This window comes from Micromonospora sp. CB01531, from assembly GCF_001905095.1.
Taxonomy (GTDB): domain Bacteria; phylum Actinomycetota; class Actinomycetes; order Mycobacteriales; family Micromonosporaceae; genus Micromonospora.
On sequence record NZ_LWLS01000098.1, the window covers coordinates 1 to 50224 of the forward strand.

Below are 50224 nucleotides of genomic sequence, written 5' to 3' on the forward strand. Positions count from 1 at the left end.
TGCCGGATGGCTCACTCCCAGAACTCATTAGGCTGCACCGTTGTGCACCTGGCCCGCGTAGCGCGTGCTGCCGTGGTTTCCAGCACCTCGCGGGTCGACCAGGCGTGGATCCACCACCACAGGCCGCCCATACCGTAGTCGTGGAGAACGAAGTACCGCTGCTTGGACATCACGTCAACATGCCTGGCCGCCGCTCGGACGCGTCGACTGGGCGATCAGTCGCTGCCCTTCCGGTCGCCGACCGGGGTGATGTTCCCCGTCCCGGCCTGCTCCCCGACAGTACGGCGTCGGCGGATGTCGGGACGAGCACGCCACCACGGCGGCGAGCTGGCCGGTGGCCATCGCTCGCGGGTGAGCAAGGATGTGGCCCATGAGCCATACGCCTATGTTTTCCACAACCCGCCGCCGGCAACGCCGGCCGACGTGCGCTCGGCGCTTGGTCGCGGCGAGCTTTCCAGCGCCCTGGATGCGATGGTCGGTGCAGTGCTGCACGGCGACGGGGACTGGAAGGAGCTGCAAAAACTCTATCTTGGGCTACTCAATCACGAGGATCGCAGGTGAATGCTCTCGCCGCCACGTGTCTGGGCCACCTGCGAGGGTTTATGGCGAGTTGGATGAAGCTCGGGTAGCTTCCGCCCTTCGACGTGTTCGGTCGGCCCCTTATGTCGGCGGTGCCGCCAGCACTGCGGGGCGCTGGATGACATTGGGCTCTTCCTCCATCCTCGGTATGCGCGGTGGCGGGGGCGCCTATAGAGAGCCTTCCTCCTTGGACATGGATCTGAATTCATCCACCAGGTTCGCGTCTACGGCTATGTGACATCCTCTTCTGCCGCAAGCGGTGTATACCGGTTTCCCGCCGGCGCTTCGTCAGCGCAGCCCGGGTTGGGGCCGGCCCGCCCGATCGGTGACGTCCCAGCCAGGGATCAGGTAATGGCAAGGAGTACCGCTTGGCCATGTGCGGCGGCCATACGGTAGAACCGGCACAGGTCGGTGAAGGCTGGCGCGAAAACGCTGTCGAAGTCGCCAGCGCTGCGATCCCACAAGTTCGGGTAGATGTCGTCGGCCATCATCGCGTTGACGTCGAACCGAGCGCGCAACGTGTCGACGTCCAGCGTGTCGAGCGCGGTGGAGATCATGCGGACCGTTTCGGCGTCGAGAAGGCGTGTCGGTCCGTAGCCGCCGTCCTCGCCGATCTCCTCGCCGCCGAGGATCGCCGCACCGGCCCCGTCACCGATCTCCCACGCGGCACCGGTGAGCAGGTAGTGCAGGCCGTGCCAGGACTTGTTCAGATCCAGTTCAGGGTCGGGCATCTCGGCGTCCTCGTCGTCGAGGTCGCCGTAGAGCAGCGTGTCAACCGTCGTCGGATCGTCCAGCACCGCCCGCAGTTCATCGGCCGACAGGCGACGTCCGATCAACTTGTGGGGCTCGCAAAGCCGGTTTGGCTACGCTGCCTGCGAATACTCGTTGATCAGCCCGCCGAGGATCGGGCGCCGTCGGATCCTGGCGGCAGTCAAGTCAGTGACTCCCGACGGCGGGTTGGGCGACTGCTGGCCGAGTGATCGATGTGGGCGGTGGCTGTTGTAGTGGGTCGTGTACCCGGCGAGGACGGCCGCGAGGTGGCGCTCGCCGACGATGAGGATCCGGTCAGTGCACTCCCGGCGTACGGTGCCCACCCATCGTTCGGCGAAGGCGTTCGCCCGGGGTGCCTGCGGTGGGGGTTTGATCACGTCGATGCCTTCGGCGGTGAAACCGCGTCGAAGATGTTCGTGAACTTCTTGTCGCGGTCGCCAGCAGGAACCGCAGCCCAGCCGCGCGCTGGTCGAGGTCCATCAGTAGATTCCGTGCTTGCTGGGCCACCCAGGCGCCGGTTGGATGGGCGGTCACCCCAACCACGTGGACTTGGCGGGTGGCGATCTCGACGAAGAACAGCACGTAGATCCGCTTGAGGAACACTGTGTCGACGGTGAAGAAGTCACAGGCCAGGATCGTGTGGGCCTGGGCGGTCAGGAACTGTTTCCAGGTCGGTCCGGACCGTCGGGGTGCCGGGTCGACTCCGGCGTTGTGCAGGATCTTCCACACCGTGCCGGCCGCGACCGGGTAGCCCAGGCCGGCCAGCTCACCCTGAAATCGGCGGTGCCCCCAGGTCGGGTTCTCCGCCGCGAGGCGCAGCACCAGCTCGCGGACCTGCGCGTTGACCGGTGGCCGGCCCGGCCGGGCATGCGGGTACGTCCATCGTCGGGCAATCAGTCCACGGTGCCACCGCAACAGCGTGGCCGGGGTCACGAAGAACACCGACCACTGCGGGCGGGGCAACAGCCGCGATAGCACCGCCAGCACGACCCGGTCGGCCGGTCGCAGGTCGGGGCGGTGCACCTGCCGGCGTAGCACCGCCACCTGATGGCGGAGCACCAGGATCTCCACATCCTTGGCCCCACCGCCGCAGGCGATCTGGGTCAGCATCTGCAGGACCTGGCGAAGCAGCAGGTACAGCAACGACGTGCTCATGGCCACGAGCATGACGGCTGCGCAGGACTCGAGCTCGCACAGAACTGTACTTCAGACAGCCGAACCGAGTATTCGAGCCCCACAGGGTATCCACATCGTCCGACACCGTGATCGCGATCCTGGTCAGCCGGTCCCCAGGCCACGACGGTGGTTGGTTCGCCTCGCGGTAGTCGACCATACTGATGGCTCCGATCAGCCGGCTCGGACCCGGATCAACCTCCTTCGGCGGAGTTCCGGCAGCCTACGGGCTGCGGGTCACCTCGACGTCGAACACCACGCTTGGGCGTACCGGACGATCATGGCTGCTCCAGAACTTGTGCAGCAGGTCGAAGTCGTAGCTCTCCTGCATCCGCAGGGTCGCCGCCTGCCCGGCCAGCTCGGTCAGCTCCATCGTCGTGAGCACCTCGTGCATGACGCCCATGAGCTCGTACTCCTCCTCCGGCAGCACCGACCACGCCGACGCGATGAAGCCGGTCCGCAGGCCGTGCGTGCCGCGCCGCGCCGCCAGCCGGAACATCGACAGCGACACCGCCGGGCGGCGCCCGGCCAGCGCCTGCTCGGTGGGGGAGCCGTGGACCAGGTGGATTTCCTTGAGGAAGCGCCGGCGCAGCTGCCCGGTCAGCTCCGCCTCCAGCCGGTCGGTCAGCGCCCGCACCAGTTGTCCGCGGTCCGGCTCGCCGAGGGTGCCGTCCGGGGTGCCGAGCGCAGGGCGGCGGGACAGCCGGCCCTGCTCCAGCAGCTCGGTCGCGACCGCCCGGTCGAGGTGGTCCTGGTTCAGCGGTACGGCCTCGCGGTCGGCGAGGAAGATCGCTCGCAGTGCCGCGTTGGAGATGTCGCCGCCGGAGAGCACGTGCCGCTCGGCCAGTCGTTTGAGGTCCAGCCCGTCCTCCTGTGGCACGCCCGGCACGAGCATCAGCTGCCAGATCCGTAGCCGCTCGGACGGCGACGGCATGGGGAACTCCACCCGGAACGAGAACCGCCGGCTGAACGCGTCATCGATGGCGTGCCGCAGGTTCGTCGACAGGATAACCGTGCCGTCGTGCCGCTCGATGCGTTGCAGCAGATAGCCGACCAGAACGTTGGCGAAGTGCTCGCCGGCGTTCTGGGACTGTTCGGTACGCGACGAGAAGAGCGCGTCGGCCTCGTCGCACAGCAGGACGCCGGACTGCTCCTGGGCATGGCTCAGCACCTCGTCGATGTGCTTCTCGCTGTCGCCGATGTACTTGCTGAGCAGCTGCGAGATGTCCACCGTGTGCAGCGGGCGGCGCAGGGCGTGGGCCACCGCCTCGGCCGCGGCCGTCTTGCCGGTGCCGGAGCGCCCGGCGAACAGCACCAGCGGGCCGCGATCGACCGGGAAGCGCCGGCTCAGCCCCTGCTGCTCGGCCAGCCCGTCCCGGCGCCGCACGTAGTGCACGATGCGATCGAGCGCGTCGCGGGTGGTGTGCGGCAGCGCCAGGTCGTCGAATGTGCGGCGGGGGGTGATCCGCAGGCTGCGCGGCACCTCGACCGGGCGGAGCCGTTCGGCCGCCGCCTCCAGCCGATCCGCGAGACCCGGCAACGACCCCGCCGCGGCGAACACCGCACGGATCGCCGGCACGTCCAGGCGGTGCCGCGAGGCCAGGCCCGCGGCTGCCTCCGCGGACAGCGCCAGCTCCCGGGCCGCGGCCTCGTCCTGCCACGCGCGACGCCGCTCGGCGAAGCCCGGCACGCGCGCCTCCACATGCGGCAGTCGGTGCGCGAGCGGGCCGCGCGTGCAGAGCCACGCCCGGCCGCCGATGTCGCGGACCAGCGCGTCCAGCTCGTCCGCTACCGGTTCGAGCCGCTCGTCCGGCCAGGCGCGCAGGTCCAGCACAGGATGCGCGCCGGTGGCCAGGCCGACCCGCCAGGCCGCCACGCATGCGGCTGGTCCGCGGTCGTCGGGCGCGATCGTCGCGGACACCACCGGGGTGCCGGCCGGCAGCAGCGACAGCGTCAGGCTCAGCGGATCGCCGGGCCCGTGCACCACCTGCACCGCCACGACGGCACCGGCCGGGCCAGTGGTGACCGGGTAGCGCTGGGCCAGTGCACCTGGGATCGCCGGATGAGGTTCGCCGAGCAGCGCCGCCGCCACCTCCTCGGCGAGTTCGAGCGGGCGGCGCAGTGGCGGGAACGAGCCGGGCAGCCGACGCACCATGCCGGAGCGCAGCAGCGCGCCGGCGGCGCCCAGGCACGGCACCAGCTCGCGTCGCCGCCGGCTGGTGGTGGCCAGGAGGGTGAACAGCAGTCGCTCGGTCGGGCGGCCCTCGCCGACGTCGTCCTGCAGAACCGCGTACAGCGCCTGGTAGCGGGGCTCCACGTGGCCGGCGGCCAGCACCAGGAGGACGTCGCAGTCGAGGTCGGTCAGCCCGGCCGTGGTGCGCAACCGGTCGAAGACGAGGTGGCCGCGCGGCATCAGGCAGCCGGCACCGTCCGCACCGTCCCGAAGCTCCAGCAGTTCGGGCGTGGCCGGGCGCGCCAGATTGCGGACGCCGTCCCAGCCGGGGCGACCGTCGCCGCCCAGCAGCGCGGCCCGCCGCTCCTCCTCGTCGCAGGCCGCCAGCACCCGGGCGTCCAGCCCGGACAGTGCCTTGGCGAGATGCGTGTCGAGCATCGTCGGCCTCCACGCTTCAGTGATGCATACGCACCCCCGCAGTCTTGTCGTATTACGGATCGCGCCACACATTATCTGTCAGGAAGTAGACAGCCCCCTGTGGTCGGACCCGTGGAACAGTGACCACAGATCCGATCACGCCGCAGTTTCGGTAGGAGGTGCGAGTGGGATCAAATCACGTCCTCGCTGCCCTTCTTCATCGCTCCCGTGCCGCCCTCCGCCTGGACGGTAACGGTGTACTCGCTGGTCACGGCGTTGCGGATCAGGCATATAGGCCACCGCATCTGCCATACGCGTCCGTTATCGGGCCATTGGCACTGGAAACTGAACCCGAACGGGGCACGCCCGCCCAAATTGTGCGCGTCCGCACTCCGGGGTATCTCGCCGGAGCTTCCCGGGATTCAACCCATCTGGTGCCCGGACCCGGTTTCCTCGGATTGTTGTTCGACGGTTCGGCACGAGTATCGACACCAGTAGACCCGGGTCCGTTGACCGGCGCGGCGATGACCGGCGACGGCAACGGACGGCGACTCGCCGCGATCATCCAGGCTGCGCTGCGCGCTGCCGTCGACAATGAACTGTTCACCGAGGCCGGTGTTGCGGTGACCGATCCGGTGCGCCGGGCCGAGCTGGGCGCGGTCACCGTACGGTGGGATCCGGCCCTGCTGCGGCTGGTCGTCTCGTCCGGTCGCCGCGGCCCGATCACCGGAGAGCTGGAGACCGGTGTCGTCAGCCAGGTGGCGGCCGTGCCGCTGCCCGCCGACGACCTCGGTCCCGCGCTGGGTCTCGGTACCGACGCAGGTCCGCGACCCGGCGTGATCACGCGCAGCCGGGACTCCGCACCCACCGCGGTCGCCGTCGACGTGCGGCTCGACCTGTGGGCCGGCACTCAGGCCGAGCTGGCGACGCTGCTGGACGCGTGGTTCGCGGTGACGCCGACCCGCGCCGAGCTCATCCTTTCACCGACCCCGCTGGCCGCCGACGTGGCCCCCGGCGACACCGCCGTCCGGCTGCTCTTCGGCGCGTTGCCGCAGTCCCGGGCCACCCTGCTCGCCGCGACGGCCGCGGACGGCCTCGCCGACCGGGTGACCGGACGCTCGCCGGCGCTCGCCGGCGGCGCAAGCGTCACCCCGGACGGCGCCCGGCTTGCCGGAGCCGCCGCCGCGACCTACCCGGTGGTGCCCGTGCCGGCAATCGCCGAGGCGTGGCACCCGCGCCCGCCCGGCGCGCTGGGCTGGGCCGTCGGCCTGCGCCTGCGGGTCGTCGCCGGGTCCGCCAACGGCGACTCCGGTCAGGTGTTCCGCCTCGGCTACGGCCCGGCCACCGCGCTGCGACTGCGGCTGGTCCGTGCCGGCGCGGAGTACCGCTTCGAGGGCAGCGCTGAGCGCGCCGACGGTGCGTCCTTCGGGACCGGCGCCACCGCCGTCGACGCGGCCACGCTCGAAGCGGCCGTACCGGTCGACGTCCATGTCCTGGTCGACGGCGCGGCCGGGACCGTACGGGTGGTCGCCGGCGGCGGCCGCCCGCTCGCGCCTGCGGCACCCTCCGCCCCCGGCCCGACCGCCTCCGGCGTGGACGAGGAGGTCACGCTCGTGCTCGGCGACCCGGACGGGTCGAACCTTACCCTCGAGGTCGCCGAGGTCCAGGTGTACGGGCGCCCGCTCGGCCCCGCCGACTCCCGGCTGCGTCGCCCCGGCCCCGCCGCCGCGGTCTGGAGCCCCGGGGACCCGCTGGTGCTGAGCCGCTCCGCAGACGGCTTCGCGAGCGCGGGCGGCGGCTTCCACGGTTACGTGCTCGCCGTCGAGGGCGACGAGGTGCGGCTCGACCGCCCGGTCAGCGAGGCGTTCGGGCGCGGCGCGACGCTGGCCCACCAGGGCCGGCTGTTCATGTCCCAGCGTCAGCTGCGACGCAACGACGACCTGATGAACCGCATATATCGGGTGGCGCTGGAATACCGCGTCTCGACCTTCCTCGACGACACCCGCGCGGCGGTCACCGCGCCGCTCGTCGAGCGTCCCGAGGTCGAGGTGCGCGAGCTGGTCCGGCTTCTCGCCGAGCAGTCCGGCTCGCCCGTCCCGTCCCAGCTGCCCGCCCGACCCGCGCCGGCGACCGTCGGTGTCGGCGCGGTCATCACCGGTTCCACCACGAACTCGCCCACCATTTCTGAGCTCTAGGAGCACGCGATGGCCGAACGCCTGACGCCGGGTGTCTACATCGAGGAGAAGTCTGGTGGCGTGCGCCCGATCCAGGGCGCTGTCACCTCCACCGCCGGGTTCGTTGGCGAGGCCGAGCGGGGGATACCCGGGCGCGCCACGTTCATCAGCCGGCCGGGTGACTACGGCCGCGTCTTCGGCGGCCATCGCCGCGACGCCGCCGGGCACCTGGCCGCCGCCGTGCAGTCCTTCTTCGAGGCCGGCGGCCGCCGGGCGTTCGTGGTCCGCGTGCTGCCTGGCGACGCCACGGCCGGCGCCTCCGAGGAGTTGCCGGCCCGCGGCCCTGACCCGTGGGGGGTCGAGCGGCCGGTGCTGCGCCTGCGTGCCAAGGGCACCGGCGTGTGGGCCGACGGCCTGCGCGTGCACGTCGAGCCGTCGACGGCGTTCACCGACGTCGCGTTCCGGCTCCGGATCGAGGTCGCCGAGAACGGTCGGACGCGTACCCTCGAGACGTTCGACAACGTGCGGATGGATCCGGGCCACGAGGACTACGTCGGCGCAGTCCTGGAACGCTCGCAGTTCGTCGCCGTCGATGACCTCTACGATCAGTCGCTGGACGCGGAGCCGCGGACGCTGCCGCCGACCCCCGAGTCGGTCGCCGCGCTGGTCTCCCGGGAGCCGTCCGCGGACGGTGCCCGCTTCGCGGTGCCCCGGGCCGCGCGGCTCCAGCTGCGCTGGGCGGACGCCCTCTCCGGGCGGTCCTCCGGCGACACGGCCACCGTCGTCGTGTTCGACGATGACGACACCCCGGGCACCGTCGACGGCGACGACGTGCTGATGACCACCGGTGAGTTCGCGGCGTGGCTGGACGAGCAGCTCGGCGACGACTTCCGGGTCACCGGGTCCGGCCTGCCGGCCGCCCTGACCACTACGGACGGCCCGTGGGACACCTCCGGCGGCGACCCGGCGGTGTTCCGGGTCAACGGCCAGGCGACGGACCTCACCCTGACACCGCTTACCGCCGCGGAGTACACATTCGCCGGCGCCCCGTTCGCCTTGGACGGCCACGTGATCGAGCTGCAGGTCGGCACGACGGCGCAGTCGTACCAGCTGGCGGCAGCGGACGTGACCGCGGGCGCCGCCACCGCCGAACAGCTCGCCGCGGTGCTGAACAGGGAGTTCACCGGCGTTCAGGCGTTCGTCGACGGCGGCGAGCTGCGACTGCGCACTGATGTCACCGGGCCGGCCGCGAGCATGAACCTCACCGGCCCCACCGCGGCGGTGTTCCAGAATCCCGGGCCGGCCCGGGGCGACGGCAACGTGGGCGACCCCACCGCCGTCACAGCGGCCGAGCTCGGGGCGGCGATCAACGCGCTGCCCGGCCTGCCGGTACGGGCGACCGTCCAGGGTGCCGCCGTCCGGCTCGCCCAGACCGACCTCGACGCACCCCTCACCCTCGAATGGGTCTCCGACCCCGGCCCGGACGAGATCGTCCCGGCGGGCGCCCGGGGCCCGGTCCAGGGACCGCTGGGCGGCGGCCCGGTGCGGATCGAGCCGGCGATCGCGGCCCCGGCCTTCCTGGTCGCCGCGCTGCCCGGCGGTTCGCTCGACCTGTCCACCACCGACACCGTCACCGTCACCGCGAGGGCTGGATCGCTCACCCGCGACTACGCCGTGGACGTCACGGCCATGCCGAACCGCGCCACCGTCGGCCCGGGCACCCTGGTCGACGCGATCAACGGTGCGATCGCGGTAGGGGACGCAGGCCCGCAGCCGCTCGGCGTCACCGCCGAGATCGCCGGCCGGCACCTGGTGCTGACCGCCCCCGCCCGCGAGGAGGGGATTACGCTGGCACTGGCGGCGAACGGCACCACCCCCCCGTGGAGCGCCCCGGTCGCGGTGCCCGGTCCCGGCGGCGCGATCGTCGACGATCAGCGGGCCGTGCAGCTGACCGTGGGCGAAGAACTGCAGACCGGCGTCGCGCGGGCCCTGCCCCGGCTGCTCGACAGCGTCCGCGCGTCCGGTCGCCGGCGCAACGACCCTGTGGACCCGGCGCTGCGGCCGGCGCTCACTGGAGACCGGCCGCTGCGCTTGCTCGGCGGCTCGGACGGCACCGGCACCCCGGGACTCACCGAGTACACCGCGGCGCTGTCCGCCTTCGACACAGCCGACCTGGGCATGCTGGCCGCGCCGGGCAAGACCGACGGCGGGTACGTGTCTGCGCTGTCCGCATACTGCGACCGGCGGGACATCTTCTATGTCGCCGACGGGATCGGCAGCGTGGAGCGCGACTTCGCCCTGACCGCCGACGACGTCCGCCAGTACGTCGAGGGCTTGCCCGCCCGATCCCGCAACGCCGGCATGTTCTACCCCTGGATCCAGATGCCCGACCCGGTCGGCATTGGCCGCGACCCACGCCGGTTCGTGCCGCCGTCCGGGCACGTCTGCGGGGTGTTTGCCCGCACCGACGCCACCCGCGGGGTGTGGAAGGCGCCGGCCGGCGTGGAGGCCGTGGTGAGCGGCGCCATCGGCCTGCAGCACGACCTCGTCGACGCCGACCAGGATCTGCTCAACCCGATCGGGCTGAACTGCATCCGCCAGTTCCCCGGCGCCGGGATCGTCGCCTGGGGATCGCGCACGCTGGCGTCGGAGTCCGATCCCGAGTGGCGGTATGTGCCGGTGCGCCGTACCGCGCTGTTCCTGAAGGAATCGTTGCGGCGTGGCCTGCAGTGGGCGGTATTCGAGCCGAACGACGAGGACCTCTGGGCGCAGATCCGGCTCAACGTCACCGCGTTCATGCTCGGCCTGTTCCGGCAGGGCGCGTTCCAGGGCGCCACCCCCGACGAGGCCTTCCTGGTGCAGTGCGACCGCGACACCAACCCGCAGGAGTTGGTGGATCAGGGCATCGTCACCACCCGGGTAGCGTTCGCACCGCTCAAGCCCGCCGAGTTCGTCGTCGTCGAGCTCAGCCAGAAGGCGCTGGTGTCGGCATGAGCCTGATGCCCGCCCAGCGCCGCGACCCGTTGCGCACGTACCGGTTTCGGGTACTGCTCGACGGCCGTAAGGTCGTGGCCGGCGTGCAGAAGGTGTCCGGGCTGGGCGTCACGCTCACCGCCCGCGAGACCTGGGAGGGCGGCAACAGCTTGCACCGGTACGCCAACCCGGACAGGGCGACCTTCGAGCCGGTAACCCTGCACCAGGGCGTCGCCCTCGGCACCGACCTCGAGGAGTGGGCCCTCGCCGCGGTGGCCTTCCTGCGTACCGGGATGCCGCCCGCCTCGGGTGCCGCGGTCAAGCGCGATGTCGTGCTCGAGATGCTCGACCACTGGGCCGCGAACACCCGGCCGGCCGCAGTCCGTTACCTGATCCACAACGCGTGGGTGAGCAAGTACGAGGCCGTGCCCGGGCTCGACGCGCTCGGCAACGAGATCGCGCTGCGCTCGGTCGAGCTCACCCACGAGGGCTGGCAGGTCGACCCGCCGCCGGTCCCGCCGGCGCTCCGGCCGGAACTCGGCGACTTCCCGATCCCGACCGGCGACACGCGCCCGGGGTGACCGCCCTCGGCACCGAACACAGTTCACCGTGCACAGCACAATGACAGGAGGCGGGCGGATGGCCCGGTTCAGCGACGCCGCGAAGCGTGACCCGTACCGCAATTTCAACTTCCGGATCAAGTTCGGCACCGAGTTGGTCGCGGCCTGCCGGAAGATGTCCGCCCTCGACGTGACGGTCCACATGACCCCGTTTCGGGCCGGCGACAGCGTGACCTCGGTCGAGGAAAAGTCGCCGGGCCGCACCGCGTACGGCGACGTCACGTTCGAGGCCGGCGTCACCGACAACCACCTCTTCGAGACCTGGGCCAATCAGCTCGCCGACCTCAACGACCGGCCGGTCCGGCTGCCGGACAACCAGTTCCGCCGCGAGGTGACGATCGAGGTGATGGACATCGACCGCATCTCGGTGGTTCGGACCTACGTGCTGCACCGGGCCTGGGTAACCAAGTACACGGCGATGTCCGACCTGGCCGGCGACGGCAACGACGTGATCATCGAGTCGGTGGTGATGGTCCACGAGGGCTTCACGCGAGAGCCGAACGCGGGGGCCTGACCGGTGCCGCGGGAGTCTGTCGTGGACGTCGCGCTCGGCGCCGGGGTCGTCGACCGCGCCGGGACCCGGCACCGGCGCGCCCGGCTGGGCCCGGTCACCGGCGTCGACGAGGACCGGGCCGGTGATTTCGGCCCGGTGCCGGATCCGGACGGCCTCGACGACCTGCTGGCTGGTGTGCTGGTCCGGCTCGGCGGTTACGCGCCGGTCGCCACCGAGGTGGTCGCGGCGCTGACCCGGTCCGACCGGGCCCGGCTGCTGCTCGCGCTGCGCGCCGCACTGGCCGGCGACGAGATCCGGCTGATCGCGCCCTGCCCCAACCCGGATTGCGGCGAGATCGCCGAGGTGGTGCTGTCGGTGGCTGCGCTGCTCGGACCGGGGCCCGGCACGGCGGACAGCGTCGACGTCGACACATCGGACGGTCGTTTCCGTGTGCGCCTGCCGCGCGGTGCCGACGACGCCGCGGTGGCCGTTCTTCCGGACGGCGAGCGCAACGTGGCCCTGTGGCGCCGGATCGTCGAGCCGGACCCATCCGGCGCCGGGCCGGCGTCGACCGCCGCGCTCGCGGCCGCCCTCGCCGAGCTCGGGGAGTCCGTTTGCGCGCCCGACCTGGCGGTGGTGGCGCGCTGCCCGGAGTGCGCGGCCTGGCTCGAGCTCGACCCCGACCCGGCCGACCTGCTCGGCCGGGCGCAGCTGGGCAACGCCGACCGGCTGCTCGCCGAGGTGCACTGCCTCGCCTACCACTACGGCTGGGCGCAGGCGGACATCCTCGCCCTGTCCCGGAACCGTCGGCACCGCTACCTGGACCTGCTACGCCGTCAGCTGGACGGCCGTCCGCTCGTCGACCTCGGGAGGTGACACCATGACCGACCTGGCCTCGTACGGGCTCAGCAAGCGCCAGCTCGAGTACGAACTGCGGTGGCTGATGAACCAGGCACCGACCGACCCGGCGAAGCTGGCCGAATTCCTGGGCAAATGCGTGATCACGTTGATCGACAAGAACAACGCCGCCCTGGCCCGGTCGGCTGCCGACGCCGCCCGCCCCGACCTGCCCGAACGGCGGTGAGCGCGATGCCCCAGCCGACCGCCGCCGATCCCACCCGGGACACCGGCCCGCGCAACCTGGACCCGCAGCTCGACGCCCTCGGCCATCGCCTCGAACACGCGGCGCTGGTCCGCATCCCCGACCCCGCCACGGCCACCGGCAAGGCCCCCGCGCCCGCCGGGGAGCACCAGGTGCTGCGGTTCCAGTACAACCCGGAGACCCTGACCCGTACGCGGCAGGGCAACTGGGAGGCGCGCAAGCTACGCCGCAGCGGCGTCTCGCCCCCGCAGGAGGCGCGTACCGAGCGCGGCGGCATGGGCTCGGGCGCTGTCAACGCCGAGTCCGAGCAGATCAGTTTCAAGCTCGTCTTCGACGCCACCGAGGCGATCCTGGCCGGGCGCGCCGACGCCGGCACCACCGGCGTCCTGCCCGAGCTGGCGTTCCTCGAGATCGGCGCCCGGGGCCGGGAGAACCCGCCAGCGCCCGCCCCGGCCAAGGCCGCGGCCAGGCCGGGCCAGAAGGCCCAGCCGGTCCGGCCCGACGAGATGCTACTCGTCGTCGGCGGGCGCGCCTTCCCGGTGGTGATCACCAGCCTGACCATCACCGAACAGAAGTTCCTGCCCACCCTCGTGCCGGTGCGCGCCGAGGTGGAACTGCGGCTGACCGTGCTCGAATCCGGCGAGTCCGCGTACCGGCAGTGGATCAGCACGTCCTTCACCGCCCTGATGAAGCAGCGTACGGACGCCGCCGCGGTGGCCGACTTCGGCGGCTCGCTCAAGGCGGTCACTGACGCGCTGACCACCGCGTTCTCCGGCGGTACGGGAGGGACGGCGACATGACCAGCCCGGACCGCGGCTCCCGCCACTTCGGCACGCCGACCTATCGGCGCGAGGTCGACGGGGTGCAGGGCGAACCGCTGCTGTTCGAACCGCGCCTGCGCACCCCGCCGGAGGCGACCACCCGACACCGGGTCGTCGCGGGGGAGCGCCTCGACCTGATCGCCGCGCGGCTGCTCGGCGACCCGCACCGGTACTGGCGGATCGCCGACGCGAACCCGACCGCGGGCGTGGACGCGCTCGAGGAGCCCGGCCGCGACCTCGACATCCCGGACGGCCGCTGATGGCCGGCGCGCAGCGCGACGCGGTCCTGCGACTGTGGCTCGACGGCCGTCCGTTCGAGCGCAGCGACCGCTGGGTGCTGCAGGTCGAGGTGGACGAGCGCACCGAGGACGCGTCGACCTTCCGGATCGTGCTCGACCTGAGCCCGGTCGACGGGCCCGACGGCGGCGACTGGGACCTGCTGGAGCGCGGCCGGTTCGCGCAGGACCTGGGGTTGCCCGACGTCGGCCTGATGCGCCGGGTGACCATCGGGTTCGGCCTGACCGGCGGCGACTCGGGTGCCCCCGACGTCGACGAGATCGTGCTCGACGGCTACGTCACGGCCGTGGAGGCGGTCCTCGGCGAGTCCCGGGTGCCCGACTCGAGCCTGGTACTCACCGGCACCGACGCGATGTGCCTGATGCACCTCAGCACCGCCACCCGGGAGTGGTACGGACTCAGCGACAGTGACATCGCCGGCGAGCTGTTCGGCAAGTACGGCTTCGCGTCCGGCCCGGCCTCCGTCGAGGCGACTACGCCGATCCGGGAGCAGAGCCGGGCGAGCATGGTGCAGCGCGGCACCGACGCGCAGTTCCTGCGTTTGCTGGCCCAGCGCAACGGATACGAGCTGTTCCTCGAACCGGTCCAGGGCGAGGTACGGCCCGGGTCGCACCCGACGACCTCGGTCACCGGGCACTTCCATGCCGCCCGGCCCGGCGCGGAACCGCAGCCGGTGCTCGAGCTGTTCCCCCGCGAGGCGCCGACCGTCATCGAGATGCGGGCCCGCTGGGACAGCCACGCCGGTTCGCGCTGGCGCGGCTGGCACATCGACGAGGTGAGCCGGCGGCTGCAACAGGCCGACGTGACCGATCCCGGCTACCTGCGGATGGGCAGCCACAGCCGGGGCCAGTTCCTGGCCACCCGGCTCGCCGAGATCGCGCCGGTCCGCGCCGGGACCGCGGTGCCCGGCACGGCCGGTGACGGCGCGGGCGCGCCATCCGGCGACGCCGCGGTGCAGGTGCTCGACGTGCAGTCCGCCGCCGTCCCGCACTCTGGGGCGGAGCTGCTCGCGCTGACCCGGGCGGCGTACCGGTCGTCCGACTGGTTCGCCACCGCGCACGCCACCGTCCGCGGCGAGCGGTATCCGGCGATCCTGCGGTCGCGGCGGCCGGTCGCCCTGGCCGGGGCGGGACACCTGCTCGACGGCACGTGGTACGCGCAGGGCGTCCGGCACCGGTGGGGCGTCGACCCGGCCGAGCCGCACCGCGAGCAGACCACCACCCGCTACGAGGCCGACGTGACCCTGGTCCGCAACGCCCTGGGCGGCATGCCATGACCCGCGCCCTCAGCTTCCCGTTCCACGCCGACGACCACGGCGCGGCCGCGACCTCGCCGCTGCCGGACGCGGTCCGCCAGCAGGTCGAGCAGATCCTGCTGACCATCCCCGGCGAACGGGTCGACCGGCCCGACTTCGGCTGTGGCATTCAGCTGCTCGTGTTCGAGGCGGCCACCCCGACAACCGCGATCTCGACGGAGCACGTGGTGCGCACCGCGTTGCACCGCCACCTCGCCGATCTCATCGACGTCGAAGGAGTCCGGGTCAGCACCGCCGACGGCGAGCTGCGGGTGGAGATCCTCTACGTGCTGCGCGCCACCGGGCAGGAATCCGCGCTGACCGTGACGCACCCGCTGGAGGTGCGGGCGTGACCACCCGTATCCGGCTGCCCGCCGGACCGCAGTTCCGCGCCGGAGTGCTCGCCGCGGCCGCCGCCTTGCGCGCCGACACCTCCGGCGAGCCACACGTGTGGCAGCTGCCACCTGGGGAGTCGCAGCTGGACGGCGGCGTCGAGTTCGGCGTGCCCGGCCGCGACCTGGCGATCGAGGGCACCGGCAGCACCCTGGTGGTCAACGGCGGCGACGGCCCGGCCGTGCGGCTGGTCGGCGGCCGGGTCCGCGTCACCGGCCTGGGCGTACGCGCGTCCGGCGGCGCCCTGGTCGGGCTCGACGTCGCCACCGATGCCTCGGTGCTGGAGGGCGTACGCCTGGCCGACCTGCGCGGCGCCGACGTCACCGCGGTCCGGGTGCGCGGGGGCCGGACCCGGCTCACCGGCCTGCGCGTCGACCGGGTCAGCTCCCGCACCGGACCGGCGAGCGGGCTGGATGTGCTGGTCACCGGCCGGGCCGACGTCCTGGATGCCCGGCTGCGCGGCATCGCCGGGCCGGCCGTGCGCGGCCTGCGGGTCGACGCCGCCGCGGGCGAGGTGCGCGACGTGGTCCTCGCCGACCTGCAGCCTGCCGACGAGACGGGACTGGTCACCCTCTCCGTGGCTGCCGCGTTGGCGGTGTCCGGGGTGTCGGAGGTGCGCGAGATCGGCGCCGGCGACCCGGTCGCCGCGCTCACCGCCGCGCAGGCCGCCGTGCAGGCGAGCCCGGCCGGCAGCGAGCACACCTGGCTACTGCCGGCCGGCACAGTCTCCTTGCCAGCCGGGCTCAAGCTCGGCGCCGCCGGCCGGGTCCTGCGGCTGCGGGGCCGGCGCACCGGCGGGACCGCCACCGAGCTCCGTGCCGGCGTGGGCGGGGCAATCGCGGGCGACCTGGTGGTGCTCGACCTGACCGGCAGCGAGGTGTTCGTCGACGAGGTGCAGGTGCGGGCCGAGGCGACCGGGGCGCTCACCGCCGTACGGGTCCGGGCGCAGCGGGCGGAGGTGTCCGACCTGACGCTGCGCCGGCTGCGGGGTGCGGAGGTCACGGGCCTGGAGGTGCAGGCCCCGGGCGGCGCGGTCGGTGTGGTCGACCTGGTCGCGGACGACATTGTCGCCACCAAGTCCGTCGCCGCCGCCCGGCTGGGGGCGGAGACGCTGGTGCTGACCCGGCCGCGGATCTCCCGGATCACCGGTGCGCAGCGCGCGGCCGGCATCGACGCCGTCGCCACCACCACGCTGAGCGCGGCCTCGGCCGACGTGAGCCGCGTGACCGGCGGCGCCACCGCGGTCGGCGCTGCGCTGCGTGTTTCCGTTCCGGCCGGCGAGCTGTCGGTCCTCGGCCTCGGCGCCGACCAGGTCACCGCGACCGGCGATGCCGTCGGTGCGGCATTGCTTGGCGGCGGCGACACGGCGGCCCGCGGGATCACCGTGATCCGGGTGTCCGGGGGGCGCGCGGTCGGCCTGCTGGCGGCCACCACCGGGGCGCTGGACCTCGACGGCGGCGCGATCCGCGACATCCGCAGCGCGACCGGCGGGTCGGCCGGGGCCCGCCTGCTGATCGGCGGCGAGTCGGCGCCCGCCCGGCCGGTCCGCGTGCACGGCGTCCGGATCGAGGCCGTCGCCGGGGCGCAGCCGGGTGCGGCCGCCCGTCCGCCGCGCAGCTGGCTGGACGCGATCGACCATGGCCTGCCGTCCGCCGTCGCGGGCTTCGGCGATCTGCCCCTGCCGGCGACCGGTGCGCCCGGGCACAGCGAGGAGATCAGCGGCCTCGCCGTGATCGTGGTGCCGGTTGCCTCTGCCGGGCCGGACGCGGCCGTCGACGTCGTCGGCTGCGGACTGCACCGGATCAGCGGCACCGCGCTGCAGATCGACGCCGAGGGGCGCCCGGTCGCGGTCCGCGGCGTCGAGGCCTGGACCTCGGTACGCGGCGGCTGGATCGACGGCGAGGACGTGCTGCTCGCCCAACTTACCTGGCACCGGCACCGGACCGGGATCGAGCTGGGACCGGCCGCCGTCCAGCTCGCCGACGTGATCGTCACCGACGTCGAGGCCGGCCTGCCGGTGGTCGGCGGCGACAGCGGCGACCGGGCGATCGCCGCGTTCACCGGCCGGTCCCAGCCGCCGCCACCCGGGGAGAGCTCGTCATTCCGGTGGGCGCCGCTGGAGCTGGCCGTGCCGGCGGATCTCGGGCCGGCTGCGGAGCTGGTCGCCCTGTATCTGCGCCCGGGCCCGCGCACGCCGCTGCCCGCGTCCGTGGTGGCCGGCGGCCTGGCCCCCGCCACCGACATCGACCTGCGGCTGACGCGGGGCAGCCCGCTGCACGGGCGGGCCCTGCGGGTGCCCGGCGATGGAGCCGGGCCGGTGTTCCTCGGCGCCTGGCCGGATGTCGCGGCCGGCTGCACGCTGCGCGACCCGCTGGCGGCCCCGCCCGCCGCGAGCCCGGCACCTCCGGACGTGGGTCCGCTCGTGGACTACCTCGCCCGCGACGCCCGCAGCCTGCTCGCCGTGATGCTGCAGCGCGCCCGGGTGGCGATGCCGCAGTGGACCGTCACGAATGCCGCGGACCAGACCCGGATGCTGCTGGAGCTGCTGGCGAACCGGCTGGACCGGCTCTCCTACCGGCAGGAGGTCGCGGTCGCCGAGGGCTACGTCGGCTCTGCCACGCTGCGCCGGTCGGTGACCGACCACGCCCGCCTCGTCGACTACCGGCCCGACCTCGGGCTGTCCGCCACCGCGATGATCAAGTTCGAAGTCGACGACGGCGGCGAGCCCGGCTGGACGCTGCCCGCCGGCACCGTCGTGGTCAATCGCGACCCGTCGGTGGAGGCCGTGGTGTTCACCACCGAGAGCGCGCTGCCGTACCGGCCGGAGCTGAGCGGAGCCGCGCTCGCCTCACCGGTGCCGCCCGGTGCGACCTCCGCCGAGCTGGCCGGCCACCTCGACGTCCCGGCCGGACGGTGGCTGATCCTCGCCGGTGTCGACCCGGAACACCCGGATCTGGTCGACCACACCCGGCCGTCGCACGTCGTACGGGTCACCCGCGCCGACCGGGCCGGCGAGGTCACCCGGGTGTTCTGGGACTTCCGGCGGGCCGCGCGGGCCGGCTTCGACGTCGAGACCTCCCGCGTGCTCGGCAACGTGGTCCCCGCCCACCACGGGATGCCACTCACCCCGACGTCCGATGTGGACTGCGGCTGGGGTTTGCTCGGCGAGCTGCTGCGGCCCTGGCGCGAACAGCTCACGCTGGAGGTCGACAACACCGCGGGCGAGGTCCGCGAGGTCCCGCTCCCGCACGACCCCACCAGCGTTCAGGCCGGCGGGTGGCCGTTCCCCGGCGAGGAGGGCAGCCGGGCCGGCGCGTACCGGCTCGAGCTGCGCGTCGACGGCGAGCCGTGGCTGCTGGCCGACTCCCTCGCCGCCGCCGGGCCGTTCGACGAGCACTTCGCGATCCGGCCCGCGGTGGATGGCGGCGACGCGGTTCGCGTCGGCGACGGGACCAACGGTGCCGCCCTGCCGCGCCGGCGGGTCCGGCTCGACCTGGCCACCCGGATCGGCCTGGGGGTACGCGGCAACGTCGGCGCCGGCGTGCTCACCCAGGTGCTGTCCTTCGGCGAGTCCGGCGACCTGCCCGGCGTCCTGCCCGCCGTGGTGACCGACCGCGAGCAGGAACTGCTGCGGAGGGTGACGGTGACCAACCCGCTGCCGGCCGTCGGCGGCCGCGATCCCGAGGACGTCGAGCGGGTCCGCGCCCGGGCGCCGCTCGCCGCCCGGCAGGGCCTGACCGCGGTCGTCCCGGCGGACTACGAACGGCTGCTCACCGCGCGCTCGGAGGTCGCCGGCGTCCGGGCCCGGTACCGCCGTGCCGGCCTGCGCGACGTGGTCCGGGTGACGGTGCTGCTCGCAGGCGAGGACGCCCTCACCGCCGCCGGCGACGCCGGGACCGCGGAACGGCTGCGGCGCTGGATGCGGCTCCGGGCGGAGCTGGAACGGGCCCGGCTGCTCGGCACCGACGTCGAACTGGTCCCGCCGGTGTTCGTCCCGCTCGACGTCGATCTGCTCGTCGACGCCGAGCCGGGTGTGGCCGCCGAGCCGCTGCGCGCCGCCGTCGTCGACGCCCTGTCCGGTGCCGGCGGGCTGCTCACGCCCGACGCGTCCGGCCTCGGCGGCGACGTCCGGGCGGACGCGCTCTACCGGCGCGTGGCCGGCGTGCCCGGCGTGCGAGCGGCCCGGCTCCGCCGGCTGCGGCGGCTGCCGGCCACCTCCGGCGACCACAGCACCGGCGGGGTGCTGCCGGTCGGCGACGACGAGGTCGCCGTGCTGCGTGATCCGCTCGGCCGGTCCGTCCGGGACGGGCTGCTCACCGTGACCGTCTGCGGAGGTGTGGCATGAGGGCCCGGACCCACGGCGAGCTGCTGAACGACATGCTTCAGCACGCCCGCGACGAGTTCCGCGACGCGCAGCCGGCATGGGATCCCGCCCGCCCCGGCGTCGAGAATCTGCCGGACCACGGGCGCGCGCTGCTGGACAGCTACGCCGCGGCGCTGCACGTGCTGTGGACGTACCAGGGTGCCTGGACCGACGAAGGGTTCCTGGCCGATCCCCAGCTGCCCGCCTCGGCGCAGCGGCTGCTCGAGCTCGTCGGGCTGCAGCCCGATCCCGGCGCGGCCGCGACCGGGCTGCAGGCGGTGCGGTGCGTCACCGGCCGGGACGGCACGATCCCACCCGGCTTCGCGGTACGCGCACCCGCCGCCGACGGCCGGCTGGCGCAGACGTACGAGACCCTGCGGGCCCGCCGGGTCAGCTGGCGACTGAACGAGCTGCGCCCGTACCTGCCTCCCGGCGCCGACGACGGCGCGATCCCGGCGGCGCCGGGCGCGGTGTCCGCCGTGGTCCCACCGGCGAGCGGACAGTCGTCCGACGGACCCTCCCCGTTCCCGAGGCCGTCAACGGCCGCGGGAATCATCGGCCGGCTCCAGGCCGCCCGGGCCGGCACCCTTGCGCAGCGGCAGGCCGCGCAGGCCCGGCAGACCGCGCTGCGGCTGGCCGAGCTGGCCCGCGTGGTGGCGCCCACAGCCGATGGCGCAAGCTGCAACGACACCTTCTCCCAGCTGTGCCGGCAGCTGGGCGCGGAGGCGGCCGCCGCCGCGGGACCCGCCGCCCCCGAGCCGGGCCCGCTGTCGGAGTCGCAGGAGACGCTCATCGCCGCCCTCGCCCGGATCGCCGTCGCCCAGCCGACCGGGCTCGCCGCCCTCGACGACGCCCTGCGCCGCTGCGCCGACGAGGACGACGCCTCCTGGTCACGGCGGCTCGACAAGCTCGCGTCCTTCCTCGACCTGCTCGTCGCCGGGCTCCAGCAGCACGCCCGCGACCAGGTCGTGCTGCTGCACGGCCCGGCCGCCCTGCAACGCATCGACGAGCTGGACCCGGCCGGGACCGGCGCCCGGTCCGGCATCGCCGAACCCGGCACCGACGCCCTCTACCTGTTGCCGGACCGGCTCGGCGGGCACGACGGCCTGCTCACCCCCGGCGACTGGCTGGTGGTCGGCGAGGACGACCCCGACGCCTCTCGCGACGGCGTTGCCGGCGTCGCGCGGATCTACCACGAGGCGGTCCAGGTCGTCCGCGTCCACCAGGAAGTGCCCGCCGGGCAGGACCGGCCGATGACCCGCATGACGTTCCGGCCCCCGCTGCGCCGTCGCTACCGGCTGGCCGGCGCCGTGCTGCTGGGCAACATTCTGGAGATCAGCCACGGCCGCACGGTCCGGGAGTCCGGGCAGCGCGACGGCCGCTTCCTGGTCCCGGCGCAGTCGCCGCTGACCTGGCTGCGCGACCCGGGCCCGCAGGCCGCCGAGGGCCGTACGGCCCAGCTGACGCTGCGCAGCGGCGGCCGGGAGTGGAGCCGCGTGCCGGACCTCGCCGGCCGGTCCGGGGTGGAGCCGGCCTTCACCGTCGAGACGCAGCCGGGCCTGCGGGTCCGGGTCCGCACCGGCGACGACCACGAAGGCGCGTCGCTCCCGCCGGGCGCGGCCTACGAGCTGGAGTACCGGGTCGGCGTGGGCATCGAGGGCGACCAGGAGCCGGGCGCGATCCGGGACTTGGCATCGGCGCATCCCGCCGTGCTCGACACCAGCAACCCGCTACCGGTCACGGGCGGCGCCGACCCCGAGCCGATGGAGCGCACCCGGGCCCGCGCCCGGGCGGGCCTGCACGCCCTGCAGCGGGCGGTCAGCGCCGACGACGTCGCCTCGCTCGCCACCACGTATGGCGGCGTCCGCCAGGCGAGCGTCGCCGAGGGGGTCCCCGGGCGTCGCCGGGTGCTGCAGGTCGTCGTGTCCGGTGACCGCGGCGAGGCCCTGGACGACACCGAGCTGGTCCAGCTCGCCGCGTTCCTCACCGCGCGGATGCCGCCGTCGGCCGGGGTTCGGGTCCGCTCCCGGAGCCTGCTGCCGGTCCGGGCCGCGATCCGCCTGCTGGTGCCGGACGGGGACGACCCCCTGGGTGTGCTCGCCGCCGCCTCGGTCCGGCTCGGCGCGGCCCGCGCGGACGGTGCGCCGCCCGGGCTGCTCGACCCCGAGGCCGCGGTCCTCGGCCGTGACCTGAACCTCTCCGATCTCTACCGCGCGCTCGACGGGCTGCCCGGCCTGGCGTCCGCCGAGGTAACGCTGCTGCACCGTGCGGACGAGCCGGCCGCGCGCCGGGAGCGGATCACCGCCAACCCCGCCGACCTGCTGGTCTGGGCGCCCGCGGAGGCCGGCGCCGAGGCGCTGCGACTGTCCTGGGCCACAGCGGTGGACCGATGAGCGGGCCGCGGCGGGTCGCCGACCTGAGCGCGCCCGGCCGGGCGCTCGCCCGGCTGGTGCCGCAGATCTACCTCACCCGCGACGCGACGCTGCCGGACCGGCCGCTGCTGCGCCTACTCGAGGTGCTTGCCACGCCGCTCGCCGACCTCGACCGGGCTATCGACGACCTGCTCGACGACCACTTCGTCGAGCGGGCCCGGGCCGACGTGCTGCCGTTGATCGCGGAGCTGGTCGGCGCCCGGCTGCTCGGCACCGACCCGCGGACCAACCGCGCGGTGATCGCGTCCACGGTGAGCTGGCGCCGCCGCAAGGGCAGCCTGTCCACGCTGGAGGAGGTGCTGGGCGCGACCACCGGCTGGGCCGCCGAGGCGGACGAGTCCGCCCGCTCCGTGCTCGCCACGCAGGACCTGGACGACCTGCTGCGGCACCGGGGCCGGACCGCGGAGCTGACCGATCCGGTCGTGCTCGCCGACCCGCTCAGCCGCCGGCCCGCCGAGGCCGCCGCCCCGATTCTCGGATCCGACGGGGATCTGGACGGCCTGCTGCGCGAGCTGGGCGCCGCCGACGCGCTGCGCCCGGCTGTCTCGCCGCGCACCTTGGACCTGGACGGCTGGGCCCGGCCGGAACGGGTGGTCGTGCGCACGTCCCGGCTGGCGGTCCGCGAGGTCGACCGGCAGGAGATCGTGCATCTGCGCGCCGTCGCCCACGTGGCCGATCCGCCCGCCGGACCCTCCCGCTTCGTGGGCCTGAGCCTGGATCCGCGCGGCGAGCACCACGACAGCGACGGCCGGTCCTTGCCGTTCCCGCTGGCCGCAGTGCGTGTCCCGGGCGACCCGCTGCCCGACGTCGGGCCGGTGCTGTCCGAGCCGGACCCGGCTCCGCCACGGGCCGCCGCGCACGGAGCCGACCTGCTCACCGCCAGCGCGCTCTCGCTGGACGCCGGCCGGGGCACCGACGTCGTCACCCTCTTCGTCGACGACGTGCCGGTGGTCGGCGGCCCGGCCGCGGCCGAGCCGCCACAGCCGCTCACCTACCAGCCGCCGGGCGCCTTGCCGGTGCTGCGGCTCGCCGACGCCGGCCGCCCGGCCCCAGGCGAACGGTGGGAGCTGCAGGTCGCCGCGGTCGACCGGCCCGACGTGCTCGGGACCGGCTGGGCCGACCCGGCGGTGCCCCCGGCGACGTCGCCCGCGGCGGACAACCCGGTGGTGCTGCAGACCGTGGCCGAGCCGGGCGCCGTCGTGGCCCCGCAGACCACGCCCGCCGCTGTGGTGCCGCGTTCCGGCGCCCGGGTCGGGATGCGGGTGCGGCGCCTGAGCGGCGCCGGCTACCGCCGGGACGCGGACGCCATGTGGTCGGTCCTGGACGTCGTGCCGCGGCGCGGCCACCCGGTCAGCCCGGTGGTCACGGTCGCGGACCCCGGCGGGGTGCTGCTGGTACGCATCGAGGACCCGCCCGGCGAGACCCTGCGCCTGTCCCGGCTGCGCCCCGACGACCCGGGTGCCGACTGGGACTCCGTACCGCTGGAACTGCCCGGTCTGAGCGCCGCGTTGCTCGGCGACGTCGGCGACCCGGGCCCATGGCTCGCCGCCGCCGGCGCGGACGACGCCCTCCTGCTGGCCGGCCCGGTCCAGGACGACGACCGTCCCGCGGTGCTCGGTCTGTGGCGGGTCGCCGCCCCCGGCCCGGCAACCGGCCCGCTGACCGGGGTACGGCTGGACACCGCGGGCGGCCCGGCGCCGAGCGCTCGCACGCTCACCGCCGCCTGCGTGGCTGCCGGTCGTTTCTGGCTTTTCGGCGGCCAGGACGTGGGGACTCGCGCTGTGCTCGCCGATCTGTGGTCCGCACCCGTCGCCGGGCCCGGGGGCTGGACTCGGCACCGGACCCGGCACGCGCCGCCGCGTACCGGCGGGCGGCTGGTGCCCCTCGGCGGCTTCTTCGTGCTGCTCGGCGGCGCCTCCCGGCCGGGCGCGCTCGCCGAGCAGGTGCTGGTCGTCGATCCGGGCGCCGACCGCCCGGTGTGGACGGAATTGCCCGCCCTGCCGATCGAGACCGGCCGTCCCGGGGTGCTCTGGGCCCGGGACGACGGGCCGGACCTCGAAGTCGTGGCCTGGCCGGACCGGGCCCGGCCGCGCACGCTGCGGCTGACGGCCGGCGAGCGGGCGTGGGTCGACGCCGGCCCCGACGCGGGCGACGCCCCGAATCCGCCGGCCGAGGGCGACGCGGTCTTCGCCGGCGACCAGCTGATGGTGCCCGGGCCGGTGCCGCTGCCGGCCAGCGAGGTGGTGCTCGGCGTCGGCGGTCGTGGCGTCCTGGCCTTCCTGCCCGGCGTGGACCCGGCCGACGACGCGGCGGAGGTCTTCCTGCTCGACGCGGACGGCTCGGCCGAGCGCTGGATCGCACCCGGCACGACTGCCGGCGCCGGACTGCGGCTGGGCGCCGGCCGGGCCGCGCCGCCCGTACGGCGGGAGGCACCGGGCCGCCGCCTCGGCATCCCCGGCCGGCTCGGCCGGGCCGAGTTCCGGCTCGGCCAGCGCAGCCTCGGCCCGTGGGACCGGCCGCTGGCGCTCGACCTGGACGGCGTCGTCGCGCTGGACCCCCGGCTCGGCCGGCTCCTGCTGCCCCGCGTGGTCGTCGCCGGTGGCCGGCTGTCCGCCAGCTACCGCACCGGCCGGGCCGAGGCGCTCGGCGCGGGCTTCGCCGGAGCCGGTCGTGCCGTGCCCGGCGACTGGCAGGAGCCGCCCGACCCGGTCGACCCGCAGCGCTGGACGCCGGCCACCGCCCCGGAGCTCGACGGCACGCTGGTGGGCGGCCCGGCGGCCGTCACCGCCCAGGTGCTTCCCGGGCGCGCGGGTGAGGTGCTGGACGGCCTGCCGTGCGTCGCCGGGCCCGGTGCGGCGGTGCGCCGCGACGCTCCGGAGATCCGCCCCGGCGTGCGGGCCCACGTGGTCGCGGTGCCCGGGTCACCGCGCCTCGAGCCGGACGTAATCACAGTCGCACAGGGGGACGTGTTCTCCCTCTTCGGCGCTGCTGGCGGCGCGGTGCCGCATCTGGGCGCCGAGGACGGCGTCTCGCTGCGGCTGCAGGAACGGCTCGCCCAGGGCGACGACTCCGCCGCGGGCCCGTCCTGGTTCCTCACCGGGCTGTCCACCGACGGCGCGGTGGAACTGCTCGTCGGCGCGGGCCTGCTCGACCTGCGCTGGTGCGATCTGGCCCCGCCCCGCCGCGACGACCCGGCGCCGCGGACCGGTCTCCGGGTGGCCGGCGTCGCCGCGGCCGGAGTGCCGCGCTGGCCGCTGCCCGAGCCGGGCGCGGGTCTCGACCCGGCTGCCGTGGGTGCCGGCTCGGTCGGCCGTCCGGTCAGCGTCCGGCTCGTCGGATGCGTGGTCGGCCGGATCGAGGTGCCGCCGTGGGTGCAGGTGATCGCCGCCGGATGCACGTTCGACGCGGGTGCCGACGACGCCGAGGCGATCGCCGCCGCGGGCGCCGCGCTGCGGCTGCGGCATTGCACCGTACGGGGAAACGTCACCGCCGGGCGGCTGGAGGCATCGTCCTGCCTGATCCGCGGCCGGATCGACTGTGACCGCCCGGACCGCAGCTGGCTACGGCACTGCGCCGTCGACACCATGGGCCCGGCGGCGACCGGCGGGCCGCTGCGCTACCGCACCGCCGACGGGCCGATCTCGCTGGTCTCCGTCGCGGCGACCGACCCCCGCTACCTCGTACCGGACGACAACAACGACCTCGCCGTGCCCGGCGCCGGGGAGCACGGCCTGCAGCCCGGCGCCCACGGTCGCCGCGCCCGCGGCCTCGCCGAACTGACCGGCCGTACCACCGAATTCCTTCCCTTCGGGCTGGTGCCCCACCACCTGGACCGTGCAGCCGCCGACCTGCGGCGAATGAACCGGAGACTGCCATGAAGGCCGCGACGTCCCGTGACCGATTCGACGAACGCCGCCGGTTCACCGGCCTCGGCGAGCAGATGGGCCGGATCCGGCTGGACGCGGACGCCAACGAGCTCACCGCGATCTGGCGGACCGAGCATCTACGGCGCAGCGCTGACCTCGCCGAGGGCTCGCCGGACGACGGCTTCCGGGCCACCGACACCCACCTCATCGACCCGGTCACGTCGACCGCCGGCTGGGCCGTGACCGGGCTGCCGGACGACGACGAGCGGCTCATCAGCGTCGAGCTGGGCTTGGTCCGGCGCGACCCCGAGACGCTGCCCAAGGTGATCCGGGTGCGCGGCGTCACCGTCGTCGAGCGGACCCTGCCGCAGCCGGTGGACCTGCTCCGGCTGCCGGTTCCAGGGGGCGGCGGCGCGACGTACGCCGCGGCCGCGCTGGTGCTGCCGGTGCGCTTCGTGCGGCCGCGCGCCGACGACGAGGTGGTCGCGACCCGGGTGTTGTTGCGCGCGGCCGACGGGACAGAACTGCTCGTCGACGGCGGCGTGGTTCCCGGCCTCGACACCGATGCCGGTGCCACCGGCGCCGAGTGGCTCGCCGTCCGCGTCGACGCCCTCGCCGCGCTGCCGCGTACTCCGCTGCCGGACGGCGGGGAGGCGGCGCTGCTGGCCGGCTGGGGCCTCGCCGGGCTGCCGCCGCGCGCCGAGGTGTACCTGGGCAGCCTGCTGGCCGATCCGGAGCTGGACGAGTCCGACGTGGTGCTGCGCGGCGGCGACGGGACCCTAGCCGGGGCCGGGCGGATCTACCACCAGGGCATGCGCTCGTTCCTGGAGCAGGACTGGCGGTACTCGCTGCAGCCCGACCTGCCCGATCCCGAGCCGCTCGTCCGGCCCGCGCCGGTGGTGCTCGGCGACGGCCGGACGGTCTTCCCGAGCCACCTGCTCTACCTCGACGTCAGCGAGGTAGAGGTGCACGGGTTCCAGGACTCGTTCGTCCGCGAACCCGCGCTGGACGGCGAGGACACCACGTTCCGGACCCGTCAGCTCACCCAGGTACGGGCCGTGTTGCAGGCCCCGGACGAGCGCGGCCTGCCCCCTCGCGAGCCGGGCCTGGCCGGGCCGACCACCGACGCACGGCTGCGCACCGACATCGCCAGCGGAGAGCTGCCGGACCGGTTCCCGGCCGAGCAACCCGACGTCTGCCGGGACCGCTGCCTGTCCACCGAGAACGCCTCGGTGGGCGAGGGCTATACCGGCTCCCGGAACCTGCATCTGCGGATCGAGACGCTGCTCGACGCCGGCCCGGGCGGCCCGGTGGTCGGCTGGTCGCGCAACAACGCAGCCACGGTCGTGCCGCTGCGCGCAAACGCCCCGGCCGGCCAGATCCGGGTGCTGGTCGACCCGGAGGCGGCCGCCGCGTTCAGCCCCGGTGACGTGGTCGTGGTGGAGGACCGCCGCAGCCGGCTCGACCCGGGACGTTCCGCGCACGCCCCGGCGCTGCGCCGGCTCCGCGCGGTCGATTCCGCGCAGGGCATGCTCGAGTTCGAGCCCGACGGCCACACCCTGACCACCGACCCGCGCCCGCTGCCCGCGGGCGGCGGGCTGCCGCGCGACTTCACCACCGTCGACGCGGCCGCGGTCCGGCGCTGGGACGGCGCGGACTGGCTCGTCACCGGCGTGCGTTACGCCACCTCCGACGGGCTGACCTGGGCCTTCTCCGGTCCCGCCCCGGCCGTGGCCGAGTACTGGACGTGCACCGCGCGGGTGGTCGCGATGGACGGCACCGCGCGCGGCGTCCTCGAGCGGCTGACCGACGCCCCGGTCCGCGGGCCGGTGCACGTACGCACCCCGATCGGGCGGGTGGAGTGGACCCCGACCGGCCGGCGGCTGGTCGACCTGCGCCGCCAGTTCCTGCCGCTGCAGGAAGTCCGCGACCGGCTGATCGAGTTGGGCCGGCGGCGGCTGTCACCGGGCGCGTTCACCGTGGTGGTCGGCGACGGCGTCGGCACCTTCGGCGACGTCGATCAGAACATCGCCGAGGGGGTCACCGGCGACGAGGCCATCCAGGCGGCGGTCGACCTGCTGGGTGCTGGTGGCGGCACGGTCTACATCCGCAAGGGCAACTACACCCTGGAGCATCCGGTGCTCGTCAACGGCCGCAGCAACGTGCGGATCCTCGGCGACGGCGAAGCGACCACGCTCACCGTCACCGGCGCCGGCGGCGCGTTCTACGTCGACTGGTGCGGCCACGAGGGCGACGTGTCCATCGAGCTGATGCGGCTCGTCGAGGCACCCGCAGACGACACGCCGTTCGGCAACGGGACGATCGCCGGCGACGAGGTGGGCACCGGGGTGGGCCTGCCGCCGCCGGTGGCCGGCGGCCTGGGCGACGCGGTGCCGCTGTCTCCGACCGACCTGCCGGTCCTGTCCGGTGCCCTGCCCGACCTGGTCGACTCACTCGCCGTGCGGCTCCGGGGGCTGGAGGTCTTCGGGGGTCGGGCCTCCGCGTCGGTGGTGCGCACGATCGCCGAGCTGCGCCGGTTGCAGCGACTGCATCCGGGCCGGCCGCTCGAGGAGACCGCTCCAGATCAGCTCGCCGTGCTGCAGGGGCTGCCGCACGGCGTCGTCACCGTCGCCGACTCGAGCCGGGTCACGCTGCAGCGGCTGGACGTGCTCGCCCGTGATCCGGGTGGGCGTACGGCGCCGCAGGCGGGGGTGCTGATCTGTGGCACGGTCGCCGACATCGCCGTGCTGGACTGCCGGATCGTCGCTCCGGACGGGGTCCGGGCACTGCCGTACGCCCGCTTCCTGACGCCGCTCGCGCTGCTGCGGCGCCCCCGCGCCGGGCTCGCGGTGAACGGCCTCACCGTGCGCGGCAACCGCATCGAGCCGCTGCCCGGCGTCGGCGCCGGTACCGGCGTACGGATCGCCGACGGACTGCTGCTGGCCGTCGCCGTCGAGGAGAACCGGATCGCCGGCTTCGGCGCCGGGATCGTCGTCGAGGACCAGGCCGAGCAGCGGCTCGGCGAGCCGGTGGACCGCACCGTGGTACGTGCGAACCGGGTGACGGGCGCGGCGCTGACCGGCATCGTGGTCACCGGCGACGGCGTGGACGTCGAGGACAACGAGATCCGCCTGGCCCCCGGCACCGCCCGGCTGCGCGCCGGTGTGCGACTCGCCGGGGTCGGCTGCCGGCTGCGCGGCAACTGGGTGTCCCTGCCCGCGTCCGGTGGCGCGCCCGGGTTCGGCGTCGAGGCCGGCGTCCTGGTCGGCGACGGCGTCGACGACGGCCCGGCGGTCGCCCGAGCCGTGCAGGACGTCGAGGTGAGCGGCAACCGGGTGGAGGGCGCGGGTGCGGCAGCCGCCTCGATCGGCGTGCTGATCGGTGGCCCACAGCCGGTCACCCAGGTCCGCGTCAGCGACAACACGCTGCGCGAGCTCGGCGGCTCCGGGGTGCAGGCCTGGGGATACCTCGGCCTGGTGGGCGACCTGCGGGTGGACGGCAACAGCATCGAGGGCGTGGCGCTGGCCGACCTCGCCTGGTCCGCCGGCCTGGTGGCCGCGGCCGGCGACCTCGCTCCGGACGCCGGGGTGGCGGGCGCCGGTACCCCGCGCGACGTGCTCGAACGGCTGCTCGCTGGGGGACCGGGCGACCGGCGGCAGGCGATCGACGGCGTGCTGTCCTGGCTGGAACGCGCCACCCTGCGCGGCGGCGTGGTGCTCAGCCTCGTCGACGGCGCGCTGGTGGACGACAACCGGATCGTCGACGTCGGCACCCGCCAGGCGCAGGCCGCGGCGGTGCCGGACGCCCCGGTGCAGACAGCGGGCGTGGCCGCGCTCGGCGGCAGCGAGCTGGTGATCCGGCACAACGCGGTCGAGCGGATCCGCGGGGTCGTGGTGGTGACCCCGGGCGGCCCGATCGTGCCGCCGATCTTCCGCCCGCCCGTCCTGGACGTGCTGCGCCGGCTGGATATCGTGGACCCGGGCGGCGTCGTCGGGCTGAACGTGCACGGTTCGGTCGTCGCGGTGCGCAAGCAGCTGATGGAATATGCGGTCGCCGACCGCACCACCCGGCAGCGGCTGGGCGGCCGGATCTACGCAACCATGGACGCGGTGACGGATGCGCTGCAGCAGCAGGGCACCAGCGGCCGCCGACTGGCGCAGCAGCTCGCCGGCGCCGTCGACGCCATGCGCGACGCGCAGGGCTCCGAGCCGCACACCGCCGCGGCGAACCTCGCCCGCGCCGTGCTCTCCGACGCGGCCGCGCTCACCGCGGCGTCGCCCGACGAGGGGACGGCCTGGAACCTGGCCGCCCAGTTCGACCGGGCCTTGCTCGGCGAGCAGCCGGACATCCGGGAGGCCGCGAGCGCGGTCGCCGAGGCCGCGCCCGGGCAGCTGACCGGGCTCGAGGACCTGGGCTTGGACGTCGCCGCCCAGGCCGGCGCGGTGATCGGCGGCACCGGCAGCGCCGCCGCGCAGCGGGCGGCCCAGCTGGCGCTGGCGGGCTCGCTGGGCACTCTCGCCGAGGGCCGGGCCCGATCGGTCGCCTTCGCCCGGTCGATGCCGGCCGGCGGACCCACCACCCGGGACACGACACTGCTCTCCGGCACCGTGCGGCTCACCCTGGAGCAGCTCGGTACGCCCGCTCCCGGCCAGCTCACCGACGAGGCGCTGCGCCGGCTCCAGGAGGGCGGCGACGCGCTGAGCGCGACGCTGGACAACGCCCACCGCGAGCTGGCCGCACGGCTGCGCGCCGACCTCGGCACCACGGTCGCCACCCGTGGCCGGCCCGCCGACCTGGAACGGCTCGTCACGACGCTGGAGGACGTCCAGCGGTTCGCCGCGCAACCGGCCACCGGCGCCCGGGTCCGGGCCGTCGACGTGGAGAGCCAGCGTGGCCGGTTCGACGCCGAGCTGGCGATCCTCACCGCCGACCGGATCAAGCGGCAGGTCACCGACCTCGCCGTCGACTCGGTGGCGGAGGCCACCCGCGGCCTGCGCCTGCTGCAGCGCAGCACCGCCCAGCTGGTGAACCTCGTCGCAGGCCGGCCGGAGTCGCTGCGCCGGCAGGCGGCGCTCGCCGCCCGCGAGGTGACCGCCGCGATCGAGGACGTGGACCGACGCGAGCAGCACCGCGCCGCCGCGAGCACCGCGTTGCAGGCGCTGCAGGACGAACAGGCCCGGCTGGCCGGAGTGGCGATCTCGGCGGCCGCGACCACCGGGGACGGCACGCCGGGCGGCGCCGCTGACGACCCGGACGCGGCGGGGCGGCTCCCGGCGCTGGCCGCGCTGCTGGCCGAGCTTCCCGGCATCGCCGACGCGCCGGTCCGGGCCGAGGCCGCCGAGCTCTTCGACAAGCAGGTCCGCCGTACCTGCGACGTGCTGGGCCTCGGCGCCGACGAGCGGGCCTCGGTGCTCGGCCGGTTGGCCGCCGCGTTGCCCGCCCTGACCGGCGCCGACGGCCCGGCCCGCGAGGTCGGCACCGCAGCTGCCGCGCGGCTGCTGGACGAGCTGTCCGCCCGGGCCGCCCAGGGCGAGGAGCCGGCGCCGGCGGCGCTGGCCACCCGGACGCTGATCGGGGTGCTGAACCGGGCGATCACCCCGGCGGTGACCGACCGCGAGCGGCTGGAGTCCGTCCAGCGGTGGACGCTGAGCACCGCCGACTCGCTGTCGCCGTCGATCGCGACCCGGCTGAGCGCCGCCACCGAACTGTCCGCCGTGCTCACCACGGTCCGTACCGGCCTCGGCGGCCTGCTGCCGCTGCGCCCGCCGGGGCTGACCCCGCGGCCACTGCCGGAGCGTCGGGATCCGCAGCCCGCCGACGGCCTCTTCGCCGCCGGGGTCCGGGCCCGGCTCGGCCTGTCCGGCAACCGGGTGCGCACGGCCCGGGCCGGCGCGGTGGTCAGCGGCGGCGCCGGACATCCGCTCGCGCCGGTCGACGACGGCTCCGGGCTGGAGCTCTCCGTCGAGGCCAACCGCATCGTCGGCGCCGTGCTGGTCGGGATGGACCTGCGTCCGGCCGGGCCCAGCCTGGTCGACGTCGTGGACAACGAGCTCGGCGGCTGCGCCGGGCTGCCCGAGGCGGGCGACCGGTCGGCCACCGGCGCGGTGCTCGGGGTGAGCGGCACCGGTCAGCTCGTCCTCGCCCGCAACCGGTTGCGCCGCAACGGCGATCCGCAGTGGCGCCGGTTGCTGCACGAGGTGGCGATCGACTGGCGCGGCGACGTCACCGTGCAGGACAACATCGTCCGGCACACTGGCGCCGGTGCCGGCGGGGCCGGCGTCCTGGTGCTCACCGACCCGGTCGCTGCCGACCTGGTACGCCGCCTCGCCCAGGAACCGGCGCTCACCGTGGAGCCCGCCACACCCGCGCCGCCGGTCGCATCGCTGCCACCCGGCGGCACGGTTCTGGACCTGCCGGACGTGCTCCAGGCCGGGCTCGGTGACCGGCTGCAGCCGCTGACCTCGGCGGCCGCCGCGACCACGTTCGGGGTGGGCGCGTTCCGGATCGCCTCCCGTGACCCGCGGCCGGTGATCGACCGGGTGCAGCTCTTCGACCCGTCCGCGGTCGTCCTCGATTCGGTCGCGCCGGCCGCCGGCGAGCTCGAGCGGTTCCGCACGCTGGACACGCCGGCGACGGGGCGGCTGCTCGAGAGCATCCTGCGGATCCCGCCGCGGCTCGTGCTGCCGTTCCGGCCCGCCCGGCGCGCCGTGCACGTCGGTGGTAACGACGTCGTGGCCGCCGGACCGGCTCTGCTAGTGCTCGCAGATGGCCCCAACCTCGCCTCGGTGAACGTGGTCGGCAACGAGCTGGAGAGCACCGGCGGCGGCGGAGCCGTCTATCTGCGCCAGGTCGACACCACCGTGTTTGCCGCGAACCGGTGCGAGTGCCTGCCCGGGGTCACGGTCGCCGTGCTGCGCGGGCGCCGCTCGGTGCTGACCGTGACCGGCAACGTGGTGCTCGGCAGCCAGCCGGCGATCCCGCCGCCGCTGCCGCTCCCGCCGATCCGGCCGAAGCTGAACCAGGTCGGCGACGTCACCCTCGCGGTGGCGGTCGGCCCCGAGGCGTCGGTCTCGCTGCCGCTGGACGCGGTGGCGATGCTTAAGGCGCTGAACCGGCCGGGCATGACGGTCTTCGCTACCCAGGCGGCCGAGTCCGAGGTGCTGTTCGGCCGGTTCGCCCGGCGTACCGCGGTGACCGAGGACCCCCGGATCCGGGAGCTGCTCGCGGCCGGCACCGCGGGCAGGCTGATCCAGCTGGGCGGCGGCGGACAGAGCCCTCTCGTGCTGCGCCCGGTGACCCGCTTCCCCATCCCCACGCCGCCGAACCCGACGCTGCCGAACCGGCCCCGGCCGGACCTGGGCACCGCCGAGCGCGGCGCGGTGGGCGCCGAGGCGGTCAATGACGAGGCCGTCGCCGCGGCCGAGACCACGCCGCAGGCGGAGACCGTACGGCTGCTCATCGACACCACCAACAAGATCCTGGCGGCGCCGGAGCTGGACGGCACGGCGAAGCTGTTCGGGGTGGCCACCACCACCGGCATGACCACCACCCAGGCTCGGGCGCTGGTGCAGGCGCAGTTGACCGCGGCCGGCGGCGACGCCGACGCGGCCCTGGCCCGCGGCCTGGTCGCGCTCACCGGGATCGAGGACGTGGCACCCACGGCCACCGAGACGGGCGGGGCCGCCAACCTGCTGGAGGACGTCGTCGGCCTGGCGCTGCGCAGCAAGCTGCTCGGCACCGTCCAGACGCCGCCGATCATCGCCAGGCCACCGGTGCCCCGCCCGGTCGACCCGGCCACCCGGTCGCTGGTCGTGCTCGGCGGCAGCCGGGTCGGCGTGCTCAACAACATCACCACGGCCGGCGTCCACGTCCAGGACGCCGTCCAGTCCATCGAGAACAACCTGTGACCGAGAACCACCTAAGAGGGGAGAGCGACCGATGACTGACCCCACGATCGGACTCGGCGACCGGCTGGCCCGCCTCCTGCCGCCGGCCGCGGCGGACGGGCCCGCCACGCAGGTGCTCGGCCACTACGACCTGCTGCACGCCCGGCTGGACCGGCAGCTCCAGCTGGTCGACGCCATCCGGCTGCGGTTCCCGCTGCTGCCTGAGCCGCCGGCCCGGCAGTCCCTGCAGGAGCTGGTGCAGGCCGGGCGCAGGGCGCTGCGTACCGGCCGCGCCGACGCCGATGTGACCGAGTTGCATGCCCGGCGGGCGTTGGTGGACCGGATCCGGGCGGGATTGCAGCCGTGACCCTGCGCAACCAGCTCGAAGCCCTGCCGGCGAATGCCCAGTTGCTGCTGCTCACCACCCTCGGACACGTCTACGTCGGCACCATCCTCGACATCGAGGATGATTCGCTGCGCCTGGCCCGGCCGGACGGCGACGAGACCATTGTGCTCAACCTCGCCGACGTGTCCGGCGTCCGCGTGCACGACGAGGAGCCCTCATGATCGAGGATCTGATCCAGGACCTGATCGACCGCCTTGACCAGCGCTACATCGGCAAGTACCGCGGTGTCGTGCACGACAACGCCGACCCCGATCACCGAGGCCGGATCCAGGCGATCGTGCCGCGGCTGCTCGGACCGTCCACGCCGACCGGCTGGGCCCTGCCCTCGGCCCCGTACGCCGGCCCGGACCAGGGCCTGTTCACCGTGCCGGACAAGGGCGCTGCGGTGTGGGTCGAATTCGAGGAGGGCGACCTGAGCCGGCCGATCTGGAGCGGCGGGTTCTGGGGCGCGCCGCAGGAGGCCGACGTCGGTCAGGCGGACAGCACAGCCCGCGTCGCCGCCCGCCCGGCCGATCCCGGCGGCGTCCGCAGCGCAGGCGTCCCGGTGCCCGAGACGCCGCAGCACGCCTATCCAGCGCAGACCCCGGCACCCGGCGTCCGCATCCTCAAGTCGGCGACCGGCCACCACATCGTGCTGGACGACCGGCCCGACTCGGAACGGATCGAGATCCACGACAGCCGCGGCAACCGGGTCATCTTCAGCAAGGACGGGATGGAGCGCTACGTCAGCAACGAGCGCACCGTCAACACCGGCGCCCGCTCCACCGAGATCGACGGCGACGACGACCTCAAGCTGGCCGGCAAGCAGGTCGAGAAGGTGTCCGGCGATCACGAGCGAACGGTGTCCCGCAGCGCCAAGATCGAGATCGGCGGAAATTTCACCGAGACCGTCGGCGGCACTGCCTACACGCGTACGGTCGACCACCAGGGCACGGCGATCAACATCGGGGGCCAGCTCACCGAGAAGGTAGGGGGCGGGGTGAGCCGGGAGGTGACCGGCTCCGTCGACGAAACGGTCATCGGCGGGTACGGGCTGAGCACCGTGGGCGGCATCAATCTCGCCGCCGCCGGCCCGGTGAAGCTCGCCGCCGGCCTGCCGGACCTGTCGCTGACCGCGGTGGGCATCGACGCGCTGGCCGGCAACATCTCGGTCAACACCAAACTCGGGCTGCTCCAGCTCGGCGGGCTCAGCGCGCTCTCGCCGATGGTGCTCGGCGACGGGCTCGCCATCCACCTGACGATGCTGGCGCAGATCCTCAAGGCGGTGAACCCGTTGACGGTCGCCGCGTACGGGCCGGCGCTGGACGCCTGGGCGGCGCTGACCCCGGTGCTGGACCTGTCCTATTTCGGCTTCATCAAGCGGCTCCCGGTCGGCTAGGAGGACGGATGAGCGACGACACCACGCCGGGCCGGACCGAGGTCACCTGGCAGACGTTCGACCTGTCCGGGCTCGCCGACCGGCTGGCGCAGGCCCGGGCCCTGCTGGAGCAGGCCGCCGCGCTCGCCGCGACCCAGGACGCCGGCCGGATCACCGCGATGGCGCACCTGCAGGAGCAGTTGGGGAAGGAGCACGATGCCCACGACCTCGGCCGGCGACGGTACCGCTGAGCTGCTCGACGCCCTGCGCAGAGCCTGTCCCGACGTCGCGGACGATGCCTTCGCGGCGGTCGCCGCGATGCTCGGCGCGCCACCCGACGGCGCCCCGCCGGACGTGGAACCGGCGGGCCGGCTCCGCTGGTCGTCGATGACCCTCGGCGACATACCCGGCCTGAACCAGGTGCTCCAGGTGATCACCTCACCGCTGCAGGTCATCGCGGCAGTCCTGGACTTCCTGGCTGGCATCCTCGACGTGTTGTCGGCGCTGCTCATCGACATCCTCGACCCGTTCCGCGCGCTGATCCTGGCCGCGTACGAGATCCTGCGCTCCATCATGGAGGATCTCCTGAACTCCGGCGCCTACCTGTACGCTGACGTGATCGGCCTCTCCGACCCGAGCCTCACCCGGCCGCCGGTGTCGCCGTCCGCCGACGCCGGCAAGTGGGTCCCGGGCGGCCCGCCGCTGGTGATCTCGCCGGTTGCCAACGGCTTCGACGCCTGGGCGGCGCGTTTCCGCGCCTCCTTCGACGACCCGGGCGACCAGCAGCGCCCGATCTTCTCCGACGGCGCCCCGGTCGAGGCGGTCTTCGTCGTCTCGACCGCCCCCGACCTGGACGGGCTCAGCGCGGTCCTCGGCATCTTCGAGAAGCTGTTCGACGTGAGCGCCTTCGGCAACGCCTGGCGTTCCTTCGCGCAGACGTTCCCCCAGCGGCCGCCGGACCCGCAGCGGACCCGCGGGCGCACCAGCTCGGTGGCACCGGACTGGCGGTCGTGGAAGCTGCGCGACATCGCCCCGCCGGACTATCCGCTCGAGAAGCTGCTCTGGGTGCCCTGGCTGCTGAAGGCGTTGCTGCTCAACGTCGACGGCGTGATCGGGCTGCTGAAGAAGCTCGCCGCGGCGGTCAAGGAGAAGGCCGCCCTGCTGCGCCGCCTGGTCGCGATCCTGCAGAGCGTCATCGACGCCATCCTCGCGCTGAGCGCGACCGGCCTGCACGCGCTGGTCGTGGTCACCGACGAGGGTGTGGCCGGGCTGACCGAGGCGTTCCTGGCGGCGGAGAACCGGCCGAACACCGACGCTCAGGGGCGTACCCGCAACGCCGACCTGGTCGCCGGGGTCTGCCTGCTGGCCGGGACCACCGAGCTGGTGCCTGCGAACGCGTTGCCGATCTGGGGCCTGTTCGGCCAGCAGCGCAGTCTCGAACAGGCGTATTCCGGCCTGATCGCCGACGGACGGGCGATCGGCGCCAAGGCGGACAAGGCGCTCGGCGACACGGTCGCCCTCGGCACCGGCGCGTGGGAGGGCACCGCGGCCGGCGGTTCGACGCCTGCCCGGGCCGGCGTCACCGGCCTGTGGGAGAAGCTGAAGGACACCGCCGGCGACCGGTACGACGAGGTGCTGGACATCCTGGGGCTGGACGACGATCAGGCCCGGCAGCTGTCCGCCACCGACGCCGGCCAGCTCGCCGCCATCCTGGGCAGCGCTTCCGCGGCCGGTCGCGTCAAGCTGGACCCGCGCGTGCTGGCCCATGTCGAGGCCGCACGCCGGGCCGGCAGCCGCGGAAACCGGTCCCTCGCCGGTGCGCTCGGCCTGCGCACGGCGGGCCCGGAGGGTGGCGGCCGATGAGGCACGCCCGTGCGCTGCTCGACGAGTTGCGGCTGTGGAAGACGGTCTGGCAGCAGGTGGAGACCTTTCTGGACCAGATCGACGGCGCGGCGCAGAAGGACGACACGCACCGCCGCCGGATGGAAGGGCTGCTGCGCGCCGCCCGGGCGGTGGAGCACGAGCGGGCTCGCGACGACGCGAGCCGGGCGCTGGGCGATCCGGTGATCACCGCCCTGCCGGCGAATGTGTATGTCGTCTCCACCGGGCGTACCGAGGAGGTCGAAAACGCCTGGGACGACGCGGTCCGCCGCTGGCGGCTGCCCGGCGCGGACGAGGTGGAACTGGCGGTCGGCCTGCTCCACGTCACCGACGAGGGCAAGATCCCGGACGACGAGACCGTCGCGCTGATGCGTCCGGTCGCGGTGATCCAGCAGGTCACACCCGTCGGTGCGATCGAGACGCTGCGGCTGCCGTCGTACCCCGGGCCGCCGGGCGCCACGATCGCCGAGTCGCTGCTGCCCGGCTTCGGACCCTCGGTGAAGGACAGCGGGGGCCGGATCAGCCTCTTCTCGCGGGAGGATCGCCTCAAGGCGACCCGCGGCGAGTCCGGCGACGCCAGCCCGGTGCGCTCGTGGAGCACCCTTTGCCGCGTCCGGCGCGCCGCCGACCGGACCCAGACCTCCGACGAGGACCAGGTCAAGCTCAGCACCTCCGGCACCGGCGCGCCCTGGGGCGGACCGGACACGGCCCTCCTGCAGGTGCAGACACTCGCCCTGGCGGTCGCGGCCACCCCGGCCGGCGCCCCGGTGCCGGCGGCGGCCGCGAGTCAGCTGCACGCGGCCGTCACCGCGGCACGAGCCGCCGTCGGATCCGATTCGGAGGATCTGGTGGCGGCGGCGCAGATGGTGGAGGACGACGGTGTCAGCGACCCGGTGCTCGCCGACCTGATCGCCCGGGCGGGCTCCGTGGCCGCCACCCGGCTCACCGCGATGAGCACCATCGGGGAGGCGGCCGAGCACCTGCTCAGCGCGCCCCTGGCAGCCGATCCACGGGTCCGGTTGCGGGACGCCGCGAACGCGCTGCAGGGGCAGGCGCTGCCCGAGGAGCTCTGCCGGGAGCCGGTCGAGGGCCTCGTCCTGCCGGTCGGCTCGCCGCTGGCCCCGGAGCTGGACCGGGTGATCGCCGCCCGGGTCGAGTACCCGGACGGCACCCTGCGCGCCCTGCGCACCCTCGAGAACGGTTTTGTCGCCACATGGCCGGCGTACCGGCGCTGGTTCATCCTGCGCTACCGCGCGGTGCTGTCCCCGGCGCTGGCGAGCTTCCGGGGCTCGTTCCTCGCCGGGCTCTCGGCCCTCGTGCGCGGCGGGTTCACCGGCCTGGACACCGCGGGCCTGACCATCGGCGCGGCCGGCGTGGCGGTCGGCGCCGACCAGGTCGACCTGGAGCAGCCGGCCGGTCTGGTGCCCGCGCTCGCCAGCGCGCTCGAGGCCGGTCAGCTCGGCATGGTCGGCGGCGACCGGCCTGCCCCGGTCGTCATTCTCGGTGTGGCGGGCCGGCTCGGCCAGGCCTCGCTGCACATCTCCCCGCTGCGGTTGTCGACAGCCTCGCCGGCGGACGCGCCGGGACCGGCCGGGACGCTGCAGGCGGGCACCCCGATCGACCGGTTCGTGCCGCGGGCGGCGACGGCCCGGGAGTTGCGCCGCGGCCGGTCGGACGACGGGCCGGGGCACGACGCGCCGGCCCGCGAGGCGCTCGCCTTGTACGGCCGGCTCGGCCTCGTCTTCGGCTCCGACGAGGTGGAGCGCCTGCTGCAGAACCTGCCGGCCCAGTCCGCCCTCGGCGCCCGGCTCATCCCGGCGCCGACCCCAGAGCCGCCACCGCTGTACGGCACGGTGCCCGGCAACTCCACCACGCTGATCGTGCACGGCCTGCCGAGGGCGTTCTGGGCCCGGCCCGGCCAGGACGGCGTGCCCGCCGACGCCGCCACCGCCGAGCCCCGGCTGGCCCGGCCGGGAGAGCTGTTGCTGCTGCGCGGCACCGTCAAGGGCGACGGCGGTGACGGGGTCACCGTCCCGCCCCCGGTGGTGGTCCAGGCCCCGATCGAGGTCGACGACGTCTACGCCCTCGCCGGCGACGCCCTGGCGCGGATCGACACCAGCCGCGCGGCGGTGCTGTCCACCTCGCCCGATGCGCTGCCCGCCGAGCCGCCAGCCAGCGGGGCGGCCCTGGTCTGCGGCCCGGACGACCCGCTGACGGTGATCTTGCTGCGCCGCTCCTGGGCCCGGGAGCCGCTGCTGTCCGGGGTGCGCCTGGTCCGCGGTTTCGCCGGGTTCGACGCCGCCAGCCTGGCCGCCCGTACCCTGCTGCCGCTGGACCTGGTAGGCGCGATGCTCGAACCCGGCCGGTCGGTGCCGGACGTGCCCGGGGTGGGCCGGGCGCAGGAGTTCACCGCCGCGCTCGACACGCTCGACGCCTGGACGAGGCACGCCCAATGACCGCACTCGAGCGCCCCGACTCGACTCGACCCGACCCGGCCCGCGACGACGTGTACCGCGTGGTGGCGCTGCTCTGGCAGCTCGACCGGATGCTGCACCCTGCGCTGCCGCGCGAGCCCGGCCCGTTCCGGGTGGACGCCGAGCCGCCCGAACCGTTGCCGGCGACCGGCACGCCGGCCCCGCCGGGCACGTCCGGCCCGGCCGCCCAACCGGCGGAGGCGTGGACCTCGGCCCCACCGCGGGCGCCGCGGCGTCCGGCGTCGCCGGTCTCCGTGCCCTGGGTCGAGCCGGCTAGTCCCGACCCGGGCGGGCCCTCACCCGATCCGATACTCGCGCAAGCCGCGTCGACCAGCGCCGGGGAGCGTGCGCCCATAGTGGTCGAGCCACCGGCGGATTCGGCAGGGCCACGCCGGCACCCCGCCGGCCAGGCCGTCCCCGCCCGGCCGCCCGCGCCGGATCCGCCCCATTCGATAGGGGTCGACCGGTCTGCACCCAGGCCCCGGGTGGTCGCGCCGCCACCGACACCTTCGCATTCAGTCCTGGCGCCGCCGCCGGCAGTAACGCCGATGCCGCCTGTCGCGTACAAGGCGCCGGAGGCACCGATGCCCCCCGCTCAGCCGGTCGTGCCGCCGGCCCCGGCTCAGGTCCCGGCCTCGGCATCCCGCCCCGAGCCGCTTCCGGCCCCGGCTCCCGCGGACCGGCCGGACACGCTCAGGGCGCGGCCGGCGGCCCATCGCAGCCCCGCCCCGGCCGCCGGTCGCGCCGGGGAGCGGGCGCTGCCGGCGTCACCTGGCCCGTCCCCGGAAGCCGGGCCGCACGGCATGGTCGGGCACGTCGCCGACCCGGCCCGTCGCGGTTACGCCGAGCTGAGGTCCGGCACGGCGGAACCGGGCGGCCCGGCCGAGCTCGTCCCGACGGTCCCCGAGCGCGTCCTCATCCAGCCGCACACCACCATTCTCAGCACCGAGCAGCTCGCGCGGGCTGGGGCAGAGGCGGCGGGCGGGGATCCGGAGCGCCCGGACGGGGCTGACGCCGCACCGGATGATGATGATCCGTTCGCCGACCTGGAGCCCGACGACGCCGCGGGCGACCACCGCCCCGGCCTGACACTGCGCCGACGCGGCCGCGAAGCGGGCCGGCTGTCGCCGGCGCAGGCCGCCCGCCTTGAGGAGGAGCTGCGCCGCCGCTTCCTCGACCGCCCGCCCGGGAGCCTGCGATGACCGTCCCGCCACACCCGGACGACGCGCGAGAGCGGCTCGTCGCGATCGTCATCGAGCTCGCGGATCGCCTGCCGCAGGAGTTCCCCGCCTTGCTGTCGCTGGGCCGCTTCGCCGACGAGCGAGCCGCGCTCGAGCGGCTGCGCGACCCCGCCTGGGCGGCCCGAGCGGCAGCCGCCTGCGGGCCGGCCGAGGCCGCTCGTCTCGCCGACCTCGCCACCCGCCGCTGGGAGGCCCTCACCCCGCCGCAGGAGACCTGATGGGCGACGACGCGGGCGTTGTGCTGGCCGCCCGGCCGCGGGCGGCCGATCCCGCGCCGCTGCCCGTCGCCGACCCCGATCCGATCGTCACCACCACCACCACCGGCCCGGTGACGAAGGCCCCCGCCGGCGGAGTGAAAGGGCCGGCCCCGCACGCGGCCACGCGCTTCTCTCCCGACCCGGTGCCGGCGCCGGCACCGACCGCCGCGGACCTGTTCGACCCGCCCCCGCTGGCGCCGCTGCTGCCGGTCCCGGCGGTGTCGTCGCAGCGCCCGAAGACCCCGGCACGGATCCCGGCGGCCCCGCCGCCTGCCTCCCCGCCCGGCGCACCCGTGCCCGACGCGTGGTCGCAGACCACCGGCCCGGTCACCGTCCACGTGTGGCCGAAGCTCGGCCTGATCGGCGCCACCCTGGCCGGCCAGCCCTGGGTCACCGTGCGCTGGCCGACCCGGACCGGTCGGGACAACCTCGCGATCGAGGTGGTGAACGCCGAGGCCGGTCCCCGCGCCGGGATCGGGTTGAGGGTGCGCGTCGACGCGCCCGTCAAGGTGCTGGTCAACCGGGATGCGGAGGCGAAACTGGCGGCGTCCGCGATGACCAGGATCCGGTTCGTGCACGACTACTCCGCCGGTGGCCGGCCCGTCGAGATCAACGAGGAACTGCCGGACGGCACCGCCCGCACGAGCACCGTCCAGCGGTTCGCCGACGACCGGGACCAGGGCGAGGCGCCGGAGTTCGACCTCGAGCTCGGCATGATCAAGGAGGGGCCCGGACCCGCACCGGCCCCGCCGTTCGCCTGGCGGTTCGACACCCGCGCCCAGCTCGACGCCTGGGCCGCGGCGCACCCCACGCTGTGGTGGGTGGAGGGACCGCAGGACGGGTCCACGCTGCAGGCGATGCACGCCGACGAGAAGCGGATGCAGTGGCTCGCCAACCTGTGGCGGACCAGCGACGAGGACATCGAGGTCCGCACGGTCTACGAGAAGGGCGTCGCCTGGGAGTCCGTCGATCCGCTCTGGGACCTCTTCTACGTCACCCACTACGCGGCACAGGAGGGGCCGCCCGGCGACGCCGGCGAATGCCTGATCTTCCAGCACGACGGCGACTCGCACGGCCGGGTCCCGCTGTCGCACGAGGAGGCCCTGGCCGCGTGGCTGGACCTCGAGGCGGGCGGCCTGGCAGCACCGGCGGTCGCGGGCCGGGTTCCCCGGGGCCGGCTGGTCTACGTCGCCGCCCAGGGCAAGGGCACCGGCGTCCACCTGATCGGCGCGGACTACCTCGAGCGCCGGACCCGCTTCTTCGCCGGGATCGCGGCCAAGAAGGACCTCGACGCGCTGCTCGACGAGAACGGCATCTGGTGGGGCTATCTGCGGATCGCGCTGGACCGCACGATGGGCCGGATCGACCCGGCGCTGCGCGCCGCCTTCGACCACAACTCGGACCTGTGGGACGCGGCCGGCAAGCACGCGCTCGCGGACATCACGTACGAGGCCAAGCAGGAGGCGATCTGGACGGTCCAGGCGGCCATGGACGGGGTCGGCATCTACCGGGACGTGGACGCGGTGAAGCGGCTCGTGCTGTCGATGCCGGGAATGACGAACAAGGCCCGCCACGACTCGATCGCGTTCCTCGGCTTCGACGGCATGGAGGTGTGCGAGATGGCGCACCCGCTGATGAGCCGGGAGACGGCCGGTCTCGTCTGGATGGGCCAGACGGTCGGCAAGGTGAGCCTTGACGCGTTGCGCGACAAGGCCGTCGCCCAGTACGAGGGGCTGCGGAAGTTCCGGGACTCGATCGAGTACGACCAGGTCGAGCCGCTGTGGGACACCGGCGACTTCGGTCAGGCGATCCGGGAGCGGGTCTACAAGAAGCACGGCTTCAATCTCGGCGCGCGGGGCTTTCCGCACGAGAACGTCCCGAACCGGTGGGAGACGAGCGCCTTCGGCGGCTCGGAGCTCGGGTACGCGTTCGCCCGCGGGGTACGCGACGAGCACAGCTGGCGCCAGACGAAGAAGTACCTGAAGATCGCCGCCGTCGTCGTGGCGAGCGTGGTGCTGGTCCTGGTCGCCAACGCCGCGGGCGCCCTGATCGCCGGGCTCCTGATCACCGAGGGCACCATCGGCTTCATGGTGGTCGAGGTGCTCGTCGCCTCCGCCATAGTCACCGCCGTCGGCCCGGCGGTGAACACCTTCATCCTGACCGGCGGCAGTCTTGACCCGGCCGCGTACAAGGCCGCGTACGCCCACTGGGGCAAGGACTTCGTCTGGAACGTGCTGTCGTTCGGCTTCTTCAAGGCGCTCGGCGCCGGCGTGCGCGGGATGGCCCTGCTCGGCGCCGGTGTCAAGGACGCCGAGCAGCTCAGCCGCGGCTGGAAGGCGGCCGAGATCCTGACCCGTGCCAGCGCCAGCGGCCTGGCCATGTACGGCATCACGGGCCTGCGCATGCGCCTCGAGGGCAAGCCGATGCCGGAGGGCGAGCAGCGCACAGAGATGTTGTTCGAGATGGGCCTGTCGCTGGTGCTCATGGAGTTCGCCGGCTTCGCCGTGTCGCGCCAGATGAAAGGGCTGTCGGAGTTCGCCCGCGAACTACGCCTCGGCGACAAGGCCGCGAAGATCGACGCCCTGCTGATCAACGGCCAGGGCCTCGCCCGGGAGACCGCGCTCTTCGCGGCCGAGCCGGGGGCCGCCGGCCGGCCGGGCAAGACGTTGCTCAACCGCCAGGTCGAGTTCCTGAGGTCGGCGCGCGGCATCGTGGAGGAGCTCAAGTCGTCGGTCCGGACCCGTGCCGACGGCGAGCGGCTGGCGGCCCGGCTCGAGCCCTTCGAGGCCGAGATCAACGGGCGCCTCGACCTCGCCGCGGACTTCGAGCTGATGAGCGTGGCCCGGCTCCGCCCGGCCTCGCTCGCCGAGGGAAACCGGGAGTTCAGCTACGAGCGGGGCAAGAGCGCCGAGCTCGAGGCCTACTACAAGCGCAAGGGCGCGACGGTACGCGCCGAGGGCGACACGCTCTTCGTCACGCTCGACGGCAAGGAACTGATCCTGCGTCCCGCCGTGGACGGCGCGGCCGGGGTCCGCCCCGACGGCACCCGCATCCCGGAGGCGCTCGACGCGTGGCGGCTCGACCTGGCCCGGCGCCGCGCCTCCCTGCTCGCGGACGCCACCGAACGCGCGTCCGTCGACGCGGACGTCCGCAAGGTCCGCGACGCCGACCCGTCGACGATGAGCTCCAAGGACCTCGCGGCGCTGGAGAGGGTCCTCACCCGCGCGGACGCCCGGTTGCAGAAGCTTGCCGCGAAGCCGCTCGGCCCAATCGACAAGATCGACACGGACAGTTTCGGTTGGCGGACCCGGCTGGCGGATGCACGGCAGGCGCTGCTGGACCGCGCCGAGATCCTCGGCATCGGCAACGAGCCCGAGATCATCGCGCTGCGGCAGCGTGGCCGCGTCATCGGCCGAAAGAATCTGGCCGACAACACCCTCGCCAAGCAGCAGGAGTTGGTGAAGGCGGCGCGCGCGGTGGTCGACCGGCAGGCCGGCGTGCAGCGCAGCCTGGCCTCGGCGGCGGCGAAGGGCCCGGAGATCGCCGAGCTCCAGGCCGGCCTCGAGGCGCGCCAGGCCGACGTGCGGCGCCGCGCGGAGATCTACGGCATCAAGGAGGGGACCCAGTATCTGGAGGCGGTCAAGCGGATGCGTCCGGGCAAGCGCGGCGACCTAGAAGGGCTGCGCGGTGCCGAGGCGACCCTCGAAGCGGCCGAGGCGCGTCTCGATGCGCTCGCCCGCAAGTCGCTCGCGGACGCCGAGGCCACCCACGGCAAGGCCGCCATCGACGCGGTCCGCGCGGATCCCGAGTTCGCGCTCTGGACCGACGCGCAGATCGGCGACGCGCTGCGAGCCTTCGGCGGCACCCGGAACCCGAAGGGCTTCGTGTTCTCCCCGGAGGCCCTGCGCGGCGCCCTGTGGGCGGCGGTGCCGGAGGGCCCGGGCTCGACCCGGTCAGCGATCGCGTTCGACGCGGTGAAGGGTTTCATCGGCGGCCCGGAGGAGCTCACGTTCGCCCTGGAGACCTATGGCCGGATGCGGGACCTCGGCATCGAGGGCAGCTACGCGGTGCTGCGGCGCGGGGTCGGTGGCCGCGGCTCGTGGAAGGGCGCGGTCTGGCAGATGGAGGTCGCACGCGACCACCTCGGACTGGAGAACGTCAAGGCGTTCGAGTTCAAGGGCACCGGCCGCGAGGTCGACATCATGCTGAAGGACGGCCGCCGGGTCGAGTGCAAGGACTGGGCGCCGTCGACCTGGGAGGCCCCGAAGGTCCGCAAGCAGATGACCGCCGACCTCGAGGGCGGCACCGCGGGCGGCACCAGGCCGGAGGGGATCAAGAAGATCATCTGGCTGTTCCGCGCGCCGCCGCCGCGGTCGCCAGCCACCATCCGCGCGACGCTGCGCGACGCGTTCACGACCTGGCTCGCCGAGAAGAGCGCGACGCTGACGCCGGGGCAGGTCGACGCCCTGAAGGCCGAGTTCGAGGCCCACCTGGATCTGGTCCAGGTCCCCGACATCAGCCGTACGGGGGTGACCCGGCCGCCGCCGCAGCAGAACTTCGGCGTGCCGCCGCGCCCCCGCGACGACGACAAGAAGGTGCCGCAGGGCGTCCTCGTCGCGCCGTGACTCAGCCCGCGGCCTCGGCACCCTTGGCCACGAGGGCGGCGACCGTCCCGCGCACCTGGCCCCGGGCCTCCGCGGAACGCGCGGACGGGATTCCGGCGACCTGCGCCCTCAGTGCCCCGGCCGGGCCGAGCAGGTACCGGCCGTCCGGGCGTAGCGTTGCACACCATCGATCGCCTCCGGCGCGACCTTCTCCGGGCGTACCCCGGGGCAGCCGGCTCAGCCGACGATCTCGCCCCGCTCGCCGTCGCCGAGCTCGACCAGCACCCCGTCCGCGGTCGCCGTGCCAGTCGCCTCGACGGGCGCCCGGCGGCGGTGGCGCAGCACCGGCACCGGTTAGCCAATCCCGCCCTCCTCCAGATACGTCAGCGCGGCGAACAGGGCATCGACGTCGATCATGGCCCGGTCTCCCGTACTGTGATCTTCATAGAGCGTCCGGTCAGTTGCCGGAAGATGGCGACCATGTGCGCCAGGCTGCGCTCGCTCGCCGGATTGAGCTTCGGAATGATCAGATGCGGTGGTGGCCGCTGACCGCGACGCTGGTCGTAGTCCTGCATGTCGCGCCACAGTTGGTCGAGGTCCGCCGACGAGACGTCACTCTTGAACTTCATCTCGTACGCGCCAACGTCGCCGAGGAGTAGCCAGCGCAGGCCGACCGGATGCTCCCACAGGCGTCGGCAGGAGGGTCGGAGGCGCTTGACGCGGCGTGCGCTGCTTGCCTTGTTGGGTCCGGACTGGCATCATCCCGCCCATGATCGAGAGAATCGAGTCCTCCGTCCGCCGGTGAGCGTGACGACCGAGCGTCTCTGATTAGCTTTGCGATCTTGAGTCGGATGGGGTTTCCGGGATCGTTTCCCACCGTGGTGGGGTCGCGTGGGCGTGCAGGTGGAATCCTGCGCCCAGTGCGGCTCCTCGTGGCCGGTGGCCGGCGGTGGGTGTGCTGATCGTGTTCACGCCCTGGTGTCGGTGGGCTGCGCGGGGCAGCCCCCGGTCCGTTGGTGCGTGTCCCTCCGGACGCTTACCCGCCCGGCTGTGGGGCCGGGTGGGGGAGGGTGCCCTGCGTCGCCTGGGCGCGGGGCGTGAAGCGTGGGGCCGGGTGGGGCTGGTCTTCGACCGGTCCCTCCGACTGCCTGTGTTGGTGGGAGTGACGACGGCTGCGGCTTCGAGCGTGTCCATCACCGACCGGATCACCATCTGCCCGCTGGTCTTGTCGATGACGGTCTTGCCCTGATGGGTGAGTCCGCGGGCGGCGATTCGCCGCCAGGCGCCGTGATCGCGGTCGCCCTGCCAGCGGCAGGACTGGTTGGGGCAGATAGCCCACTTCCATCCCGCCACGGTCGGCTTGTCGGGGGCTCTACGGTGCCGTAGCGGGGTCAGGCACTGCGGGCAGTGCTTGGAAGTGTTGCGGGCGGGGACGGTGACCACGGCAATACCGTGCTCGGCGGCGAGGTGCCGTATCCGGTCGGTGATCTTTCCGCGGACCTGCTGGGTCAGGCGCGTGTTCAGGGTGCGCCCCATGCCCTTGGTTTCCATCGACCGCAGGTCTTCCAGGTAGATGACGGACGCCGCAGCGGCGATCGCCTGGTCGACGGTCCAGCGGGCGGCGGCCCAGGCGAGCGCGTCGTTCAAGTTCGCGCGGCGGGCGGACACGTGGCGGATCTCGCCGGCCAGCACCTCGTGTTTCGCGCTCAGCTGCTCGTCGGGGCGGCCGCCGAGCAGCCGCAGATACTGGTCGGCCTTCGCGTGCAGCCGCTCACTCTGGCGGCGCAGGCGGTGCTGCTTGGCCAGGACCCCGGCGGCCCGGAACTGCCCACCGGCCCCCAACGCCATGATCCGCCCGGTGTTGTGCAGTCGGAGGGCACCGGCGCTGAGGAGGGTGTTGAGGCCCCAGTCCACGCCAAGCGCCACCGAGTGACCGGTAGTCCGCGCTTTCGGCACGGCATGCGTGTATGCAACATCGGCACGCACCGTCCCGTCGGTGACGCGGAGGGTGGGCAGGTGCAGCACCGCCGCGGCGGGAACCGTGGACGGCAACGTGATCCGGCACTCGACCCACGTCCAGTCCCGATACGTCTGCGGATCCGATCGTAAAGGCAACTGCAGCCGCAGCAGGGCCTTCGCCGGGTCGGTGTCGCTGCGCTCGATGATGGCCTGCTGCCGATCACACGCGGCCAACAGCAACATCCGCGGAATCCTCGGAACCCCTTCGAGTTCGAACACGTCCACCGGCAGCCGACCATTGGCCTTGACGAACGTGACGGCCTGCCGGGTGCGGCCCTTGATGACGTTGGATGGCAGATGCTGCCCGCCCGGGATCGCCTTGCGGACCTGGTCCCACTCGGCGGGGGTGCGCTGGCGCGGATCGGCCGGCCACGTCGACAGGACCCCGGCGGTCACCTCAGCACGCCACACCGCCGAACGAAGAACACGCCCCGCCTGCTCCTGCGCCATCCGCACGACCCGGTCATTGACCCTCACACCCCCAGGCGGGGCGACCGTCCAGCCAAGACGTCGCAACGCCATCCACGCGTTCGACGGCAACCGCCGCCCACCCGCATCCACCCCGGCCGCCAACACCTCCACATCCGCCGTGTTCCAGTGCTCGCCGATCAGCGCGGCCACCATGCCCGCCACCAGATCAGCACACCAACCGACCCGCTGCGCCAGCACCGCCGCAGACAGCACCTCACCGGTTGCCTCATCCACACCGGTGCGCAGCACAGCACGGGCACACGCAGTCCGGACCGTCTCGCCTTCGCCCAGCCGCAGCTTCCCGCTCACCGGCTCAACGACCCACCATCGATCGAGCACAACCAACACTCACAGCCGGCCCGCGTCACCGGAATCCTCCCCGAACCAGCCCAACCACCAAGCATCACGGGTGAACACCGACAGACGCGCCGTGGTCTGCGAGAATCGAAGAAGACCCACGCGACCAACCTATGATCATTGACGATCCATAATCAAGCTGGTCAGCCTGGATCGCTCGGACCCCAGACCAGCCTGTTCGAATACGCCCTGCGCCTGCACCAGCAAGATCCGGGCCTGCCCCTGCCGCGTGACGGCGAGCCGTATCCGGACGGCGAACTCCACCGCCAGCCGCAGCGACCGCGGACCCGGAAAGATCGGCGACTCGACGGCGCTGACGTTGCCGCCATCCTCGACGCGCACTTCGGCAAGGCCGACGTGGCCGCGGAGGCGGAGATGCGTTGTTGTGGCTGGCTCAGCGGGTTGCCGGTTGGGGACGGGTTTACGTCATCGAGGCGCTCTGCCGAAGCGGTGTCTATGCCTCTCGTCAGTGGCTGCTACGACATGCCTGTGACGGCGACTTCCTCAACGGCTACTTCGCCGGCCAGGTGGCCACCGCAGCCCACCTGCACGAAGCGATCGTCGGGACCGAGGTGGACGATGACCTGGTCGACCACACCGGCCGGCTGCTGAAGATCATGGCTGACTGCGGTGGCATGGGAATGACCCTCAAGCACTATCCGCCGGCGCCCATCGTCCTCGCTGCGCACGTCGCTCACCTCGGTCGGCAGGCACCAGCCGTGGACAGGTACGTCGACGTCGCGGTCATCGCCGACCATCTGGCCGACAGGGCCCCGGAACAATCCGGATGCACCACCGAACAGCGCAACCATCTGGTACGGCAGTACCTCGCGGTACTCGACCGGCAGGACTGGTGTGACACGGTACGTGCGGGCCTCGACTCGGACAGCGACTTCTTTGCCTGGTTCGCTGCCAACGTGGCGGCGCGACTGCACCTGCGAGCTTTCACTGACCTAACAGGTGATGATCGATGAACCATGCTGCCGATCAGCGGCTCGTCGAGGCGGTGCACGCTGGTGACGAGGTGGCCGTCGGGCAGGCCCTTGCCGACGGCGCCGACCCGAACGTCGCGGTTGGCCGGTTCCGAGGGTCGGTGCTGGCCGACGCTGCGCGCACCGGCCGGCCGGGAATCGTTGGCCAGCTGGTGGATGCTGGCGCCCGCATCGGTCCCGCCGATCCCTACACGGCGTCGCCGCTGCGCGTCGCCGTGATCGAGGCGCACGCGGACGTGGTGCAGTTCCTCGTCGCCCACGGGCGCTCACGGCGGAGCGCGCCACCAGGTCGAGCGTGCTGACTGAGCTTTTCGTTTAACCCGTGTGTTGTTTACGTG

The 50224-nt window shown here is 74.1% G+C and carries 33 protein-coding genes; 26 read left to right on the forward strand and 7 right to left on the reverse strand.

Going from position 1 to position 50224, the window contains the following annotated elements:
* The first annotated feature begins 351 nt into the window (after positions 1-351).
* Positions 352-561: a hypothetical protein gene (locus tag A6A27_RS46370; RefSeq protein WP_241825522.1), complete on the forward strand. Its 210-nt coding sequence runs from the start codon at positions 352-354 to the stop codon at positions 559-561.
* A 362-nt stretch (positions 562-923) separates the two neighbouring features.
* On the opposite strand, the gene A6A27_RS30185 is transcribed toward A6A27_RS46370, so the two are convergent.
* From A6A27_RS30185 to A6A27_RS30195, 4 genes are all read right to left on the reverse strand, one after another.
* Positions 924-1415: a YfbM family protein gene (locus tag A6A27_RS30185; RefSeq protein WP_073838042.1), complete on the reverse strand. Its 492-nt coding sequence runs from the start codon at positions 1413-1415 to the stop codon at positions 924-926.
* Positions 1416-1442: 27 nt separating this feature from the next.
* Positions 1443-1727 (reverse strand): integrase core domain-containing protein, encoded by a 285-nt coding sequence (locus A6A27_RS46375; protein ID WP_338013321.1) that lies wholly within the window; start codon positions 1725-1727, stop codon positions 1443-1445.
* Positions 1645-2505, reverse strand: coding sequence for a helix-turn-helix domain-containing protein (locus A6A27_RS30190; protein WP_241825524.1), 861 nt, complete (start codon positions 2503-2505; stop codon positions 1645-1647). The genes A6A27_RS46375 and A6A27_RS30190 overlap by 83 nt, the downstream gene beginning before the upstream one ends.
* Before the next feature lie 241 nt (positions 2506-2746).
* Positions 2747-5134 (reverse strand): ATP-binding protein, encoded by a 2388-nt coding sequence (locus tag A6A27_RS30195; RefSeq protein WP_073838043.1) that lies wholly within the window; start codon positions 5132-5134, stop codon positions 2747-2749.
* A gap of 488 nt (positions 5135-5622) precedes the next feature.
* Here A6A27_RS30195 and A6A27_RS30200 point away from each other — a divergent pair, with 488 nt between their 5' ends.
* From A6A27_RS30200 to A6A27_RS30315, 23 genes are all read left to right on the forward strand, one after another.
* Complete coding sequence (locus A6A27_RS30200; RefSeq protein WP_073838044.1) at positions 5623-7308, forward strand: hypothetical protein; 1686 nt, start codon at positions 5623-5625, stop codon at positions 7306-7308.
* A gap of 9 nt (positions 7309-7317) precedes the next feature.
* Positions 7318-10281 carry a phage tail sheath family protein gene (locus A6A27_RS30205; RefSeq protein ID WP_073838045.1) on the forward strand — a complete coding sequence of 988 codons (2964 nt, stop codon included), beginning with the start codon at positions 7318-7320 and terminating at the stop codon, positions 10279-10281.
* Positions 10278-10841: a phage tail protein gene (locus A6A27_RS30210; RefSeq protein ID WP_073838046.1), complete on the forward strand. Its 564-nt coding sequence runs from the start codon at positions 10278-10280 to the stop codon at positions 10839-10841. Before A6A27_RS30205 ends, A6A27_RS30210 begins: the two co-directional genes overlap by 4 nt.
* A gap of 58 nt (positions 10842-10899) precedes the next feature.
* A complete protein-coding gene (locus A6A27_RS30215; protein WP_073838047.1) occupies positions 10900-11394 on the forward strand; it encodes a phage tail protein in 495 nt (164 codons plus the stop codon).
* A gap of 21 nt (positions 11395-11415) precedes the next feature.
* Complete coding sequence (locus A6A27_RS30220) at positions 11416-12249, forward strand: hypothetical protein (RefSeq protein WP_073838048.1); 834 nt, start codon at positions 11416-11418, stop codon at positions 12247-12249.
* Positions 12250-12253: 4 nt separating this feature from the next.
* Positions 12254-12457, forward strand: coding sequence for a hypothetical protein (locus A6A27_RS30225; protein WP_073838049.1), 204 nt, complete (start codon positions 12254-12256; stop codon positions 12455-12457).
* 5 nt (positions 12458-12462) lie between these two features.
* Entirely contained in the window at positions 12463-13275 is an 813-nt protein-coding gene (locus A6A27_RS30230; protein ID WP_143194248.1) for a hypothetical protein, read from the forward strand.
* The gene (locus tag A6A27_RS30235; protein ID WP_073838051.1) at positions 13272-13556 is read left to right on the forward strand and encodes a LysM peptidoglycan-binding domain-containing protein; all 285 of its coding nucleotides are present in this window, start codon (positions 13272-13274) and stop codon (positions 13554-13556) included. Before A6A27_RS30230 ends, A6A27_RS30235 begins: the two co-directional genes overlap by 4 nt.
* On the forward strand, positions 13556-14869 hold the full coding sequence (locus A6A27_RS30240) for a hypothetical protein (RefSeq protein WP_073838052.1): 1314 nt from the start codon (positions 13556-13558) through the stop codon (positions 14867-14869). Before A6A27_RS30235 ends, A6A27_RS30240 begins: the two co-directional genes overlap by 1 nt.
* On the forward strand, positions 14866-15240 hold the full coding sequence (locus A6A27_RS30245) for a GPW/gp25 family protein (protein WP_073838053.1): 375 nt from the start codon (positions 14866-14868) through the stop codon (positions 15238-15240). Before A6A27_RS30240 ends, A6A27_RS30245 begins: the two co-directional genes overlap by 4 nt.
* Complete coding sequence (locus A6A27_RS30250) at positions 15237-19625, forward strand: baseplate J/gp47 family protein (RefSeq protein ID WP_073838054.1); 4389 nt, start codon at positions 15237-15239, stop codon at positions 19623-19625. The genes A6A27_RS30245 and A6A27_RS30250 overlap by 4 nt, the downstream gene beginning before the upstream one ends.
* The gene (locus A6A27_RS30255; RefSeq protein ID WP_073838055.1) at positions 19622-22036 is read left to right on the forward strand and encodes a baseplate J/gp47 family protein; all 2415 of its coding nucleotides are present in this window, start codon (positions 19622-19624) and stop codon (positions 22034-22036) included. The genes A6A27_RS30250 and A6A27_RS30255 overlap by 4 nt, the downstream gene beginning before the upstream one ends.
* Positions 22033-25953 carry a phage tail protein gene (locus A6A27_RS30260; RefSeq protein WP_073838056.1) on the forward strand — a complete coding sequence of 1307 codons (3921 nt, stop codon included), beginning with the start codon at positions 22033-22035 and terminating at the stop codon, positions 25951-25953. Before A6A27_RS30255 ends, A6A27_RS30260 begins: the two co-directional genes overlap by 4 nt.
* A complete protein-coding gene (locus A6A27_RS30265) occupies positions 25950-33848 on the forward strand; it encodes a hypothetical protein (RefSeq protein ID WP_073838057.1) in 7899 nt (2632 codons plus the stop codon). Before A6A27_RS30260 ends, A6A27_RS30265 begins: the two co-directional genes overlap by 4 nt.
* A gap of 31 nt (positions 33849-33879) precedes the next feature.
* Positions 33880-34194, forward strand: coding sequence for a hypothetical protein (locus tag A6A27_RS30270; RefSeq protein WP_073838058.1), 315 nt, complete (start codon positions 33880-33882; stop codon positions 34192-34194).
* Positions 34191-34394 (forward strand): hypothetical protein, encoded by a 204-nt coding sequence (locus tag A6A27_RS30275; protein WP_073838059.1) that lies wholly within the window; start codon positions 34191-34193, stop codon positions 34392-34394. Before A6A27_RS30270 ends, A6A27_RS30275 begins: the two co-directional genes overlap by 4 nt.
* Positions 34391-35611, forward strand: a complete 1221-nt coding sequence (locus tag A6A27_RS30280) for a phage baseplate assembly protein V (protein WP_073838060.1) — start codon at positions 34391-34393, stop codon at positions 35609-35611. The genes A6A27_RS30275 and A6A27_RS30280 overlap by 4 nt, the downstream gene beginning before the upstream one ends.
* A gap of 8 nt (positions 35612-35619) precedes the next feature.
* On the forward strand, positions 35620-35841 hold the full coding sequence (locus A6A27_RS30285; RefSeq protein WP_073838061.1) for a hypothetical protein: 222 nt from the start codon (positions 35620-35622) through the stop codon (positions 35839-35841).
* The gene (locus tag A6A27_RS43590; RefSeq protein WP_073838062.1) at positions 35807-37453 is read left to right on the forward strand and encodes a hypothetical protein; all 1647 of its coding nucleotides are present in this window, start codon (positions 35807-35809) and stop codon (positions 37451-37453) included. Before A6A27_RS30285 ends, A6A27_RS43590 begins: the two co-directional genes overlap by 35 nt.
* A complete protein-coding gene (locus A6A27_RS30295; protein ID WP_073838063.1) occupies positions 37450-39927 on the forward strand; it encodes a hypothetical protein in 2478 nt (825 codons plus the stop codon). The genes A6A27_RS43590 and A6A27_RS30295 overlap by 4 nt, the downstream gene beginning before the upstream one ends.
* Before the next feature lie 602 nt (positions 39928-40529).
* Positions 40530-41147, forward strand: a complete 618-nt coding sequence (locus A6A27_RS43595) for a hypothetical protein (protein WP_143194249.1) — start codon at positions 40530-40532, stop codon at positions 41145-41147.
* Complete coding sequence (locus A6A27_RS30310; RefSeq protein WP_073838065.1) at positions 41144-41404, forward strand: hypothetical protein; 261 nt, start codon at positions 41144-41146, stop codon at positions 41402-41404. Before A6A27_RS43595 ends, A6A27_RS30310 begins: the two co-directional genes overlap by 4 nt.
* A complete protein-coding gene (locus A6A27_RS30315) occupies positions 41404-46068 on the forward strand; it encodes a hypothetical protein (RefSeq protein WP_073838066.1) in 4665 nt (1554 codons plus the stop codon). The genes A6A27_RS30310 and A6A27_RS30315 overlap by 1 nt, the downstream gene beginning before the upstream one ends.
* A 392-nt stretch (positions 46069-46460) precedes the next feature.
* Here A6A27_RS30315 and A6A27_RS30320 read toward each other — a convergent pair whose 3' ends face one another.
* The 3 genes from A6A27_RS30320 to A6A27_RS45270 all read right to left on the reverse strand — a co-directional run bounded on the left by A6A27_RS30320 (position 46461) and on the right by A6A27_RS45270 (position 49236).
* Positions 46461-46676, reverse strand: a complete 216-nt coding sequence (locus tag A6A27_RS30320) for a hypothetical protein (RefSeq protein WP_073838067.1) — start codon at positions 46674-46676, stop codon at positions 46461-46463.
* Between the two features lie 199 nt (positions 46677-46875).
* On the reverse strand, positions 46876-48846 hold the full coding sequence (locus A6A27_RS30325; protein WP_073838072.1) for a zinc ribbon domain-containing protein: 1971 nt from the start codon (positions 48844-48846) through the stop codon (positions 46876-46878).
* A gap of 165 nt (positions 48847-49011) precedes the next feature.
* Positions 49012-49236 carry a hypothetical protein gene (locus A6A27_RS45270; RefSeq protein ID WP_073838068.1) on the reverse strand — a complete coding sequence of 75 codons (225 nt, stop codon included), beginning with the start codon at positions 49234-49236 and terminating at the stop codon, positions 49012-49014.
* Positions 49237-49274: 38 nt separating this feature from the next.
* Here A6A27_RS45270 and A6A27_RS30335 point away from each other — a divergent pair, with 38 nt between their 5' ends.
* Together A6A27_RS30335 and A6A27_RS30340 are read left to right on the forward strand one after the other, a co-directional pair.
* Positions 49275-49868, forward strand: a complete 594-nt coding sequence (locus A6A27_RS30335) for a hypothetical protein (RefSeq protein ID WP_198940513.1) — start codon at positions 49275-49277, stop codon at positions 49866-49868.
* The gene (locus A6A27_RS30340) at positions 49865-50188 is read left to right on the forward strand and encodes an ankyrin repeat domain-containing protein (RefSeq protein ID WP_073838070.1); all 324 of its coding nucleotides are present in this window, start codon (positions 49865-49867) and stop codon (positions 50186-50188) included. The genes A6A27_RS30335 and A6A27_RS30340 overlap by 4 nt, the downstream gene beginning before the upstream one ends.
* Positions 50189-50224 lie beyond the last annotated feature (36 nt).

Bases quoted from the DNA above. Each gene is read 5' to 3' on its own strand.
- A6A27_RS30190 (WP_241825524.1), bottom strand. From the start codon at position 2,505: ATGAGCACGTCGTTGCTGTACCTGCTGCTTCGCCAGGTCCTGCAGATG.
- A6A27_RS30195 (WP_073838043.1), bottom strand. From the start codon at position 5,134: ATGCTCGACACGCATCTCGCCAAGGCACTGTCCGGGCTGGACGCCCGG.
- A6A27_RS30205 (WP_073838045.1), top strand. From the start codon at position 7,318: ATGGCCGAACGCCTGACGCCGGGTGTCTACATCGAGGAGAAGTCTGGT.
- A6A27_RS30210 (WP_073838046.1), top strand. From the start codon at position 10,278: ATGAGCCTGATGCCCGCCCAGCGCCGCGACCCGTTGCGCACGTACCGG.
- A6A27_RS30215 (WP_073838047.1), top strand. From the start codon at position 10,900: ATGGCCCGGTTCAGCGACGCCGCGAAGCGTGACCCGTACCGCAATTTC.
- A6A27_RS30225 (WP_073838049.1), top strand. From the start codon at position 12,254: ATGACCGACCTGGCCTCGTACGGGCTCAGCAAGCGCCAGCTCGAGTAC.
- A6A27_RS30230 (WP_143194248.1), top strand. From the start codon at position 12,463: ATGCCCCAGCCGACCGCCGCCGATCCCACCCGGGACACCGGCCCGCGC.
- A6A27_RS30235 (WP_073838051.1), top strand. From the start codon at position 13,272: ATGACCAGCCCGGACCGCGGCTCCCGCCACTTCGGCACGCCGACCTAT.
- A6A27_RS30240 (WP_073838052.1), top strand. From the start codon at position 13,556: ATGGCCGGCGCGCAGCGCGACGCGGTCCTGCGACTGTGGCTCGACGGC.
- A6A27_RS30245 (WP_073838053.1), top strand. From the start codon at position 14,866: ATGACCCGCGCCCTCAGCTTCCCGTTCCACGCCGACGACCACGGCGCG.
- A6A27_RS30255 (WP_073838055.1), top strand. From the start codon at position 19,622: ATGAGGGCCCGGACCCACGGCGAGCTGCTGAACGACATGCTTCAGCAC.
- A6A27_RS30260 (WP_073838056.1), top strand. From the start codon at position 22,033: ATGAGCGGGCCGCGGCGGGTCGCCGACCTGAGCGCGCCCGGCCGGGCG.
- A6A27_RS30265 (WP_073838057.1), top strand. From the start codon at position 25,950: ATGAAGGCCGCGACGTCCCGTGACCGATTCGACGAACGCCGCCGGTTC.
- A6A27_RS30270 (WP_073838058.1), top strand. From the start codon at position 33,880: ATGACTGACCCCACGATCGGACTCGGCGACCGGCTGGCCCGCCTCCTG.
- A6A27_RS30280 (WP_073838060.1), top strand. From the start codon at position 34,391: ATGATCGAGGATCTGATCCAGGACCTGATCGACCGCCTTGACCAGCGC.
- A6A27_RS30285 (WP_073838061.1), top strand. From the start codon at position 35,620: ATGAGCGACGACACCACGCCGGGCCGGACCGAGGTCACCTGGCAGACG.
- A6A27_RS43590 (WP_073838062.1), top strand. From the start codon at position 35,807: ATGCCCACGACCTCGGCCGGCGACGGTACCGCTGAGCTGCTCGACGCC.
- A6A27_RS30295 (WP_073838063.1), top strand. From the start codon at position 37,450: ATGAGGCACGCCCGTGCGCTGCTCGACGAGTTGCGGCTGTGGAAGACG.
- A6A27_RS43595 (WP_143194249.1), top strand. From the start codon at position 40,530: ATGCCCCCCGCTCAGCCGGTCGTGCCGCCGGCCCCGGCTCAGGTCCCG.
- A6A27_RS30310 (WP_073838065.1), top strand. From the start codon at position 41,144: ATGACCGTCCCGCCACACCCGGACGACGCGCGAGAGCGGCTCGTCGCG.
- A6A27_RS30315 (WP_073838066.1), top strand. From the start codon at position 41,404: ATGGGCGACGACGCGGGCGTTGTGCTGGCCGCCCGGCCGCGGGCGGCC.
- A6A27_RS30320 (WP_073838067.1), bottom strand. From the start codon at position 46,676: ATGAAGTTCAAGAGTGACGTCTCGTCGGCGGACCTCGACCAACTGTGG.
- A6A27_RS30340 (WP_073838070.1), top strand. From the start codon at position 49,865: ATGAACCATGCTGCCGATCAGCGGCTCGTCGAGGCGGTGCACGCTGGT.